General features: G+C 67.3%; 47 protein-coding genes (1 of these 47 cut by a window edge). 14 read left to right on the plus strand and 33 right to left on the minus strand.

The window, feature by feature from the left end; all coding sequences use genetic code 11:
• The 16 genes from queE to aspS all read right to left on the minus strand — a co-directional run.
• Positions 1 to 423, minus strand: partial view of a 7-carboxy-7-deazaguanine synthase QueE gene (gene queE, locus AB9O74_RS01470; protein WP_176988423.1) — the 5' portion only. The gene continues 276 nt to the left of window position 1, outside the view; only the first 423 of its 699 coding nucleotides appear in the window; it begins with the start codon at positions 421 to 423; its stop codon lies off the left edge, out of view.
• A gap of 133 nt (positions 424 to 556) precedes the next feature.
• Entirely contained in the window at positions 557 to 1,357 is an 801-nt protein-coding gene (gene ybgF, locus AB9O74_RS01475) for a tol-pal system protein YbgF (RefSeq protein WP_176988422.1), read from the minus strand.
• 3 nt (positions 1,358 to 1,360) lie between these two features.
• Positions 1,361 to 1,876 (minus strand): peptidoglycan-associated lipoprotein Pal, encoded by a 516-nt coding sequence (gene pal / locus AB9O74_RS01480; RefSeq protein ID WP_176988421.1) that lies wholly within the window; start codon positions 1,874 to 1,876, stop codon positions 1,361 to 1,363.
• Between the two features lie 64 nt (positions 1,877 to 1,940).
• Complete coding sequence (gene tolB / locus AB9O74_RS01485; protein ID WP_176988420.1) at positions 1,941 to 3,260, minus strand: Tol-Pal system beta propeller repeat protein TolB; 1,320 nt, start codon at positions 3,258 to 3,260, stop codon at positions 1,941 to 1,943.
• Positions 3,261 to 3,405: 145 nt separating this feature from the next.
• Complete coding sequence (tolA, locus tag AB9O74_RS01490) at positions 3,406 to 4,464, minus strand: cell envelope integrity protein TolA (protein ID WP_176988419.1); 1,059 nt, start codon at positions 4,462 to 4,464, stop codon at positions 3,406 to 3,408.
• Positions 4,454 to 4,882 carry a protein TolR gene (gene tolR / locus AB9O74_RS01495; RefSeq protein ID WP_121039140.1) on the minus strand — a complete coding sequence of 143 codons (429 nt, stop codon included), beginning with the start codon at positions 4,880 to 4,882 and terminating at the stop codon, positions 4,454 to 4,456. Before tolR ends, tolA begins: the two co-directional genes overlap by 11 nt.
• 23 nt (positions 4,883 to 4,905) lie before the next feature.
• On the minus strand, positions 4,906 to 5,685 hold the full coding sequence (gene tolQ / locus AB9O74_RS01500; protein ID WP_121039143.1) for a protein TolQ: 780 nt from the start codon (positions 5,683 to 5,685) through the stop codon (positions 4,906 to 4,908).
• A gap of 10 nt (positions 5,686 to 5,695) precedes the next feature.
• Complete coding sequence (ybgC, locus tag AB9O74_RS01505) at positions 5,696 to 6,139, minus strand: tol-pal system-associated acyl-CoA thioesterase (RefSeq protein WP_176988418.1); 444 nt, start codon at positions 6,137 to 6,139, stop codon at positions 5,696 to 5,698.
• A complete protein-coding gene (gene ruvB / locus AB9O74_RS01510; protein WP_121039149.1) occupies positions 6,129 to 7,169 on the minus strand; it encodes a Holliday junction branch migration DNA helicase RuvB in 1,041 nt (346 codons plus the stop codon). The genes ybgC and ruvB overlap by 11 nt, the downstream gene beginning before the upstream one ends.
• A 250-nt stretch (positions 7,170 to 7,419) precedes the next feature.
• A complete protein-coding gene (locus AB9O74_RS01515) occupies positions 7,420 to 9,270 on the minus strand; it encodes a potassium transporter Kup (protein ID WP_172407548.1) in 1,851 nt (616 codons plus the stop codon).
• 127 nt (positions 9,271 to 9,397) lie between these two features.
• Positions 9,398 to 9,988, minus strand: coding sequence for a Holliday junction branch migration protein RuvA (gene ruvA, locus AB9O74_RS01520; RefSeq protein WP_088433901.1), 591 nt, complete (start codon positions 9,986 to 9,988; stop codon positions 9,398 to 9,400).
• A gap of 10 nt (positions 9,989 to 9,998) precedes the next feature.
• Positions 9,999 to 10,520 carry a crossover junction endodeoxyribonuclease RuvC gene (ruvC, locus tag AB9O74_RS01525; RefSeq protein WP_121039160.1) on the minus strand — a complete coding sequence of 174 codons (522 nt, stop codon included), beginning with the start codon at positions 10,518 to 10,520 and terminating at the stop codon, positions 9,999 to 10,001.
• A gap of 129 nt (positions 10,521 to 10,649) precedes the next feature.
• The gene (locus AB9O74_RS01530) at positions 10,650 to 11,381 is read right to left on the minus strand and encodes a YebC/PmpR family DNA-binding transcriptional regulator (RefSeq protein WP_176988417.1); all 732 of its coding nucleotides are present in this window, start codon (positions 11,379 to 11,381) and stop codon (positions 10,650 to 10,652) included.
• 83 nt (positions 11,382 to 11,464) lie between these two features.
• On the minus strand, positions 11,465 to 12,097 hold the full coding sequence (locus tag AB9O74_RS01535; protein ID WP_369348157.1) for an esterase/lipase family protein: 633 nt from the start codon (positions 12,095 to 12,097) through the stop codon (positions 11,465 to 11,467).
• Between the two features lie 111 nt (positions 12,098 to 12,208).
• Positions 12,209 to 12,742 (minus strand): GNAT family N-acetyltransferase, encoded by a 534-nt coding sequence (locus tag AB9O74_RS01540; RefSeq protein WP_346478830.1) that lies wholly within the window; start codon positions 12,740 to 12,742, stop codon positions 12,209 to 12,211.
• Between the two features lie 172 nt (positions 12,743 to 12,914).
• Positions 12,915 to 14,672, minus strand: coding sequence for an aspartate--tRNA ligase (aspS, locus tag AB9O74_RS01545; protein ID WP_369348158.1), 1,758 nt, complete (start codon positions 14,670 to 14,672; stop codon positions 12,915 to 12,917).
• A gap of 203 nt (positions 14,673 to 14,875) precedes the next feature.
• On the opposite strand from aspS, the gene AB9O74_RS01550 reads away from it, so the two are divergent.
• Positions 14,876 to 15,832, plus strand: a complete 957-nt coding sequence (locus AB9O74_RS01550) for a DUF3011 domain-containing protein (RefSeq protein WP_369348159.1) — start codon at positions 14,876 to 14,878, stop codon at positions 15,830 to 15,832.
• Positions 15,833 to 15,921: 89 nt separating this feature from the next.
• Here AB9O74_RS01550 and AB9O74_RS01555 read toward each other — a convergent pair whose 3' ends face one another.
• Positions 15,922 to 16,557, minus strand: coding sequence for a hypothetical protein (locus AB9O74_RS01555; RefSeq protein ID WP_369348160.1), 636 nt, complete (start codon positions 16,555 to 16,557; stop codon positions 15,922 to 15,924).
• 163 nt (positions 16,558 to 16,720) lie between these two features.
• Between AB9O74_RS01555 and AB9O74_RS01560 the strand changes: the two genes are divergently transcribed.
• Both AB9O74_RS01560 and ggpS read left to right on the plus strand, forming a co-directional pair.
• A complete protein-coding gene (locus AB9O74_RS01560) occupies positions 16,721 to 17,989 on the plus strand; it encodes an MFS transporter (protein ID WP_176988411.1) in 1,269 nt (422 codons plus the stop codon).
• Between the two features lie 62 nt (positions 17,990 to 18,051).
• Entirely contained in the window at positions 18,052 to 20,298 is a 2,247-nt protein-coding gene (ggpS, locus tag AB9O74_RS01565; protein WP_176988499.1) for a glucosylglycerol-phosphate synthase, read from the plus strand.
• Between the two features lie 289 nt (positions 20,299 to 20,587).
• On the opposite strand, the gene blaL2 is transcribed toward ggpS, so the two are convergent.
• Positions 20,588 to 21,490: a L2 family extended-spectrum class A beta-lactamase gene (blaL2, locus tag AB9O74_RS01570; protein WP_369348161.1), complete on the minus strand. Its 903-nt coding sequence runs from the start codon at positions 21,488 to 21,490 to the stop codon at positions 20,588 to 20,590.
• 206 nt (positions 21,491 to 21,696) lie between these two features.
• Between blaL2 and AB9O74_RS01575 the strand changes: the two genes are divergently transcribed.
• Positions 21,697 to 22,596 (plus strand): LysR family transcriptional regulator, encoded by a 900-nt coding sequence (locus tag AB9O74_RS01575; RefSeq protein WP_369348162.1) that lies wholly within the window; start codon positions 21,697 to 21,699, stop codon positions 22,594 to 22,596.
• 39 nt (positions 22,597 to 22,635) lie between these two features.
• On the opposite strand, the gene AB9O74_RS01580 is transcribed toward AB9O74_RS01575, so the two are convergent.
• Positions 22,636 to 24,492: an ABC-F family ATP-binding cassette domain-containing protein gene (locus AB9O74_RS01580; RefSeq protein ID WP_313212518.1), complete on the minus strand. Its 1,857-nt coding sequence runs from the start codon at positions 24,490 to 24,492 to the stop codon at positions 22,636 to 22,638.
• 344 nt (positions 24,493 to 24,836) lie between these two features.
• Between AB9O74_RS01580 and AB9O74_RS01585 the strand changes: the two genes are divergently transcribed.
• The 4 genes from AB9O74_RS01585 (at position 24,837) to ybaL (ending at position 30,520) form a co-directional block, all read left to right on the plus strand.
• Positions 24,837 to 27,230: a TonB-dependent receptor plug domain-containing protein gene (locus tag AB9O74_RS01585; RefSeq protein WP_369348163.1), complete on the plus strand. Its 2,394-nt coding sequence runs from the start codon at positions 24,837 to 24,839 to the stop codon at positions 27,228 to 27,230.
• Positions 27,231 to 27,312: 82 nt separating this feature from the next.
• On the plus strand, positions 27,313 to 27,738 hold the full coding sequence (locus AB9O74_RS01590; protein WP_369348164.1) for a hypothetical protein: 426 nt from the start codon (positions 27,313 to 27,315) through the stop codon (positions 27,736 to 27,738).
• 9 nt (positions 27,739 to 27,747) lie between these two features.
• Positions 27,748 to 28,638 carry an XVIPCD domain-containing protein gene (locus AB9O74_RS01595; protein ID WP_369348165.1) on the plus strand — a complete coding sequence of 297 codons (891 nt, stop codon included), beginning with the start codon at positions 27,748 to 27,750 and terminating at the stop codon, positions 28,636 to 28,638.
• 178 nt (positions 28,639 to 28,816) lie between these two features.
• Positions 28,817 to 30,520, plus strand: a complete 1,704-nt coding sequence (ybaL, locus tag AB9O74_RS01600) for a YbaL family putative K(+) efflux transporter (RefSeq protein WP_346478839.1) — start codon at positions 28,817 to 28,819, stop codon at positions 30,518 to 30,520.
• Between the two features lie 6 nt (positions 30,521 to 30,526).
• Here the strand turns inward: ybaL and AB9O74_RS01605 are convergent, their stop codons facing one another.
• The 4 genes from AB9O74_RS01605 to AB9O74_RS01620 all read right to left on the minus strand — a co-directional run bounded on the left by AB9O74_RS01605 (position 30,527) and on the right by AB9O74_RS01620 (position 37,059).
• Positions 30,527 to 31,411, minus strand: coding sequence for a GyrI-like domain-containing protein (locus AB9O74_RS01605; RefSeq protein WP_369348166.1), 885 nt, complete (start codon positions 31,409 to 31,411; stop codon positions 30,527 to 30,529).
• A 167-nt stretch (positions 31,412 to 31,578) separates the two neighbouring features.
• Complete coding sequence (locus tag AB9O74_RS01610; RefSeq protein WP_369348167.1) at positions 31,579 to 32,880, minus strand: O-acetylhomoserine aminocarboxypropyltransferase/cysteine synthase family protein; 1,302 nt, start codon at positions 32,878 to 32,880, stop codon at positions 31,579 to 31,581.
• A 124-nt stretch (positions 32,881 to 33,004) separates the two neighbouring features.
• On the minus strand, positions 33,005 to 35,590 hold the full coding sequence (gene clpB / locus AB9O74_RS01615; RefSeq protein ID WP_369348168.1) for an ATP-dependent chaperone ClpB: 2,586 nt from the start codon (positions 35,588 to 35,590) through the stop codon (positions 33,005 to 33,007).
• Positions 35,591 to 35,742: 152 nt separating this feature from the next.
• On the minus strand, positions 35,743 to 37,059 hold the full coding sequence (locus AB9O74_RS01620; RefSeq protein ID WP_369348169.1) for a retropepsin-like aspartic protease: 1,317 nt from the start codon (positions 37,057 to 37,059) through the stop codon (positions 35,743 to 35,745).
• Between the two features lie 114 nt (positions 37,060 to 37,173).
• Between AB9O74_RS01620 and AB9O74_RS01625 the strand changes: the two genes are divergently transcribed.
• Positions 37,174 to 37,884 carry a glutathione S-transferase gene (locus AB9O74_RS01625; protein WP_369348170.1) on the plus strand — a complete coding sequence of 237 codons (711 nt, stop codon included), beginning with the start codon at positions 37,174 to 37,176 and terminating at the stop codon, positions 37,882 to 37,884.
• Positions 37,885 to 38,059: 175 nt separating this feature from the next.
• Here the strand turns inward: AB9O74_RS01625 and AB9O74_RS01630 are convergent, their stop codons facing one another.
• The 4 genes from AB9O74_RS01630 to AB9O74_RS01645 form a co-directional block, all read right to left on the minus strand.
• Complete coding sequence (locus tag AB9O74_RS01630; protein WP_176988396.1) at positions 38,060 to 39,658, minus strand: hypothetical protein; 1,599 nt, start codon at positions 39,656 to 39,658, stop codon at positions 38,060 to 38,062.
• 202 nt (positions 39,659 to 39,860) lie between these two features.
• Complete coding sequence (locus tag AB9O74_RS01635) at positions 39,861 to 41,582, minus strand: thiamine pyrophosphate-dependent enzyme (protein ID WP_346490437.1); 1,722 nt, start codon at positions 41,580 to 41,582, stop codon at positions 39,861 to 39,863.
• Positions 41,583 to 41,654: 72 nt separating this feature from the next.
• Positions 41,655 to 42,515 carry an SH3 domain-containing protein gene (locus AB9O74_RS01640; protein ID WP_369348171.1) on the minus strand — a complete coding sequence of 287 codons (861 nt, stop codon included), beginning with the start codon at positions 42,513 to 42,515 and terminating at the stop codon, positions 41,655 to 41,657.
• Positions 42,516 to 42,550: 35 nt separating this feature from the next.
• Positions 42,551 to 43,033: a DUF3574 domain-containing protein gene (locus tag AB9O74_RS01645; RefSeq protein WP_369348172.1), complete on the minus strand. Its 483-nt coding sequence runs from the start codon at positions 43,031 to 43,033 to the stop codon at positions 42,551 to 42,553.
• Positions 43,034 to 43,270: 237 nt separating this feature from the next.
• Here AB9O74_RS01645 and AB9O74_RS01650 point away from each other — a divergent pair, with 237 nt between their 5' ends.
• The 4 genes from AB9O74_RS01650 (at position 43,271) to otsA (ending at position 49,794) form a co-directional block, all read left to right on the plus strand.
• Positions 43,271 to 45,721: a TonB-dependent receptor plug domain-containing protein gene (locus tag AB9O74_RS01650; RefSeq protein ID WP_369348173.1), complete on the plus strand. Its 2,451-nt coding sequence runs from the start codon at positions 43,271 to 43,273 to the stop codon at positions 45,719 to 45,721.
• Positions 45,722 to 45,806: 85 nt separating this feature from the next.
• Positions 45,807 to 46,565, plus strand: a complete 759-nt coding sequence (otsB, locus tag AB9O74_RS01655) for a trehalose-phosphatase (protein ID WP_176988391.1) — start codon at positions 45,807 to 45,809, stop codon at positions 46,563 to 46,565.
• A gap of 86 nt (positions 46,566 to 46,651) precedes the next feature.
• The gene (locus AB9O74_RS01660) at positions 46,652 to 48,433 is read left to right on the plus strand and encodes a glycoside hydrolase family 15 protein (RefSeq protein ID WP_176988390.1); all 1,782 of its coding nucleotides are present in this window, start codon (positions 46,652 to 46,654) and stop codon (positions 48,431 to 48,433) included.
• Positions 48,430 to 49,794, plus strand: a complete 1,365-nt coding sequence (gene otsA, locus AB9O74_RS01665) for an alpha,alpha-trehalose-phosphate synthase (UDP-forming) (protein WP_369348174.1) — start codon at positions 48,430 to 48,432, stop codon at positions 49,792 to 49,794. Before AB9O74_RS01660 ends, otsA begins: the two co-directional genes overlap by 4 nt.
• Positions 49,795 to 49,875: 81 nt before the next feature.
• Here the strand turns inward: otsA and AB9O74_RS01670 are convergent, their stop codons facing one another.
• The 3 genes from AB9O74_RS01670 to rluD are packed head-to-tail and all read right to left on the minus strand — an operon-like array spanning position 49,876 to position 52,075.
• The gene (locus AB9O74_RS01670) at positions 49,876 to 50,304 is read right to left on the minus strand and encodes a thiol-disulfide oxidoreductase DCC family protein (RefSeq protein ID WP_369348245.1); all 429 of its coding nucleotides are present in this window, start codon (positions 50,302 to 50,304) and stop codon (positions 49,876 to 49,878) included.
• Positions 50,301 to 51,080: a peptidoglycan editing factor PgeF gene (gene pgeF, locus AB9O74_RS01675; protein ID WP_369348175.1), complete on the minus strand. Its 780-nt coding sequence runs from the start codon at positions 51,078 to 51,080 to the stop codon at positions 50,301 to 50,303. Before pgeF ends, AB9O74_RS01670 begins: the two co-directional genes overlap by 4 nt.
• Positions 51,080 to 52,075 (minus strand): 23S rRNA pseudouridine(1911/1915/1917) synthase RluD, encoded by a 996-nt coding sequence (rluD, locus tag AB9O74_RS01680; protein ID WP_019183947.1) that lies wholly within the window; start codon positions 52,073 to 52,075, stop codon positions 51,080 to 51,082. Before rluD ends, pgeF begins: the two co-directional genes overlap by 1 nt.
• Before the next feature lie 116 nt (positions 52,076 to 52,191).
• Between rluD and AB9O74_RS01685 the strand changes: the two genes are divergently transcribed.
• Positions 52,192 to 53,076, plus strand: a complete 885-nt coding sequence (locus tag AB9O74_RS01685; RefSeq protein ID WP_176988387.1) for an outer membrane protein assembly factor BamD — start codon at positions 52,192 to 52,194, stop codon at positions 53,074 to 53,076.
• A gap of 116 nt (positions 53,077 to 53,192) precedes the next feature.
• Here AB9O74_RS01685 and AB9O74_RS01690 read toward each other — a convergent pair whose 3' ends face one another.
• From AB9O74_RS01690 to sucC, 3 genes are all read right to left on the minus strand, one after another.
• Positions 53,193 to 54,827 (minus strand): NAD+ synthase, encoded by a 1,635-nt coding sequence (locus AB9O74_RS01690; RefSeq protein WP_369348176.1) that lies wholly within the window; start codon positions 54,825 to 54,827, stop codon positions 53,193 to 53,195.
• A gap of 248 nt (positions 54,828 to 55,075) precedes the next feature.
• Positions 55,076 to 55,951 carry a succinate--CoA ligase subunit alpha gene (gene sucD, locus AB9O74_RS01695; RefSeq protein WP_176988385.1) on the minus strand — a complete coding sequence of 292 codons (876 nt, stop codon included), beginning with the start codon at positions 55,949 to 55,951 and terminating at the stop codon, positions 55,076 to 55,078.
• Positions 55,952 to 55,972: 21 nt separating this feature from the next.
• Entirely contained in the window at positions 55,973 to 57,142 is a 1,170-nt protein-coding gene (sucC, locus tag AB9O74_RS01700) for an ADP-forming succinate--CoA ligase subunit beta (RefSeq protein WP_176988384.1), read from the minus strand.
• Between the last annotated feature and the right edge of the window lie 99 nt (positions 57,143 to 57,241).

A 57,241-nucleotide genomic window follows, 5' to 3' on the forward strand; every position in this document is an offset into this window, starting at 1 on the left:
GCCGGGGGTTTTCAGGTCGACCACCCGCGATACGCGCGGATCCACGCCGCTGACATCCAGCGCACCGGAGGTCTCCAGCGAGACGTCCAGGCCGGCGTCGCAGAGCTTCTCCAGCAGCACCAGGCAGCGTTTCTGCGCCAGCGGCTCGCCACCGGTCACGCAGACGTGGTGGACGCCCTGGGCCAGCACCTCTTCCACGATCGCGTCGATGTCCCACCAGGTGCCGCCATGGAAGGCGTAGGCGGTATCGCAATAGGTGCAGCGCAGCGGGCAGCCGGTCAGGCGCACGAACACGGTCGGCCAGCCGGCGGTATCGGCTTCGCCCTGCAGGGACAGGAAGATCTCGGTGATCTTCAGTCGCGGCAGCGGGGACTGCACGATCTCGCTGGGGAGAGCGGCGGCAGCGGACAGGGTCGTGGTCATGGCGGTGATTCTTGGGGGACGGCTTCGGAAACGACAACAGCCGGGCATGGCCCGGCACGGAGGACCGGGCAGCGCCCGGTTGGCGATCAGACATTATACCGGGCCCCGGCCGCTCCAGCGGCCCGGGGCGGGTTCAGCGGATCTGCTGACCCAGCCGGATCGACTGCAGACGGTCCTGCGCGGTGCGCGCGGCGTCGGAGCCGGGATACGTGGACACGACCTGTTCGAGGGTCGCCTGGGCCTGGTCGACCTTGCCTTCGCCATACTGCGAGAGGCCGATCTTGAGCAGGCCACCGGACGCCTTGTCATGGGTCGGGTAGCGCGAGAGGAGGTCGCGGAACTGCGCCTCAGCCTGCGGGAAATTGCGGGTGGCGTAATAGCTTTCGCCCAACCAGTACAACGCGTTGGGGGTATAGACGCCGTTGGGATACAGCTCGAGGAAGCTCATGAAGAGCTGCGCCGAGTCGTCGTACTTGCCGGCCTTGAGCGAATCGAAGGCGACATTGTAGGCCGTGCGCTCGTCGCCACTGGCAGCCAGGCTGCCGGCATCGCCGTGCACGGAGGGCGGCCGCTCGGAAGCGGCCGTTGCCGGTTTCGGGGAAGCAGCGGGTGCGGCTGCGGCCGGGGCGGCGGGAAGCACGGGGGCCCCACCTTCCAGGCGGTTCAGGCGGCTGTCCAGGTCCAGATACTGGTCCTTGCCGGTCTGCTTGAGCTGCTCGTTGTCGTGCTGCAGCTGCTCGACCTGCGACTGCAGGGCCTGCAACTGGGTACGCAGCTGATTCAGCTGATTGAGCATGTCCATGTTGGACTGGTTGTTGTTCGCCTGCTGCTCAAGCGCGCCGACGCGGTCGGCCAGACTCTGGCGCTGCGCATTGGCCGGTGCGGCAGCCACGAGGGCTGCCGCAACGATCATCGATAGAAATCGAAAGCGCATCTATTACTGAGCCGTGTACACGATCTCGACGCGACGGTTCTGCGACCAGCAGGACTCGCCCGACTCGGTGCAGACCGGACGCTCTTCACCGTAGGACACCACGGTCAGCTGCGAAGCCGAGCCACCGTTGGCCTGCAGTGCCGAGGACACGCCGTTGCCACGACGCTCGCCCAGGGCCTGGTTGTAAGCGCGCGAACCGCGCTCATCGGTGTGGCCCTGCAGGGTCATGCGCGAGGACGGACGGTCACGCAGGTACTTGGCGTGGCACGCCATGATGGCCTGGAACTCCGGCTTCACTTCTTCCTTGTCCAGGTCGAAGTACACCACGCGCTGGCGCAGGCAGGAATCGGTATCCAGATCACCCGGACCGTACAGGCCCGAGGTCGACGGGCCGGTCGGAGCGGTGGTGCTGCCGGTATCAACCGGGGCAGCCGGCACTTCCTTGACCTTCTTGGAACAACCGGCCAGGGCGGCCACGGACAACAGGGAGACAAGCAGAACGCGGGTGGTCTTGTTCATGGCGATACCTTTGAGGCTCCTAAAGCCGGATGAGGGATGAATACGGCGAAATCTTAACACTCTGTTAGCGCTTTGTACGGTATGGCGACCAAGAAGGCTCACGAACATCACCGTCAGCCAGAACCAGCCGCTGGCGCACGCGCGCATCGGCCGATACGGCGTACAACACTCCACGACCACCCTCACGGGCGGCGTACAACACCATGCTCGCGTTGGGCGCAAAGCTCGGCGATTCATCCAGCGACCCGGGCGACAGCGTGTTCCAGCGGGCCGAGCCCGTGCTGCTGTCCATCATCGCGATCTTGTAGGTGTTGCCGCTGCCCTGGGCGACCACCAGCTTCTTGCCGTCGTAGGACAGGCTCGGGGTGGCGTTGTAGTTGCCCTGGAAGGTCACGCGCGAGGCGCTGCCGCCGCTGGAGGCCACCTGGTAGATCTGCGGGCGGCCGCCACGGTCGGAGGTGAAGTAGACGCTGCTGCCGTCCGGGCTCCAGGTCGGCTCGGTATCGATGGCGAAGTGGTTGGTCAGCTGGGTCAGCTGCTTGCTGCCCAGGTCCATCACGTAGATCTCCGGGTTGCCACTGCGCGACAGCGACAGGGCCAGGCGACGGCCGTCCGGGGAGAACGACGGGGCGCTGTTGATGCCGCGGAAGCTGGTGACCAGCTCACGGGCGCCGCTGGAGATGTTCTGGATGTAGATCGCCGAGTTGCCGCGCTCGAAGCTCACGTAGGCCAGCTTGTTGCCGTCCGGGCTCCAGCTGGGCGAGAGCAGCGGCTCGGCCGAGCGCACGATGGTCTGCGGATTGAAGCCGTCCGAATCGGCCACCATCAGCGCATAGCGCATGGCATCGCCCTTGCCGCTGGCGGTGACATAGGCGATGCGGGTCCAGAAGGCGCCGCGCACCCCGGTGATCTTTTCGTAGATGGCATCGGCCATCTGGTGGGCGACATCGCGCATGGCGTTGCCACGGGCGGTCATCGCCAGGCCGAGCAGGCGCTCGCCCTTGGGCACGTCGTACAGCTCGTACTCGACGCGATAGGCGCCGGCGCCGGCGTCCATGACGCGGCCGACCACGATGTAGTTCTGCTTCAGCGCCCGCCAGGTAGCGAACTGGATCTCGCTGCCGCGGGTCGGCTTTTCGACGATCTGCGCTTCAGGCAGGTTGCGGAACTGGCCCGAACGGTCCAGATCGGCGCGCACGACCGCGGCGACATCGGTCTGGGGCGCACCTGCCGAACCCTGGTAGGGCATCGGGACGACCGTGATCGGGGTGGCGGAGGCGTTGCCGCCGATGATGTCGATATCCAGCCCCTTCTGCTGCGCCATGGCAGCAAAGGGCAACAACAGGGCCGCAACAACGGCAAACCAGCGAGGCATCTTTTTCATGGAGCGCTCAATAGGGGAGAAACCAGAACGAGGGATAACAGGACGGCGGTGAACAGTTTCGCAATCATGAACCAAGGCCGTGTGAATTCCGAGTCACCGGGCGCACAAATCTCACGAGCCGTTAACGACAGGGTCCCGCCCGGGATCAATCCTGGGCGGTGAAGGTGAAATTGATCGTGCGCGCGAACACCGACTCGAAACCGCGGTACGGCAACGGCTGGGCGTTCAGCACGGCGGCCTCGATCGAGCGGCGGCCGGCCTCGTCGAACGGGCAGTTGCCGCTGACCTTGGCCTGGATGACCTGCCCGCCGGGGATCTGGGTGATCGAGACCTGGCAGCGCTGGCCCAACGGGACCGAATCCGGACGGGTCCACTGGGCGGAGACCTTCTGCTGGATCGCGGCGGCGTACTTGGCGCTGAGGTCGTCGCTGGTGCCCCCTGCCCCGGCCGCCGGCTTGGCCGCACCGGTGGCACCGGCGGTCGAGGCCGAGGCATTGGCGGCCCGCGCGGCGGTGACCTGGCGCAGCTTCTGCTCGGCCAGCTTGGCTTCGTTCTCGGCCTGGGCCCGCTTGCGGCGGATCTCGGCCAGCTTCTTGTCGCGCTCGGCGTCGGCCTTGGCGTCGTTGGCCTTCTGTTCCTGCTCGGCCAGCTTTTTCTTTTCCGCCTCTTCCTGCTGCTTGGCCAGGCGCAGCTTCTGCTCGGCCTGTTCCTGGCGCTTGCGCTCGGTCAGGTCGATCTGTTCCTGGCGGCGCTTGGCTTCCTGCTCCTGCTTGGCCTTTTCAGCCGAGATCGCCAGCGCGTTGACCGCTTCCTGGTCGACCGTGTCGGGCTGGGCGATGCGTTCCTGCGCCTGCGACTGCTGCGGGGTGGGCGCGTCCTGCGGGCGCGGCTCGGGCAACGGCTGCGGCGGCGGCACGGTGTCTTCCGGAATCGGCTCGGGCTCGGCGACCGGCTCGGGCAGGTCCGGCAGCGATTCGGAGGCACGCAGGGCCTGGCGCGCGGCCGAGGCTTCGGACGCGGACAGCTGCAGGCTGGCTTCGATGGCCGGATCGCCGGCGGCCGCTTCGGTGGTGCGCTGCGGCGACCACAACCAGGCGGCGATGAAGATCAGTGCCAGCAGCAGATGGACGCCGAGCGCCAGCGCGATCGGCAGGCCCCACTCCTCATCCCGTGCGCGCTGCGGTGGCAGGGCTTCAGTGTGCATCGGTCGCCAGGCCCACCTTTTCCACGTTGGCGCGCTTGATCACGTCCATGGCCGCGACCACCTTTTCATAGGCCACGGCCCGGTCGGCGGCGACGATCACGCGCAGGTTCTTGTCCTGCGAAGAAAGCGCGGACAGCTGGGCCTGCAGGCGGGCCGCATCCATCGGCTCCGGGTCCTTGGCTTCGGGCAGCTTCAGGCTGAGCTGGCCATCCAGGCGGACGGACACGACGACGGGATCCTGCTTGCTCTCCAGCGCCTTGGCCTGGGAGGTCGGCAGATCCACTTCAAAGCTCAGCGTGAGCAGCGGCGCGGTCACCATGAAGATGATGAGCAGCACCAGCATGACGTCGATATACGGCACGACGTTGATTTCGGATTTGAGCTTTCGGCGCTTGCGGCGGCCAATGGCTGCGGTCATGGCAGGACTCCTGTGCTGGGCGCTTACTCGTCGCCCGCGGTCTGGCGCTGCAGGATCGAGCTGAACTCTTCTGCGAAGGTTTCAAAGCGCACCGACATGCGCTCCACGCGGGTGGTGAAGCGGTTGTAGGCCCACACGGCCGGGATCGCCACGAACAGGCCGATCGCGGTGGCGAACAGGGCTTCGGAGATGCCCGGGGCAACCGAGGCGATGCCGGCCTGCTCACCGCTGTTGATCATGTCGTGCATGGTCACCATGATGCCGAACACGGTACCGACCAGGCCCACGTACGGGGCGGTCGAGCCGATGTTGGCCAGCAGCTCCAGGCTGCGCTCCATCTGGTCCACTTCACGCGTATAGGTGGTGCGCATGGCGCGCTGGGCGCCTTCGAGCTGGGCCCGGCCGTCCAGGCGACGCTTGTCGCGCAGGCGGGTGAACTCGCGGAAACCGGCTTCGAAGATCGCTTCCAGGCCGCCGACCTTGCGGTTGCGGTCGGTCGCCGAGCTGTACAGCTTGCCCAGGTCCGCGCCGGACCAGAAGCGGCTTTCGAACTCGTCGGCCTCACGGTTGGCGGCGTTGAACACGCGCGCCTTGCGGAAGATGATCACCCAGCTGATGAACGAGCCGGCCAACAGCAGCAGCACGATGATCTTCACCGGGATGCTGGCCTTGATCATCAGGTCCAGGTAATTGATGCCACCGCCATGCGCGGCTTGGGCGACAGTCTGTGCCGCGGCGCTGGTGACTTCCTGCGGCAGCGCTTCGGTCACCGTGGCCTGCAGGGCCAGGAGCATTGCGATCATCCGTTGTTCCTCAGTGTGCGGATTCTGGAAATTCGAGGTGTTTCAGCGCAGCATGCAGTGCATCGTCCATGCCACGCGGTTTGAAGGTGGTTGCATCGAGCGCGGCGATCTTCACCTGCGCGGTCAGCAATGTCTGGTCGCCCCGGCACACGGCCTGGGCGAACACCATGCTGGCGCGCTTGCACTGCACCAGCGTGGCGGTGACATCCAGCGCGTCATCCAGGCGCGCCGGCTTGAGGAAATCCATGGTCATGCTGCGCACCGCGAACACCAGGCCGTGGTCGCAGCGCATGCGCTCCTGACCATACCCCAGTGCACGCATCCATTCCGTGCGCGCCCGTTCCATGAAGGCCACGTAGCGGGCGTGGTACACGACCCCGCCAGCGTCGGTATCTTCCCAGTAAATGCGTGTCGGCCAACTGAATCGCGGCTCAACCCGGGGATCAACCGACATCCGGGACCTCCGCGAACAGGTCGGCCGGCGGGTTTTTCGGCTTCAGGCCCATGTGCCGGTAGGCCTTGTGCGTGCACATGCGGCCCCGCGCGGTCCGGATCAGGAAACCCTGCTGGATCAGGTACGGCTCGACCACGTCTTCCAGCGTGCCGCGTTCTTCGGACAGGGCGGCGGCCAGCGATTCGATGCCGACCGGGCCACCGTCGAAGTAATCGACCATGGTCCGCAGCAGGCGCCGATCCAGCTCGTCGAAGCCTTCCGGGTCCACCTTGAGCATCTGCATCGCGGCCTGGGCGACATCCTGGTCGATATGCCCGGCGGCTTTGACCTGGGCGAAGTCGCGCACGCGGCGCAGCAGCCGGTTGGCGATACGCGGGGTGCCGCGCGAGCGCCGCGCGATCTCGGCCGCGCCTTCGGCGGTGCAGTCGATGTTGAGGATGCTGGCCGAGCGCCGGACGATCTTCGTCAGCTCTTCGGGCGTATAGAACTCCAGCCGGTGCACGATCCCGAAGCGGTCGCGCAGCGGCGCGGTCAGCAGGCCTGCACGGGTGGTCGCGCCGATCAGGGTGAACGGCGGCAGATCGATCTTGATCGAGCGGGCCGCGGGGCCCTCGCCGATCATGATGTCGATCTGGAAATCTTCCATCGCCGGGTACAGCACTTCTTCCACGACCGGCGAGAGGCGGTGGATCTCATCGATGAACAGCACGTCGTGCGGCTGCAGATTGGTCAGCAGCGCGGCCAGGTCACCGGCTTTTTCGATCACCGGGCCGGAGGTGACGCGCAGCGCGACCCCCAGCTCGTTGGCGATCACATGGCTCAGGGTGGTCTTGCCCAGGCCCGGCGGCCCGAAGATCAGCACGTGATCGAGCGCGTCGCCACGGGCCTTGGTCGCCTCGATGTAGATCGACAGCTGCTCGCGCACCGGCGCCTGGCCCAGGTAATCGGCCATGCGCTTGGGGCGGATGCTGGCGTCGGTGCCCTCGTCTTCGCGGGTGGCACCGGCGGCAATGATGCGGTCGTCGGTCATTCGGCAATTATGCGGCAAAAGCAGCGCGATCCGCGTCCGGTAGTGCCGGCCGCTGGCCGGCTCCGCGCGATGCAGATGCCATGAGGAGCCGGCCAGCGGCAGGCACTACCGGGATCGCATCGGAGGAAGAGCCCCCTTGTTGTTCAGGGGGGCGCGCCGAAGGCGCGGGGATAAGGGGGAATGCCGCCGGGGCCTCACGGTTTGCATCGCAACCCGTGGGGTAGCGGCCGACCGTTGGTCGGCCGTCCGGTCAGATCTCCACCTGCGCCCCGAGCTCGACCAGCCGGTTACCCGGAATCCGGAAGAACCCGGTCGCCGGGGCCGCGTTCCGGTGCATCAGCGCGAACAGCTTGTCGCGCCAGATCGGCATGCCGCGGTTGGCGGTGGCCACGATGGTCTCGCGGCTGGCGAAGAAGGTGGTGTCCATCGGGTCGAAGTAGATCCCGCCGTGGTCGCACGAGCGCATCAGCGCCAGCGGCACGTCCGGGGTCTCCATGAAGCCGAAGCGCACGTAGATCCGGTAGAACTCATCGCCCACCGATTCGATCTTCAGGCGCTGGCCCGAGGGCGCGTACGGCACCGGCAGCGTCACCACGTGCAGGAACACGTTGCGCTCGTGCAGCACCTTGTTGTGCTTGAGGTTGTGCATCAGCGCATGCGGCGCCACCGAGGGGTCGGCGGTCAGGAACACGGCGGTGCCCGGCACCCGCACCGGCGGGGCCAGCATCAGGCCCGGCAGGAAGGTGTCGATGCGGATGCCGTCCTTGCGGATCTCATCGCGCAGCAGCTCGCGCCCACGCCGCCAGGTGCGCATCATGGTGAACAGCACGATGCCCAGCACCACCGGGAACCACGCGCCCTGCAGCAGCTTGGCGCCGTTGGCGATCACGAAGCCCAGGTCGATGACGAAGAACACCACGCACAGCGGGATGATCCAGTTGCGGGCCTTGGGCCACAGCGCGCGGGCGACCAGCGCCAGCAGCAGGGTATCGATCAGCATGGTCGCCGAGACCGAGATGCCGTAGGCCACCGCCAGGTTGGAGGAGCTGCGGAAGGCCAGCACCAGCCCGATCACCATCACCGCGATGCCCCAGTTGATGCCCGGGATGTAGATCTGCCCGATGGTGTCGTGCGAGGTATGGGTGATGCGCATGCGCGGGATGTAACCCAGCTGCATGGCCTGGCGCGAGACCGAGAACGCACCGGTGATGACCGACTGCGAGGCGATCACCGCGGCCATCGTGGCAAGGATGATCATCGGGTACAGCGCCCAGTCCGGCACCGCTTCGAAGAACGGGTTCTTGACCGCCTCGGGGTTGTTGAGCACCAGCGCGCCCTGCCCCAGGTAGTTCAACACCAGGCACGGCAGCACGAAGAAGTACCAGGCATGGCGGATCGGCTTGGCGCCGAAATGGCCCATGTCCGCATACAGCGCCTCGCCACCGGTAACGGCCAGCACCACCGCGCCGAGGATGAAGATGCCGTGCCAGCCGTGCTCCATGAAGAAGCGCAGTGCCCACATCGGGTTGAAGGCCTTGAGCACTTCCGGGGCGTCGACAATGTTCCAGATGCCGATCGCGGCCAGCGAAATGAACCAGATCGAGGTGATCGGCCCGAACAGCTTGCCGATCTTGGCCGTGCCGAAGCGCTGCACGGCAAACACCGCCAGCAGCACTACCACGGTGATCGGCACGATGAACGCATGCAGCCCGGGGGCCGCGACCTCCAGGCCTTCGACCGCGCCCAGCACGGAGATCGCCGGGGTGATCACGCCGTCGCCGAAGAACAGCGAGGCGCCGAAAATGCCGAGGATGCCGACCACATAGGCCGAGCGCGACCCGTTGCGCAGGGTGCGCTGGGTCAGCGCCATCAGCGCCATGATGCCGCCCTCGCCGTCGTTGTCGGCGCGCATGATGATGGTGACGTACTTGAGCGTCACCACGATGTTCAGCGCCCAGAACGCCAGCGACAGCACGCCCAGCACGGTGTCATGGTCGCTGTTGAGGCCGTAATGCGGAGAAAAGGCTTCTTTCAGCGTGTACAGCGGGCTGGTGCCGATATCGCCGAACACCACGCCGATGGCGCCGATCATCAGCGCCATGCCGCCGGCCGCCGGCGCGTGGCCGTGCGGGGCCTGGCCGTCGCTGTGCTGGGGGGAAGTGGTGGACATGGGGCTCCGGGCGGACGCGGTCGTTGGTGTCGTTAGCTAGGGAAGGCAGGCGCGCGGCTCAGCGCAGCGCGGCCTGCAGGGCCTTGCGGATGACCGTGGCGACGTCGTCACCCTCGGCATTGGCATCACGCGCCATGCGTGCGGCTTCGGTCGGCTTGTAGCCCAGCTGCTGCAGGGCTACGGTCGCCTCGGAGACCGGATCGGTCGCCGGTGCGGCGCCGGCGATCGGCGCGCCGCCCCCGCCGAAGTTGGCTGCGCGGTCACGCAGCTCCAGCACCATGCGCTCAGCGGTCTTCTTGCCGATGCCCGGGATGCGGGTCAGCGCGGTGATGTCACCGGCCTGCAGCATGCGGGCGAATTCGTCCACGCTCACGCCGGACAGCACCGCCAGCGCGATCTTGGCGCCGATCCCGCTGACCTTCTGCACATCGCGGAACAGGCGGCGCTCGCCCTCGCGCAGGAAGCCGTACAGCGAAACGCTGTCTTCCTTCTGCGCGTAATGGGTGAACAAGGTGACCTCGCGGCCCAGTTCGGGCAGGTCGTAGAAGGTGCTCATCGGCGCCTCCAGTTCGTAACCGACGCCATTGACGTCGACCATGAGCCACGGCGGCGCCTTGTAGGCCACGATCCCGCGCAGACGACCAATCATGCAGTGTTCCTCATTTCCGGCTCCAGGCCTGGCGCGCATTGACGCCCAGGCGCAGCGCCGTGGCCCGGACATGGGCGTGGGTGATCGCCACGGCCAACGCATCGGCGGCGTCGGCCTGCAGCTTGGTTTTCAGGTTGAGCATGAGCCCGACCATGTGTTGGACCTGTTGTTTTTCCGCGCCACCGCGGCCGACCACGGCCAGCTTGATCTCGGTGGCGGCGTACTCGCTGACCGGCAGGTCGCGCATCACCACGGCCGAGATCGCCGCGCCGCGCGCCTGGCCCAGTTTCAGGGCCGAATCCGGATTGCGCGCCATGAACACCTTTTCGATGGCCACTTCGTCGGGGCGGTATTCCTCGACCAGGGCGGTCAGGCCGACCACCAGCAGCTTCATCCGCTGCGGGAAGTCGTCGGCGCCCAGCAGGACCAGCGGCAGGTGATGGACATGCACCACCTTGCCGGCGGCGTCCACATCAATGATGCCCACCCCGGTGCGCTGCGAACCGGGGTCGATGCCAAGAATGCGCGTCATGCGGCACGCACACGGCCGCCCGCGGCCCGGGAGGGACACATGCGGCGGGGATAACGGGGAACGGCTGGGGTCATCATGGTCCGCATTGTCCGCTCACCGGTCGCGCAAAGCGACCGGTGAAGCGCCCGCTCAGGCGTAGGCGTCCGCGCCGAGGTCGGCGTTGGAGAACACGTCCTGCACGTCGTCCAGGTCTTCAAGCATGTCCAGCAGCTTCTTGACCTGCAGGGCGGTGTCGCCCTCGACCTTGATGTCGTTGTCGGCACGGTAGGTGATTTCGGCGTGGTCGGGCGTGAACCCGGCGGCTGCCATCGCATCCTTGACCGCGTGGTAGCTGTCGGCCGCGGTGACCACGTCGATCGCCCCGTCTTCCGGGTAGACCACGATGTCGTCCGCGCCGGCGTCGATCGCCGCTTCGGTGACGGCTTCTTCGTCCGCACCGGCGGCGAAGTGCAGCACGCCCAGGCGCTTGAACATGAACGATACCGAGCCTTCTGTGCCCATGTTGCCGCCGCACTTGCTGAACGCATGGCGGACATCGGCCACGGTGCGCACGCGGTTGTCGGTCAGGCAGTCCACGATCACGGCCACGCCACCGGGGGCATAGCCCTCGTAGCGGATCTCTTCGTATTCGACGCCTTCCAGCTCACCGGTCGCCTTCTTGATGGCGCGCTCGATCACATCCTTGGACATGTTCGAGGACAGGCCCTTGTCCATGGCCACGCGCAGGCGCGGGTTGTTGTTGGGGTCGCCTCCACCGCCGCGCGCGGCAACGCCGATCTCGCGGATGATCTTGGTGAAAATCTTGCCGCGCTTCGCGTCAGACGCGTTTTTGCGGTTCTCGATGGAGGGGCCTCTACCCATGGGGTGACTCTCGTGCTTCTGTCAGGAACAGGGCGCGAATTCTACCTGATCCGCCGGCCGGCCCGTGTCAGTGCCCAGCCCGCTCAGGCGGCGTGGGCCGCATCATCACGCCGGAACCGGCCATCGCGCAGGAACGCGGCGGTCTGGCGCGCGGCATCCGGCGAGAACACCAGCCCGCTGTGGCTGGCCGGGATCACGCAGTGGTCGGCCAGGCCCGGCAACTGCGTCTCATCCAGCGCCACGGTGCCATCGGAGGCATCGCCACAGGCGCCGAGCAGGCTGCCCAGCCCGTGCGGGACCGAACCGGCGATCAGCCCGACCTGCGCCCTGCCCTCCCACGCCGGCAGGCCATCCAGCAGCAGTTCCGAGCTGCGGCCGAGCGCCAGCGACCAGCCGTGATCGCTCAAGGAGCGCGCGGTCACGCTGCCGCGCAGCGGCGAACCCAGGCAGACCACCCGCGACACCGGCAGTTCGGGCGCCCGCCGCAGGGCCTCCAGCGCGACCAGCCCGCCCAGGCTGTGGCCGACCAGGGAAATCCGGCCACTGCCCTGGAGCCGCTCCAGCAGCTGGGGCACGGCCACGTCCGGGCCACCGAACACGCTCGAATAGCCGAAGGTGTCCACGGCGAAGCCACGGGCGCGCAGGCGCCAGGCCAGGGGGCCGACCCAGGCGCGTGCGTTCCAGATGCCGTGCAGCAATAAAACAGGGGGATTCATGGTGTCAGCCTAGCCCGATGGGCGGGGCGCCTGCAGAAGGAAACAGCGTCATTAGACGAATGGACCGGACAACGGCAGGTGAAGCCGCTGCAGGCCGTGAAAGTGTCGCGCTCAGGCCGCCGTGGGCGGGCGGCGCAGGATGAACTCCAGGTCGAGCACCTTGCCAACCGGGAACTCATAGGTACCGACCTTGCTGAAGCCGTAGCGGGCGTAGAAACGCTGCGCGCCGAAGTTCTCCGACCACACGCCCAGCCACAGCGTGCGCGGTCCCTCGCGTTCCAGCCAGGCCAGCGCGGTTTCGAACAGGCGGCTGCCCCAGCCACAGCTCTGCTGGTCCTTGATCAGGTACAGGCGCTTGAGCTCGCCATCGCCGGGCTGCACCTCGGCATGCGGCAGGCCACAGGGACCGGCGGCGGCATGACCCACGGCAACACCGTCCAGCTCCAGCAGCCAGACCGCGTAGTCGGGGTGTTCAAGAATGATGCGCTGGCGCTGCGCCGGGTAAGCCTCATCGAGGAAGGCCTGCAGGTCCTCCGCCGGGTACAGATGGCCGAAGGTTTCCACGAACGTGCGCGTGGCCAGCACCGACAGGGTCTGGGCGTCGTCCGGGGTGGCGCGGCGGATGGTGTAGCGGCCTGGGGTCACGGCGGGAGCATCGGCATCGGCGAGAACCGCCAATTTACCTGAACGTGGCGGCGATGGCGCCCCACGACCCGCGAACCTGTCGATCATGGCGGGCCAGGATCCGCAGCAGGCACCGACCACCGGTCGGTACCTGCCACGTGTCGACGCCGACCGGGGGCCGGCGCGTCCCGGCTTATTCCTTGACGGCGCGCGGGCGGACCTGCACGTGCACTTCGGCCAGCTGCTCGTCCGGGATCGGCGACGGCGCGCCGGTCATCAGGCACTGCGCGCCGGTGGTCTTCGGGAACGGGATGACGTCGCGGATCGATTCGGTACCGGCCATCAGCGCGGCGATACGGTCGATGCCGAACGCGATGCCGCCGTGCGGCGGCGCGCCGAAACGCAGCGCATCGAGCAGGAAGCCGAACTTGCCCTCGGCCTCTTCGGCGCCGATGCCCAGCAGCTCGAACACCGCGCTCTGCATGTCCGAACGGTGGATACGGATCGAGCCACCGCCGATCTCGTTGCCGTTGAGCACCATGTCATAGCCGCGCGACACGGCGGTCTTCGCGTTGGCGCGCAGGTCGGCGATGTCGTCCACCGCCGGTGCGGTGAAGGGGTGATGCAGGGCGACGTAGCGCTGGGCTTCGTCGTCGTATTCGAACATCGGGAAGTCGGTGACCCACAGCGGTGCCCAGCCGGCGGTGACCAGGTTGAAGTCCTTGCCGGCCTTGAGGCGCAGGGCGCCCATGAAGTCGGAGACCTTGTTGTAGCCACCTGCGCCGAAGAACACGATGTCGCCGTTGCCGGCACCGACGTGGGCGACCAGCGCGGCGAAGGCCTCTTCGCTGAAGAACTTGGCGATCGGCGAGCTGACTTCACCGCTCTCGTTGATCTTGATGTAGGCCAGACCCTTGGCGCCGTACTTGGCGGCATGCGCGGCGTATTCGTCGATCTGCTTGCGCGACAGGCTGGCACCGCCCGGAACGCGCAGCGCGGCCACGCGGCCATCGGCATCGTTGGCGGCGGCGGTGAACACCGGGAACTCGCTGGTCTTGACCAGCTCGGCCACGTCCACCAGCTCCAGCGCGATGCGCAGGTCCGGCTTGTCCGAGCCATAGCGACGCATCGCCTCGGCCCAGGTCATGCGCGGGAAGCTGGCGGCCAGCTCCACGTCCACCACTTCCTTGAAGATGGCGCGGATCATGTTCTCGACGAAGTCCTGCACATCCTGCTCGCGCACGAAGGCGAACTCCATGTCCAGCTGGGTGAATTCCAGCTGGCGGTCGGCGCGCAGGGCCTCGTCGCGGAAGCAGCGCGCGATCTGGTAGTAACGGTCGAAGCCGGCCACCATCAGGATCTGCTTGAACAGCTGCGGGCTCTGCGGCAGGGCGTAGAACTCGCCCGGGTGCATGCGCGCCGGCACCAGGAAGTCGCGGGCGCCTTCCGGGGTGGCCTTGGTCAGGATCGGGGTTTCGATGTCCTGGAAGCCGGTGGCGTCCAGGTGGCGGCGCAGGGCCTGCACCAGCTTGATGCGGGTGCGCTGCATGCGCTGCATTTCCGGGCGGCGCAGGTCCAGGTAACGGTACTTCAGGCGGGTTTCCTCGCCCGGGTTCTCGTGCGCGTGGAACGGCAGCGGCTCGGCCTTGTTGAGGATGGTGATGGCCGTGGCGATCACTTCCACCTTGCCGGTGCGGAGCTTGTCGTTGGCCGCATGGCGCGCGCGCACCACGCCTTCCACCTGCAGCACGTCCTCGTAGCCCAGGCTGGCGGCCACGGCGAACACGGCCGCGTTGTCGACTTCCACCGTCACCTGCACGATGCCTTCATGATCGCGCAGATCGATGAAGCACACGCCGCCCTGGTTGCGGGCAACGTCGGTCCAGCCGGCGAGGGTAACGGTTTGGCCAATCAGGGTCTCGTCGACCAGGCCACAGAAGTGGGTACGCATGGGGGTAAAGCTCCGCAGGAGAATGCCGGCACCAGGTTGCGCCGGACAGCCCTTTATTCTGCGGCGTCGGCCCGGCCGGGGCAAATCCCCTGCGCCATGTCCCGGCCCGGCGGCGCCTGGACAGCCCAGCCGGGCGGCATCACGCCTTTTGAACCCTGACTCTTCCTATAGTCCGCGCACCAACGACCGCAAGGGATGCCGCCATGAACAGACGTCTGACCGTTGCCTGCCTGGCCGCCGCACTGGCCTGTACCGCCCCGGCCGCCCAGGCCCAGATGAGCACCCGCGCCTACGCCCCGGAAAACCTGTTGCAACTGTCCAGCAGCGACCGCAGCCGGGTCATCACCCAGGAATACGCCGACCAGTCCAATGGCCGCCGGATTCCGGACGACCAGCTGCGCTTCTACCTGGCCCAGGTCAATTCGGGCTGGAACTTCTCGCGGATCAAGCAGGACATCGCCACGTCCCTGCGCGGCAATGGCGGCGGGGGCGGCTGGAATGGCGGCGGCAACGGACCGGGCAACAGCGGTACGGTCCGCTGCGAAAGCCAGGACAACCGCGAGCGGGTCTGCAACACCGGCTGGCGCAGCGCCCGGCTGTCGCGCCAGATCTCCGGGACCACCTGTACCGAGGGCCGCAACTGGGGCTCGCGCAACGGAACGGTCTGGGTCAGCGGCGGCTGTCGCGCCGAGTTCGTCGAGGGCCGCGGCAACGGCGGCAACTGGGGCGGCGGCGGCGGTGGTACCGGCGCGACGATCCGCTGCGAGAGCCAGGACAACCGCGAACGGAGCTGCAACACCGGCTGGCGCAATGCGACCCTGGTCCGCCAGATCTCCGGTACGGCCTGTGTCGAGGGTCAGACCTGGGGCGTGCGCAATGGCGCGGTCTGGGTCAACCGCGGCTGCCGCGGCGAGTTCGCCGAAGCGCGTGGCAACAGCGGCGGCAACTGGGGCGGTGGCGGCGGCAACAGCAATTACAGCGTGACCTGCAGCAGCAACGACAAGCGCCAGCAGACCTGTGCCTGGGACGACCGCCAGGGACGTCCGGCACTGGTCCAGCAACTGTCGGGCACGGCGTGCGTGGAAGGCCGCAGCTGGGGCTACAGCAACGGCAGCCTGTGGGTCAGCGGCGGCTGCCGCGCCCGCTTCGGCGCGCGCTGAGCGCTGCCACATCGCGGCAGGTGCCGACCGTTGGTCGGCACCCTCCCCTCACGGCGCCGGAGAACAGGCTCCGGTGCTACCGGACGGAATTACGGCGCAGGGGTCTCGCCGCCCCACGGCGCCGGCGGCAAAGCCACCGGCTTGCTCAGATCGAACACCACCTGGAAGTGGCGCCCGCCGGGACGGGTCAATTCGTAGACGAAGCGCTGGTCCGGCTCGACCTCCATCGCCCACGTGTTCTGCACCGAGGCGAGCATGTCGGCCTTGCGGAACATCGCCACCGAGTCCGAATCCACCGGGAATGACTGACGTTGTGCGGTACCTGGCGGCTTGCTGTCGCCACCGTACAGCGTGACCGCATCCGGACTGCCGTCTTCGTGGCGGTGATCGTGCTTGAGCCGCAGCCCATTTTCGGTGCGACTCAGCACCCAGGTGCGCGAGTGGTCGTCGCCGACATGGAAGGGAATCCGCAGCTCATGTGCCGGATCCTCACAGCCACGCACATGCATGACCAGCCGTTTGCCCTCGAAGGGATCGGGTGCATCGGTGCGCGGCTCGTTGACCGCGATGCGGCCTTCGAACGCCTTGCCACAATGCGCAGCGACGGCAGACATGAAGGCATCGGACGGCGCCATCGAGACTTCATGGCCGACGGTATCGTTGGAGCCGCTGCAGGCGGTGATCGCCAGTGCAGCCGCCAAGGGAAGAAGTTTGACTACATTCATGGCCCCACCCTAACGGGCGCGAACGACCAGCGCAAACCAGGCGTCCTGCCCCCGCCGTGACACGCGCGCGCGCGCGCGCAGCGCTGCAACCGGGGCTTCATGCCCCCTGTGTTATGGTCGGTCACGTGACTCGTTCGCCTTCTTCCCCACGAAGGACGCACGCATGTTGCGGTTGACCGCCCTGCTCGCCGGCGTGGCGCTGCTGCTGACCGGCAGCGGCCTGCTCGGCACTCTGCTGGCGGTGCGCGGCGGTGAAGCCGGCTTCGGTGCCGGTACGTTGGGGTTGGTGATGTCCGGCTATTTCGCCGGTTTTTTCATCGGCACCTTCTTCGCCCCCTCGCTGATCGGCCGCATCGGCCATATCCGTGCGTTTGCCTTCTTTGCCGCCCTCGCCGCCATCGCGGTGCTGCTGCACCCTCTGTGGATCAATCCCGTGGGTTGGGGCGTGCTGCGCATCCTCACCGGCATCGCGCTGGTGGGCCTTTACACGGTGATCGAGAGCTGGCTCAACGCCGAGCCCGACCCGCGCCTGCGCAGCCGCGCTTTCTCGCTTTACATGGTGGTCAACCTCTCGGCACTGGCGCTCGGCCAGGTGCTGCTGATGCTGGGCGACGCCGGCGCGACCTCGATGTTCATGCTCACCGCGATCCTGGTCTGCGCGGCGGTATTGCCGGTCACCGCTACGCGCCTGCGCCCGCCGGAAATCCCCTCGGTGCCGCGCCTGAAACTGGCGCGGCTGTATGCGATGGCGCCGGTGGCGACGGTTGCCGCCGGCCTTTCCGGCCTGGCGATGGGTGCGTTCTGGGGCCTCCTACCGGTCTACGCCGGCGAGGTCGGCCTGGATGGCAACGGCGTCGCTCTGTTCATGCTGACCGCCATCGCCGGGGGTGCCTTGCTGCAATGGCCCTTGGGCCACATCAGCGATGGACATGACCGCCGCACCGGACTGGTCGCACTGAGCCTGGCCGCAGCCGGCATCGCCGTGGTGGCCTCCTTGCCGATGATCCAGCTGCAGACCCATCTGCTGTTCGGGCTGTTCTTCTTCTACGGCGGACTGGCCTTCGCGCTCTATCCCTTCGCGGTCGCGCACATGCTGGATTACCTGCCGCGCGAGGACCTGCTGTCCGGCTGCTCCAGCCTGCTGCTGGTGCATGGTGTCGGCGCGGCGCTCGGCCCCGCGCTGGCGGGTGCCGCCATGCAGCGTTTCGGTGCGCCGGCACTTCCGCTGTACTTCGCGGTGGTGCTGATGCTGCTTGCGCTGTTCACCACCGCGCGCCTGCTCAGCTTCCAGCGCCTGCGCACGCATCCGGTCGGGTTCCGGCTGATGCTGCGCACCACGCCGTCGGCACTGGAGCTGATGCCCGAGACCGACACCGCGCCGCCGGATTCCGATTCCCCCCTCCCCTCTGACTCCGATAAGGAAGTGCATTGACTGTTTCGACACCGACCTCCCTCACTCCAACCCGTACACCGCCGGCCCCGCCGGCACCGCAACTGATCCTCGCCACCGATCTGGATGGCACCTTCCTCGCCGGCGATCCCGCCGCGCGCCATCGGCTCTACCGGCTGGTCGACCAGCACCCCGGCATCCGCTTGATCTTCATCACCGGCCGCGGCCTGGAAGCGGTGATGCCCCTGCTCTCCGATCCGGCCATCCCGCGCCCGGATTACGTGGTCTGCGATGTCGGCGCCACCGTCGTCGACGGCCACACCCTGCAGCCGCTGCAGCCCCTGCAATCGATGATCGATGCGCACTGGCCGGGCGAGCAGGTGGTCGCCGCGGCGATGCGCCCGTTCACCGCGCTGCAGCGCCAGGACGTTCCCCAGGAACGCCGCTGCTCGTACTTCTGCGATCCCGACACGCTGGCGCCGCTGCGCGCGCAGATCCAGGCTGCCGCACAGGCGCTGGGCTGCGATGTGCTGTACTCGGCCGACCGCTATCTCGACATCCTGCCGCCCGATACCGACAAGGGCCGCACCCTGGCCGCGCTTGCGCGCCTGCTGGAACTCCCGCGCGACCGCATCCTGGTGGCCGGTGACACCCTCAATGACCTGTCGATGTACACCTCCGGTTTCCGCGGGGTGTGCGTCGGCGATTCCGAGCCGGCACTGACCGCCGCCACCGCCGACCTGAAGCACACCTACCACGCGCAGGCGCCCGGCTGCGGCGGAATCCTCGAGGCGATCGAACAGTTCGGCCTGCTCGCCGATGACGATCCTTTCCTGCGTCCGCCGGCACAGGCGCGCGCCGACGGTGCGGACCTGGTGATGGTCTACCACCGCCTGCCCTTCGATGAAGTGATGGAAGACGGCGTGCTGGTGCAGCGCCCACCGCGCTCGCCGAACGGCATCATTCCCTCGCTGCTGAGTTTCTTCGAAGGCGGCCAGAAAGGGTCGTGGGTGGCCTGGGGCATCGACGAGCCCAAGCGCGGCCCGTTCCAGACCCATCTGGCGGTGGATGCCGAGCGCTACCCCACCCTGACCGCCGCGCGGGTGCCGCTGAGCAAGCAGGAGGTGGACATCTTCTACAAGCGCTTCTCCAAGGAAGCGTTCTGGCCGATGCTGCATGTGTTCTGGGAGCGCGCGAAGTTCCGCGAAGAAGACTGGCAGGTGTTCCTGAAGGTCAACCGCAAGTTCGCCGAGGCCACCGCCGCCGAAGCCGCGCATGGCGCGACCGTGTGGATCCACGACTACAACCTGTGGATGGTGCCGGCCACGCTGCGCGAGCTGCGCCCGGACCTGAAGATCGCGTTCTTCCACCACACCTATTTCCCCTCGGCCGATGTGTTCAACGTGGTGCCGTGGCGCCGCGAGATCATCGGCAGCCTGCTCAGCTGCGACTACATCGGCTTCCACATTCCACGCCAGGTGGAGAACTTCGTCGACGTGGTCCGCGGTGCGATGCCGGCCGAGCGGCTGGCCTGGGAAAGCTGCGCACCGCGCTTCCTGACCTACGGGTGTGCGGTCGGCCTGGACACGATGACCACGCGCCTGCGCGTGGGCGATCGCGAAGTCGCGCTCGGTGCGCATCCGGTCGGCACCGATCTGCGCCGCATCCACAACGTGCTCGCGCGCAGCGACGTGCGCAACGACATCTTCAAGCTGCGCCGCGAGATCGGCGCGCGCAAGCTGGTGCTGTCGGTGGAGCGGCTGGACTACACCAAGGGCACGCTGGCCAAGCTGGAAGCCTTCGAGCGGCTGCTGGAACAGCATCCGGATCGCCAGGGCAAGGTCACCCTGCTGATGATCTGCGTCCCCGCCGCGCGCGAGATGACCATCTACCGCACGCTGCAGAACCAGATCGAACAGGCGGTCGGGCGGATCAACGGGCGCTTCTCGCGGCTGGACTGGACCCCGGTGCGCTTCTTCGCGCAGGCGTTGCCGTTCGAGGAAGTGGTGGCGCATTACGCGGCCGCGCAGGTGATGTGGATCACCCCGCTGCGCGATGGCTTGAACCTGGTGTCCAAGGAGTTCGTGGCCACGCAGGGCATCGAGGGCAGCAACGGTGTGCTGGTGCTCAGTGAGTTCGCCGGTGCGGCCGCGGAGCTGAAGGGCGCGGTGCTGACCAACCCGCACGATCCGGCCGATCTGACGGCAGGGCTGCTGCAGGCGTTGTCGATGCCCGACGACGAAGCGACCGGGCGCATGCGGCAGTTGTTCGGCAGCGTGGAGTACTACGACGTGGACCGCTGGGGCCGGGATTTCCTGGAGGCGGTACGCAACAGCCACCCCGAAGGCTGACGCCGGAACGGTGGTGCCGGCCGTTGGCCGGCTCTGCTGCAGGCGGTGCGGGCTGCGGGCGATGCGGGTTTCGTGGGTAGTGCCGGCCGCTGGCCGGCTCCACGCGGTCCTGGCGGCGGGCGATCACGGCCGTGGACGGTGACGGCTTCATGGGGAGCCGGCCAGCGGCCGGCACTACCCTCAGTGCGCACCGACCAACGGTCGGTGCCTACCGGGTCTGCATTGCCGAACGGTCGATGCCTACCTTGTGTGCACCGACCAACGGTCGGTGCCTACCGCGCGGCGTGGCCTACCCGGCCTGCTGCATGATGCCTTCGGCGATCACCGCTACTTGGCGCAGCACGTCGTTGCGGCCGGCATCATCGACCGTCGCGCCCTGCAGGTAGCTGGTCAGCACCCACGGAGCGCCGCCTGCGAGCGGCCACAGGATCGCGATGTCGTTGGTGGTGTCCTCGCCATTGCTGCCGGTCTTGTCGCCCACCCGCCATGCCTTGGACAGCCCGGCGCGCAGACGCGCATCGCCGGTTTCGTTGTCGATCAGCCAATCGGCCAGCTGCTGTTTCGAGGCGGGCTTGAGGACGTCACCGAGTACGAAGCGCTGCAGGCTGGCGGCCATCGCGGCCGGGCTGGTGGTGTCGCGCGGATCGTCCGGGGCGAACCGGTTCATCTCCGGCTCGAGTCGATCATTGCGCGTTACCGCATCGCCATTCGCGCGCAGGAACGCGGTCACGCCGGCCGGCCCACCGACCATGCCCAGCAGCAGGTTCGCCGCCGGATTGTCGCTGGTGATCATGGTTGCCCGGCACAGGTCACGCACCGTCACGTCCTTGCCGATATGCCGCGTGGTCACCGGGGCATGCGAGAGCATGTCCTGCTGGCGCACGGCCACGCGCCGGTCCAGCGAGAGCCTGCCCTGGTCGGCCAGATGCAGGACAGCCGCGGACAAAACGAACTTGAACGTGCTGCACATCGGGAAGCGTTCGTCCTGCCGATTGCCGGTGCGCCAGCCGGTGCCGGTGTTGAGCAGGGTCACGCCGAGGCGCCCGCCGCTCGCTGCCTCCAACGCCGCGAAGTCCTTCGCCGCGGCGGCGGATTTCGGCGAGGGCAGCGGGGTCTTGGCAAAGGCGGTGGCGGCCAGTGCCGAGGCGGCGGCCGCGCCGGTCCATTGCAGGAACTGTCGTCGAGCGATCATGCGGTTCTCCGTGGCGAAGGCCTGAGTATTGGCAGGTTGCGGCGCCGCCACCAGCGAGGATTTTCAGCGGGAGCCATTACCTGCCCTCATGCCTGCCGGGACCAACCTCTGGGAATGAACGCAGGAATTGCCCTCATCTCTGCCAGCTGCTCCCGCAGCAGCCCCCTCAGTGCGAAGATGCATCACTCCTGCTCACGGCTCGACCCATGCTCCGCCCCCAGCTGCCGCTCAATGCCCTGCGCGCCTTCGAGGCCGCTGCACGGCACCAGAATTTCACCCGCGCCGCGTTGGAGCTATGCGTCAGCCAGGCCGCGCTGAGCCATCAGATCCGGGCGCTGGAGGACCGGCTGGGTGTGTCGCTATTCACCCGGTTGCCGCGCGGGGTCGCCCTGACCGATGAAGGAGCCCGCCTGTATCCGGTGCTCAATGAGGCCTTCGACCGCATCGCGGTGAGCCTGGACCGCTTTGTCGGCGGGCACTTCCGCGAGGTATTGAGCGTGGGCGTGGTCGGCACCTTCGCCACTGGCTGGCTGCTGCCACGCCTGGGCGATTTCAACGCGCGGCATCCGGATATCGAGCTGCGCCTGCAGACCCACAACAACCGCATCGATCTGGCCGGTGAAGGGCTGGACCTGGCGATCCGGTTCGGCGACGGCGATTGGCAGGGGCAGATCAGCGATGCGGTGCTGGATGCACCGTTCGCGCCCCTGTGCGCACCCGCGCTGGCACGTACGCTGCGGCAGCCGCGCGATCTGGCCAATGTGGCGTTGCTGCGCTCCTACCGAAGCGACGAGTGGCCACGCTGGCTGCAGGCGGCCGGGGCACCGGAGCTGGAAGCCCGCGGGCCGGTGTTCGATTCGTCCCTGACGCTGGCCAGTGCCGCCGCGGCCGGCGCCGGCGTGGCGCTGTTGCCGTTGAAGATGTTCGAGCAGGATCTGGCCCAGGGGCGCCTGATCCGGCCGTTTGCACAGACGCTGGACCTGGGGCGGTACTGGCTGACGCGGCTGCGCTCGCGCGCCGAAAGCGATGCGGCGCGACGGTTCCGGGAATGGCTGGAGGCGCAGGACGATGTGCCGACCAACGGTCGGCACCTGCCGGTTGCCTGAGGGTGCCAGGTAGATGCCGACCGTTGGTCGGCATGCCGTTTACGCGTCCAGCAATTCCATCCACGTCTGCTCGGCCTTGCTGAGCAGGGTCGCGGTGGCTTCACGATCGCGGCCGAGGACGGCCATGCGGGTCGCATCGGCGTAGTTGGCCGGGTTGGCCAGCTCGCGGTCCAGGTCGGCCAGCAGCGCCTCCAGTTCGCCCACCTTGGCTTCGGCAGCAGCCAGCTTGTGGGGATTGACCGGCTTCTTCGGCGGCAGCGGCGGGGTCGGGGGCACCGGCTCCGGGGCGGCCGCGGCCATCTTCTGCTTGGTGCCCTGCGCGGCGGGACGCGAACGCAGCCAGGCGGCGTAGGCATCCAGATCGCCGTCGAACGGCTCGACCACGCCATCGGCGACGCGCCAGAAGGTATCGCAGACCAGGCCGATCAGATGGCGGTCATGCGAGACCATCACGATCGCGCCCTCGAAGTCGGCCAGTGCTTCGGCCAGCGCTTCGCGCATTTCCAGGTCCAAGTGGTTGGTCGGTTCGTCGAGCAGCAGCACGTTCGGCTGCTGGTAGGCGATCAGCGCCAGCGCCAGGCGCGCGCGTTCGCCACCGGAGAAGCCGTCCACCGGTTCGAAGGCACGGTCGCCGGCGAAGTTCCACTTGCCGAGGAAATCGCGGAAGGACTGGTTCGGTGCATCCGGCGCCAGGTCGCGGAAGTGCTCCATCGGCGACTGCCCTTCATGCAGCGACTCCACCGTGTGCTGGGCGAAGTAACCGATGCGCAGGTCCGGATGCGCGGCGCGCTCGCCGCTGATCGGGTCCAGTTCGCCCACCAGGGTCTTCACCAGGGTGGTCTTACCGGCGCCGTTCGGACCAAGCAGGCCGATGCGCTGGCCGGCTTCCAGGCCGAAGCCCACGTTGTGCAGGATCACCGAATCGGCGCCGTACCCGGCCTCGACATGGTTCAGGCGGATCAGCGAGAACGGCAGTTTGGCCGGCGGGGCGAATTCGATGCGGAACTCGCGCTCGGCACGCACCGCTTCGGTACCGGCCAGCTTGGCCAGGCGCTTCATGCGGCTCTGTGCCTGCGCGGCCTTGCTGGCCTGCGCCTTGAAGCGATCGATGAAGCTCTGCAGATGCGCGCGCTCGGCCTGTTCCTTGTCGTGGGCGAGCTGCTGTTGGCGCAACTGTTCGGCGCGCTGGCGCTCGAAATCGGTATAGCCGCCGACGTACAGCTTGGCGCCGCCACCGTGCAGATGCAGGGTGTGGGTGGCCACGTTGTCCAGGAACTCGCGGTCATGCGAGATCAGCAGCAGGGTGCCCGGGTACTTGAGCAGCCACTGTTCCAGCCAGAACACGGCGTCCAGATCCAAGTGGTTGGTCGGTTCATCGAGCAGCAGCAGGTCGCTGGGCATCATCAGCGCGCGCGCCAGGTTCAGGCGCACGCGCCAGCCGCCGGAGAACGAGGAGACCGCGCGCGAGTGGGTTTCGGCCGGGAAGCCCAGGCCGTGCAGCAGCTTGCCGGCGCGCGCCTCGGCGTCATAGGCACCGATCTCGGCCATGCGCTGGTGGGCGGTGGCCACCGCTTCCCAGTCTTCACGCGCCGCGGCTTCCGCCTCTTCACGCATGACGGCGGCCACCTCGGTGTCGCCCTCCAGCACGAACTGCAGCGCCGGATCCGGCAGCGACGGGGTTTCCTGGGCCACGCTGGCGATGCGGATCTTGCCGGGCAGATCGACGTCGCCCTTGTCCGCCTCCAGCTCGCCCTTCACGGCGGCGAACAGGCTGGACTTGCCGGCGCCATTGCGGCCGACCACGCCGACGCGGTACCCCGCATGCAGGGTCAGGTCGACGTTGGACAACAGCAGCCGCTCGCCACGGCGCAAGGCGAAGTTACGAAGGGAAATCATCTTGGGGGTCCATATAACGGAATGGAATGTGCTCGTGAGCACCTTTCCTGCGACGTAATTCTAGCGTTAACGAATACTTGACGGGCCCCGGGATGCGCGGCAGGCCTCGTTTCTCTCTCCGACGACCCTGCCTGCGCTCCCCCGGGACCCTCCTGTCAGATCCTCGACCGCACGTAAATGGTTGCTGCTGCAACGTTTTTTACGAACATGGCAAATATTTGACAAGCGATGAATATCCCGTTAATCCGTCTCTTGCGCACCGCAACAACCGCCTTCGCAGACCCGATCCTCGATGTCGTGATGTCGCTTTGGTGCAGCACCGCCCCTACCGGAGCCACATCCTGATGAACCGCAAGACCAGTACGCTCTCCGCCGCCGTAGCTGTCGCGCTCGGTATGTCCAGCTTCGCCGCCACCGCCCAGGAGGCGCCCGCCCGCACGGCGGCCAACACCCTGGACACCATCATCGTCACCGGTACCCGCGTAGCCGACCGTACCGTGGCCGAGTCGCAGTCGCCGATCGACATCATCACCCCCGAGGCATTGCAGTCCACCGGCACCACCGAGCTGGCCACCGCGCTGGCCCGCGCCCTGCCCTCGCTGAACTTCCCGCGCCCGGCGTTGACCGATGGCACCAGCGGCATCCGCCCGGCGCAGCTGCGCGGCCTGTCCCCGGACCAGGTGCTGGTGCTGGTCAATGGCAAGCGCCGCCACACCTCGGCGCAGATCAACGTCAACGGCAGCATTGGCCGTGGCTCCTCGGCGGTGGACATCAACGCGATCCCGATCGCCTCGATCGAGCGCGTGGAAGTGCTGCGCGACGGCGCCTCGGCGCAGTACGGTTCGGACGCCATCGCCGGTGTGATCAACATCGTGCTCAAGGGTTCGTCCTCCGGCGGCAGCCTGGCGCTGGACGCCGGCCAGTACTCGGCCGGTGACGGCAACAAGTACCAGCTCTCCGGCGATACCGGCATCGGCTTCGCCGACGGTCGCGGCAGCGTCCACGTGGCCGGCCAGATCGTCCAGCAGGACGAGAGCAACCGGGCCGGCCCGTACCAGGGCACCGCGCCGAACACCGGCAACTTCCCCAACATCGGCCAGACCACCTTCGTGGTCGGCGACCCGCAGGTGGATGCGACCGCTGCCTCGGCGAACGCCAGCTTCCAGTTCAGCGACCACGTCTCGGCCTACGCCACCGCGATGGCCAGCAACCGCGACATCACCTCGTTCGCGTTCTACCGCTCGCGCAACAACAGCAACCAAGGCCCGCTGCTGGCGCAGACCTACCCGGACGGCTTCGTGCCGGAGATCAACCAGTACTCCAAGGACCGCTCGCTGGTCGCCGGGGTCAAGGGCGGCTCCGACAACGGCTGGAACTGGGATGTCAGCTACAACTATGGCGCCAACAAGATCGACTTCCACACCCGCAACAGCATCAACTACGCGCTCGGTGTGAACAGCCCGCGCTCGTTCTACGACGGCGCGCTGGAGTACACCCAGAACATCGTCAATGCCGACGTGACCAAGACCCTGGACTGGGGCCTGGCCTACCCGGTCACGCTGTCCTTCGGCGGTGAGTACCGCAAGGAGAAGTGGGAGCAGTCGGCCGGTGAACTGAACTCCTACACCGGCAGCGGTGCGCAGGGCTTCGGCGGCTTCACCCCGCTCAACGCCGTCGACGCCGACCGCGACAACTACGCCGTCTATGCCGGGCTGGAAGCCGACCTCACCGACAAGTTCTCCGCCGGCGTGACCGGCCGCTACGAGGACTACTCGGACTTCGGCGACAAGTTCTCCGGCAAGCTCTCCGCACGCTACGCCTTCACCGACAAGGTCGCCCTGCGCGCCACTGCCTCCAGCGGTTTCCGCGCTCCGTCGCTGGCCCAGCAGAGCTACCAGGCGGTGACCAGCACGATCGTCAACGGCGTGTTCGTCGAACGCGGCACCTTCCCGACCACCAGCCCTGCCGCGCAGGCGCTGGGTGCCAGCCCGCTGAAGGCCGAAAGCTCGACCTCCTACAGCCTGGGCCTGGTGCTGCAGCCGGTGGATCGGCTGTACCTGACCGTGGATGCGTACCAGATCGACATCGACGACCGCATCGTCTTGTCGACCAACATCACCACCAATGACGCCGCCAACGCACTGCTGTCCGGGCTGGGGCTGCCGGGCGTCACTGCGTTCTCCTACTTCACCAACGGCGTGGACACCCGCACCCGCGGCGTGGATGCGGTCTCCAGCTATACGATTCCCTTCACCGCCAGCTCGCTGGAGCTGACCGCTGCCTACAGCTACAACGAAACCGAGGTGAAGAAGTTCATCGGCTCGCCGCCGGTGTTCGGCACGCTGGGCATCACCCAGTCGCTGATCGGCCGCGATGAGATCGGCCGCATCGAGGACAGCTACCCGCGCGACAAGACCATCCTCAGCGGTACCTGGCGTTCGGACCGCTGGGACCTGAACCTGGCGGCCACCCGCTATGGCTCATTCACCGTGCGCAATTCGGCGACCGCCCTGCGTGACCAGACCTACGACGCCTCGTGGGTGCTGGATGCCTCGGCCAGCTACAAGCCGAGCGAGAACTGGACCCTCACCTTGGGCGCGGACAACATCCTGGACGAATACCCGGACCGCACCGTGGACCTGCAGAACTCCACCTGGGGCATGCTGCCGTACAGCAACTACTCGCCGTACGGGTTCAATGGTGCGTACGTATACGGGCGCGTGACCTACAAGTGGTAACAGGGGTAGTGCCGGCCGCTGGCCGGCACTACTGTGCGCCCCGACACGCATTTCACACGCGGCGCCATGCCAGAATCCAGGCATGAATCGCCCAGACCTCCCACTGAACCTGTCCAGCAGCGCACGCCGCGTGGTGCGCTGCGCCGTCGCATGGGCGGCGCTGGCGGCGGTCCCGCTTTCCGGATGTGCAGGAGATCACGTGAAACCGAGCTATTCCAAGTCAAGCGTCGAGCCGGTCGTCGTGACCAAGGTGTCCAACTCCACCCTCCAGGTGCAGTTCGAGGAACCTGCCGAAAGCATGTACTACGCAGCGGGAATCAGCTACGTCGTCGAGGCGGACACCATGAAGATCGTCATCGACCGGTGTCCGATATCCGGCAACTGCGCAACCATGCTGCGCCGTCACATCGTGCCTGGCCCACCCAAACCTGCCGTGCAGGATATTCCCCTGCTGGCGCCTCGCGTTGTAATGCTCTTCGCCGACGGCGAAGAGCAAGTCTTTCCTTAAGGGGGCGCTATGGCTGACAAGGTAGTCCTGGGTATCCATAGCGACGTAGACCCCAACACGCAAGGCTCACTCAATCAGTTTGTGGATGGTCATGCCTGGATCACGGTCACCCGCAATGGCGACACGCAGTACTACGGCCTGTGGCCAGACGGGCACCCACGCGCAGGCGATAATGGACCCGAAACGGACATCAGGGTCGGCTTGGAAACAAGGTTCAGGTCGTCGGCCTCCCGCTACTACGAGCTGACACCCCAGCAGGAAAAACAGCTCGATCAGGCCCTGAACGAGAATGTCACATGGGCCTACACCAACACCTGCGCGTCATGGGCGACGGCCACGGTCTCCAAGGTGACCGGGCAAACGCTGGATGCCGGCGAGCTGATGCTCACCGATACGCCCCGGGAACTGATCGAATCCATCCGCAAGGCAGAACGCCTTCAGCCCACTACCCCGGCGAACCCGCAGCCTCCGCCGGAACCCAGGCAGCAGGGATCCAGTGCAGGATCGCTGAGCGACACGTCCCTGTCGCTGCACCAACAAGCCATCGAGGGCGTCCACAAGCTGGACGCAGCCCTGGCCAGGCAGCCTGACCAGTCCAGCGAGCGCATGGCCGCCAGCCTGGCGAACCTGGCCCGGGCCCAAGGTCTAGAGCGGATTGACCACGTTGTCCTGGGAAAACCTACTGGCCCCTCTTCCGACTCACAGAACGTATTCGTGATCCAGGGCGCGCTGGACGACCCTGCCCACCGGCGGGCCCATATGGGGATCGACGCCGCAGTGCATACCTCGGTCGACGATTCGATCCGGCAACTGCAGCAGATCGACCGCCAGCAGGCTGCAGCTACGGTCGCCGAACCTGCCCCGGTACTTGAAGAGGTCCAGCATCGGCGGCTGGTTTGATCCAGTCCCGTTGAGACAGCCACTGACTGGCGCCACGACGAACGACCCGAAGAGGGTGCACCTGGAACCGGCGGCGTAGGGCAGGAGTGAGCGTGCCTGCCCAGGCAAACCACGCTACGGTTTGCCGTATCCAGCCGCATCGGTGAAAATCGGGGCATTCCCCACATTGCGAGCCCCGATGCACCATGACACCGACCTGATCAACATCGTGGCCGTTGGCCTTGGGCTCGCCTTCATCCTTGGCGCGCTGGCCAACAAACTGCGTTTGTCCCCGCTGGTCGGTTACCTGGTTGCTGGCATCTGCGTAGGCCCGTTCACCCCCGGCTTCGTCGCCGACCAGGCGCTGGCCAACCAGTTGGCCGAGATCGGCGTGATGCTGCTGATGTTCGGGGTCGGCCTGCATTTCTCGCTGAAAGACCTGATGGAGGTCAAAGCGATCGCCATCCCGGGTGCGATCGGCCAGATCCTGGTCGCCACCCTGCTCGGCTGGGGCTTGGCGGCCCTGATGGGCTGGCCGGTGATCTACGGCGTGGTGTTCGGCTTCTCGCTGGCCACGGCCAGTACCGTGGTGCTGCTGCGCGCGATGGAAGAACGGCGCCTGCTGGAGACCACGCGCGGCAAGATCGCCATCGGCTGGCTGATCGTGGAAGACCTGGCCTGCGTTCTGGCCCTGGTGATGATGCCGGTTCTGGCCGGCGTGTTCGGCCCGGACGCGGCCAATGAGACCCATACCGTCGGCAGCGTGCTGGCCAGCATCGGCTGGACCTTCGTGCAGCTGGGCCTGTTCGTGGCGGTGATGCTGGTGGTCGGGCGCCGCGTGATCCCGTGGATCCTGGAGCGCATCGCCGGTACCGGTTCGCGCGAGCTGTTCACCCTGGCCGTGCTGGCGATCGCGCTGGGCGTGGCGTTCGGCTCGGCGATGCTGTTCGGCGTGTCGTTCGCGCTGGGCGCGTTCTTCGCCGGCATGCTGCTCAACGAATCCGAACTCAGCCACAAGGCCGCCAACGATTCGCTGCCGCTGCGCGATGCGTTCGCGGTGCTGTTCTTCGTCTCGGTCGGCATGCTGTTCAACCCGGCCATCCTGATCGAGCACCCGTGGCAGGTCCTGGCCACCGCGGCGATCATCATGTTCGGCAAGTCCGCCGCTGCGTTCGTGATCGTGCGTGCCTTCGGCCACCCGACCGGCACCGCGCTGACCATTTCGGCCAGCCTGGCGCAGATCGGCGAATTCGCCTTCATCATCGCCGGCCTCGGCGTGACCCTGAAAATTCTGCCGCCGACCGGGCAGGCGCTGGTGCTGGCCGGTGCGTTGATCTCGATCATGCTCAACCCGCTGGTGTTCGGCCTGCTCGACCGCTGGCTGCTCAAGCACCAGGAAACCGCCCCGACCACGGTGGAGACCGAGCTGCCACCCGGCCCCTCGCTGGACCTGCACGACCATGCCATCGTGATCGGCTACGGCCGCGTCGGCAGCGCGCTGGCACAGGTGCTGCGCGACCGTGGCGTGCCGGTGATGATCATCGACGACAACAAGGAACACGTCGCCGAGGCGCATGCGGCCGGCCTGCCCGGCATCCGTGGCAGCGCCGCCTCCGACCGCGTGCTGGCCGAAGCGCATCCCGAGCGCGCCAAGATCGCCGTGCTGGCGATCCCGCAGCCGCTGGAAGCCGGTGAGACGCTGGCCAAGCTGCGCGCGCTCAATCCCGGCCTGACCCTGCTGGCACGTGCGCACAGCGATGCCGAGGTGAAGCACCTGCTCGCCCATGGCGCCGATGGCACGGTGATGGCCGAGCGCGAGCTGGCCTATTCGCTGGCCGAGATGGTGATGTCCACCCCGCCGTACCGCACGATGAGGCAGCAGCACAGCATTCCGGTGGTGTGAGGGACGCTACGCGACCGGCACGCATATATCCGCACGCAGGATGGGCTCGGGTACCTCTTCCGGATCGTCGAGGTAGTGGTAATACAGCTCGGCGTCGCGCAGCGTGTGGCCGCACTCGGGCAGCCAGTCCCGCAGCAGCACATCGGTGGCGGCCTCCAGCCCTGCATAGCTGCCCACATGGCGCAGCACCGCATACGCGCCGCCGCCCAGCGTCAGCGCACGCAGCGGCGCCGGCAGCGCGTGCGGCGGGCGACCGAACCCCATGCCGCAGTCGAACACGCACTCGTGCGCCGGTACATCGCGGTGATCGGTGCGTGCGATGCCGACCAGCTGCTGCAACTGCTCGGCCCAGCCCTGCTCGGCCGCCCAGGTGAAGATCTCGCCGAAGGCCTGGTCGAGATCATCGAAGGCGCCTTCCCTGCGTAGCGCCACCACATCGAAAGGCTCCAGCATGGTCACGGTCACTTGTAGGGGGACCGCGTTGCCGTCGGCCTGATCACCGGCCGGCAGCGACAGCAGCTGCTGCCAGTGGCTGCGCAGCCCGGCATCCTCGCGCAGGGTACTCGGCGTGGCATCCAGCGCCTGGCGGCAGGCACGGGCCAGCGCCTGCGGACTCTCATAACCGACATGCAAGGCGACCTCGGTGACCCGGCTGTCGGCCTGGCCCAGCAGCGTCAGCGCCTGCAGCAGGCGCAGGCGGGCCACGGTACGCCCGGGGGTTTCGCCGGTCAGCGCGCGGTACAGGCGATGGAAGTGGAACGGGGACTGGTGCGCGATCGCGGCCAGTGCCTCCAGATCGGGCAAGGGATCGCCAGCGCGCAGGCACGCCTGCAGATGGGCGATGACGCGGTCGATACCGTGGCGCTGGCGTACCTGGGCAATGCGGCTCATGGCGGGCTCCATCTCGGGGTGACGCTCAGCGTGCGTCGTGCCCCACCCCGGCGCGTGGCCGATCTTGCGCAGTTGGGGGATCGTCAGCCGATCCTAACCCTGTCGGTAGAGCCACGCCAAAAACCCCCACGGCGGCCGGCCCGCACCGGCCGCCGTGGGTCCTGCCTCTACGCTTTGGCCAACGCCTGCTCCAGGTCCGCCAGCAGGTCATCGATGTGTTCGATGCCCACCGACAGCCGCACCGTGTCTTCGCTGACGCCCGCCTTTTCCAGCTCGGCCGCATCCAGCTGCCGGTGGGTGGTCGAGGCCGGATGCGTGGCCAGGGATTTGGCATCGCCCAGGTTCACCAGCCGGGTGAACAGCTGCAGCGCATCCAGGAAGCGCGCGCCAGCCGCGCGGCCACCGGGCAGGCCGAAGGTCAGCACGCCGGAGCCGTGGCCGCGCAGGTACTTCTGCACCAGCGCATGTTCGGGGTGGTCGGGCAATGCGGCGTAGTTCACCCAGGCGACCTTGGGATGTCCCTGCAGGTGCTTGGCCACGGCCAGGGTATTCGCGTTGATCCGGTCCAGCCGCAGCGCCAGCGTCTCGATGCCCTGCAGGATCAGGAAGGAATTGAACGGCGAGATCGCCGCGCCGGTATTGCGCAGCGGCACCACCCGCGCGCGACCGATGTAGGCAGCCGGCCCAAGGGCTTCGGTGTAGACCACGCCGTGGTAGCTCACGTCCGGTTCGTTCAAGCGACGGAAGCGCTGCTTGTGCTCGGCCCATGGGAAGCGCCCGGAGTCCACGATGGCGCCACCCAGGCTGGTGCCATGACCGCCGAGGTACTTGGTCAGCGAATGCACCACGATGTCCGCGCCGAAGTCGAACGAGCGCTGCAGGTACGGCGTCGCCACGGTGTTGTCGACGATCAGCGGCACGCCATGCGCATGCGCGATCTTCGCCACCGCCTCGATGTCGGTGATGTTGCCGCGGGGGTTGCCGATCGACTCGACGAACACCGCCTTGGTGCGGTCATCGATCAACGCGCCGAACGCCTGCGGATCGCGATAGTCGGCAAAGCGCGTCTCAATGCCGAACTGCGGCAGCGTATGCGCGAACAAATTGTAGGTGCCGCCATACAGCGCACTGGCCGAGACGATGTTGTCGCCCGCTTCGGCGATGGTCTGGATCGCATAGGTGATCGCCGCCTGGCCCGAGGCCAGCGCGAGCGCGCCGATCCCACCTTCCAGCGCGGCGATGCGCTGCTCCAGCACGTCGGTGGTGGGATTCATGATGCGGGTGTAGATGTTGCCCGGCACCTTCAGGTCGAACAGGTCCGCGCCGTGCTGGGTGTCATCGAAGGCGTAGGCCACGGTCTGGTAGATCGGCACCGCCACCGCGCGCGTGGTCGGGTCGGGCCGGTAGCCGCCATGCACGGCGATGGTCTCCGCGCGCCACTGTGATTCGGGACTGCCGTGTTCGGACATATCGCATCGTCTCCAGGTGAATGCCGACGATACCGAACAAAAAACCCCCGCCGAGGCGGGGGTTCATGCCAAACCAGCATGGTCTGAGGCGCAACGGTTATCAGGCCGCCGGCGCGTGCGGGGCTCAGCCCTTCACGAACACCAGCTTGCCCTCGGCCGCATCGACCCGGATCACATCGCCGTTGAGGAACTCGCCGGACAGGATCTTCTGCGCCAGCGGATTCTCCAGCTGCGACTGGATCGCACGCTTGAGCGGGCGGGCGCCGTACACCGGATCGAAGCCGACGTTGCCCAGCAGCTCGAAGGCGGCGTCGCTGACCTCGATGCGCAGGCCACGCTCGGCCAGACGCTTTTCCAGGCCCTGCATCTGGATGCGGGCGATCTGCTTGATCTGCACCTTGTCCAGCGGATGGAACACGACGATGTCGTCCAGGCGGTTGATGAATTCCGGGCGGAAGTGCGCCTGCACCACGCCCATCACCGCCGCCTTCATCTGCGTATAGGCCTCCGGACTGTCATCGCTGCTCATGTCCTGGATCTGGTGCGAGCCCAGGTTGGAGGTCATCACGATGACGGTATTGCGGAAGTCCACCGTGCGGCCCTGGCCATCGGTCAGGCGACCGTCGTCGAGCACCTGCAGCAGGATGTTGAACACATCCGGATGCGCCTTCTCCACTTCATCCAGCAGGATCAGCGAATACGGGCGACGACGCACCGCCTCGGTCAGGTAGCCACCTTCCTCGTAGCCCACATACCCCGGGGGCGCACCGATCAGGCGCGCGACGCTGTGCTTCTCCATGAACTCGCTCATGTCGATGCGGATCATCGCGTCGCTACTGTCGAACAGGAACTCGGCCAGCGATTTGCACAGCTCGGTCTTGCCCACGCCGGTCGGGCCCAGGAACAGGAACGAGCCGCTCGGGCGATCCGGATCGGACAGGCCCGCACGCGAGCGCCGCACCGCATCGGAGACCACCTTGGTCGCCTCTTCCTGGCCGACCACGCGGTTGTGCAGCACCTCTTCCATGCGCAGCAGCTTGTCGCGCTCGCCTTCCAGCATGCGGTTGACCGGGATGCCGGTCCACCGCGACACCACCTCGGCGATTTCCTCGGCGGTGACCCGGTCCTGGACCAGCTTGAACTCGCTGGTTTCCACTTCCTGCGCGGCAGCCAGCTGCTTTTCCAGCTGCGGCAACTGCCCGTACTGGATTTCGCTCATGCGACCGAAGTCCTGGCGGCGCTGCGCCGACTCCAGCTCCAGCTTGGCCTGCTCGATCTGCTCCTTGATCCGGGTCGCACCCTGCAGCGTGGCCTTCTCCGACTTCCAGATCTCGTTGAGATCGGAGAACTCACGCTCCAGCGCATCGATGTCGGTTTCCAGATCGGCCAGGCGCTGGCGCGATGCGTCATCCTTTTCCTTCTTGAGCATTTCGCGCTGGATCTTGAGCTGGATCACGCGCCGCTCCAGGCGGTCCAGTTCTTCCGGCTTGGAGTCGATCTCCATGCGGATGCGCGAGGCGGCTTCGTCCATCAGGTCGATGGCCTTGTCCGGCAGCTGGCGATCGGCGATATAGCGGTGCGACAGCGTGGCCGCCGCGACGATCGCCGGGTCGGTGATTTCCACGCCATGGTGCACGGCGTACTTTTCCTTCAGCCCGCGCAGGATCGCGATGGTGTCTTCCACGCTCGGCTCGCCCACCAGCACCTTCTGGAAGCGGCGCTCGAGCGCGGCGTCCTTCTCGATGTACTTGCGGTACTCGTCCAGCGTGGTCGCGCCGACGCAGTGCAGCTCACCGCGCGCGAGGGCCGGCTTGAGCATGTTGCCCGCGTCCATCGCGCCATCGGCCTTGCCTGCGCCGACCATGGTGTGCAGCTCGTCGATGAACAGGATCACCTGCCCCTCGCTCTTGGCCAGGTCGTTGAGCACGCCCTTCAGGCGTTCCTCGAACTCACCGCGGAACTTGGCGCCGGCGATCAGCGCGCCCATGTCCAGCGAGAGCACGCGCTTGCCGCGCAGGCCTTCGGGCACTTCGTCGTTGATGATGCGCTGGGCCAGGCCTTCCACGATCGCGGTCTTGCCCACGCCGGGTTCGCCGATGAGCACCGGGTTGTTCTTGGTGCGGCGCTGCAGGACCTGGATGGTGCGACGGATTTCCTCGTCGCGGCCGATCACCGGATCCAGCTTGCCGCTCTCGGCGCGCGCGGTCAGGTCGATGGTGTATTTCTCCAGCGCCTGGCGCTGGTCTTCCGCATTTTCCGACTGCACGGTCTCGCCACCGCGCACCTTCTCGATGGCGGTTTCGATCTTCTTCTTGTCGGCACCGGCAGCGCGCAGCGCCATGCCCAGGGTGCCGCCATCGTCGACCGCGGCCAGCACGAACCACTCGCTGGCGATGAAAGCATCGCCGTGCTGCTGGGCCAGCTTGTCGGTGTTGTTGAGCAGCCGGTTCAGATCGTTGCCGATCGACAGGTTGCCTTCCTGCCCGGAGACCTTGGGCAGGGCCTCCATGGTTTCGTTCAAACGTTCGCGCAGCACCGGTACGTTGACACCGGCCTGGGCCAGCAGCGGGCGCGTGCTGCCGCCCTGCTGATCCAGCAGCGCGCTGAACACATGGACCGGTTCGATGATGTTGTGGTCGCGGCCCACGGCCAGCGACTGCGCGTCGGCCAGCGCCTGCTGGAAACGCGAGGTGAGCTTGTCCATCCGCATGATTCTTGTCCTCGATGTAAACGGGAGCTGGCCGTGCCAGCACTCTCAGTCAGATGCGGTTACGTGGGCGTGTTTCAAGGGTGGATGAGATGCCGATTCAGCCAACGTCGGCCTTCCCGCAGCCCTTTCCGCCCCCCCGGCCGGGCAGGCCTTCACGCGCTGGGCGGCCGCCCCAGCACCGGCGGTGCGGCCGGGCGCGGTACCAGGCAGCCGAGGCCGGCGGGCAGGTCCAGCGCCACGTCATAGCCCCCGGTGACGCCGTAGCCGATCCGCCACGACGACGAGAACAGGTCCGGCGGCTGGAAGGCGATATCCACCGGAATCGCGACCGGCGTGTCGGTGATCTGCAGCGGTGTGCTGGCCGGGGCGTACTCGATGTCCTCCGCGCCGCGCGTGGTGATCACGTTCCGGCGCTGGATCGCCGCGGCCGGTACCGACGAGCGCGGCGCGCCGCGCATCTGGAAGGCTCCGTGGAAGCCGCTATCGACCAGCATCAGGTGGGCCTCGCGGCCCCGGATCGGATAGCGGACCTGCTGGAACGGCCCCCACAGCGACGAGGTGAACACCATCCGGCGCGTGCAGGCAGCCGGCGTGTGCGACCCCAGCAGCGTCAACGTTTCGCGGGACAGGCGGACCGGCCCCAGCGCGCGCAGCACGTCCAAGCCGATCAGGTTGAGCTCACGCGCGGCTTCGCTGTTGAACGACACATCGCGCACGCGCTGGCCACCGAGTTCGATATCGATCGGCGCGGCCAGCCCCGCCTGCTGGATCTCGTCCCCGACGATGCGCGACACCACGAAGTTGCCGGTGACCGCCAGTCCCAGCGATTCGGCCAGGGCGCGGCTGATATGCGAACGCGGCGCACCGGTGTCGATGACGAAAGAGGCTTCGTGGGCGACCACAGCGCCATCGCGGCTGCCATGCAGCGTCACCGTGACCGAGGGCAGTTCATTGCTGAACTGGATCGGCACGTCCACGTCCTGCCCGCGCTCGGCCGCCGGCAGCGCGCTGCGCGGCCAGGTCGTGAACGCCGCGAACGCGGGCCGGGTGACATCGGGCACTTCATCACCGGGCGTGAGCATCGGCACGATGGTGCGCTGGTAGTCCTCGCGCACGCGCAGCATCAGCCTCGCCCACTGCGCGATATCGCCCTCGATCAGCGCATTGCCGGCCAGGGTGGATTCGCACAGGAAGGCCAGGCCCTGCAGCGCCGGCGGTGCATCGGCGGTTTCGGCCAGGCACTGGCGTGCGGCACGGTTGGAGGCGTCCAACTCTCCACGGACGCGGTGGTAGCCCGCCGCGCCGAGATGGCGGCGCGGGCCGGACGCGCCGCTCATGTCGCGCAGCGTCGTCAGCTCCGCACGCAGCACCGCATCGCTGTAGCCGAACCCATCGTGGAGCGCCACCGGATCGGCCGCCACGGTGGCCGGCAGCATCGCCACGCACGCGCCCAGTACCCACATCCGCATCCCGTACTCCCGTCGACGTCCCCGCTCGACCCTAGCACGGGAACCACGCTGCGCTCACGCCTGCTTTCGTCCGCGCGCGCGATGCTGGGGGCCGGTTCCGCACGGAGTGACTGCATGCATTACGAACTGTATTACTGGACCGGCATCCAGGGCCGCGGCGAGTTCGTGCGGCTGGCGCTGGAAGACGCCGGCGCGGGCTACACGGACATGGCGCGCGTCCATGGCGACGCGGTGATGCAGCCGTACCTGGATGGCAAGGTCGAAGGACTGCAGTCGTTTGCCCCGCCGTTTCTGCGCACCGGGCGGCAGGTGATCGCCCAGGTCGGTGCGATCCTGGACCATCTGGGACCGGAACTGGGCCTGGTTCCCGATGCCAGCTCGCGGCGACAGCAGGCGCTGCAGTTGCAGCTGACCATCGCCGACCTGGTCGCCGAGGTGCACGACACCCATCACCCGATCGCCGCCTCGAAGTACTACGACGACCAGAAGCGCGAAGCCAAGGCGCGCGCCGAATCGATGCGGAGCGAACGCATGCCGAAGTTCCTGGGGTACTTCGAGAACGTGCTCAAGCACAACGGCGGGAGGCATCCGCTGCGGGAGCATTCCTACGTCGATCTGTCGCTGTTCCAGCTGCTGAGCGGGCTGGAGTACATGTTCCCGCGCCGCATGCAGGCGCTGTGGCCGACGCTGCCGCAGCTGCGCGCGCTGAAGGACCGCGTGGAAACCCGGCCCAACATCGCCGCCTACCTCGCCTCGGAACGGCGCCTGGCCTTCAACACCAACGGCATCTTCCGGCACTACCCGGAGCTGGACGGCGAAGCCTGATCCCCGGGCGGCCCGCCTCCACCCGGTAGCTCACGACCGTTGGTCGTGAGCGCAGGTTGGGTCGTGAGCGCAGGTTTGGTCGCGAGCCGGTAGTGCCGGCCGCTGGCCGGCTCCGCAGTAGAGCAGCCGGCCAGCGGCCGGCTCTACACCCGTTCGACGTGCCGCCGCGGGAGCGTCAGGTCCGCTCAGCAGGCTGCTTCTGCAGCGACAACAGCGCCAGCAACCCCGCCAGCGCCACATACGCGCCTGCAAACTGCCAGCTGATGATCTTCGGCAGGCCTTCCAGCTGCCACGGCAGGTAAATTCCACCGCGCGGGTCCACCGAGTGGATCAGGCCGAACAGCGTCAGCGCGGCGGCCACCAGCAGGAACCCGGACGCGCGCAGCAGCTTCCCGTCGATCATCGCCACCACCGCCGCGATCCACAGCATCGAGGTGATGATGAAGCCATTGCCCAGGGTGAAGATCACCGCCAGCTCGGGCAGGCCGTGCCCATCCAGCGTGGTGGTCAAGGCCACCAGTTGCTCCGGCGCGATCCAGCCCGGCGCCTTGATCGCCAGCAGGTAGGCGACCGAGGGCAGGAAGCCCAGCACCATCGCCCCGGCATGCTCGCGCGGCGTGGCCTGGAAAGCCTGGGTGGTGATGTCGATCGCTACGTACACGATGATCGGCGCCAGTACCGCCAGCGGCAGCCACTGCACCAGGCCGGAGATCACCCCCAACATGCCGCCGATGCCGACGAACAGGCCGGTCAGCAGCGTGTAGCCGCTGCGCGCGCCCATGTGTTTGTAGGCCGGCTGGCCGATGTACGGCGTGGTCTGCGCAACACCGCCGCAGAAGCCGGCCACCAGCGTGGCGATCGCTTCCACCAGCAGGATGTCGCGGGTGCGGTAGTCGTCACCGGCAGCGCGTGCACTCTCGGAGACGTTGATGCCACCCACCACCATCAGCAGGCCGAACGGCAGCAGCAGCGGCAGGTAGGTGATCGCGGTCGGCAGGCCGTCGATGAAGCCCAGCGTCGGCCACGGCAGCACCACCTGCGGCGGCACCCACTCGGGCACCTTGAAGCCCGGGGCGCCCAGCCCGGCAAGCCCGAGGCCGTAGTACAGAATCGTGCCGAACACGAACGCGACCAGCACGCCGGGCGCGCGGATCGGCAGCTTCCGCTTGGCGATCAGCACGTACAGCAGCAGGCCCAGCGTGACGAAGCCGACGATGGGCGAGCGCAGCGTTTCCAGCAGCGGCAGGAACCCCATCAGCACGATCGCGATGCCGGCGATGGAACCGAGCAGCGAGGCACGCGGCAGTGCGCGGGTGACTGCTTCGCCGAAGAACGAGAGGATCACCTTGAGCACGCCCATGATCACCAGCGAGGCCATGCCCAGCTGCCAGGTCGCGATGGCCGCATCGTGCGGGGCCAGCCCCTGCCCCTTGAAGGCGAGGAAGGCCGGGCCGAGCACCAGCAGCGCCATGCCGATGCTGGTCGGGGCATCCAGGCCCAGCGGCATCGCGGTGACATCGTCGCGGCCGGTGCGGGCGGCCAGGCGTCGTGCCATCCAGGTGTAGAGCACGTTGCCGACCAGCACGCCGAAGGCGGTACCCGGGAACATGCGGCCGAACACCACATCCGCAGGGAACTGGAAAATGCCGACCAGGGCCATCGCGATGAAGCCGAGGATCGACAGGTTGTCGACCACCAGGCCGAAGAAGCCGTTGAGATCGCCGGCAACGAACCAGCGGGGGCGTCCGGAGGGGACGGGGGCAGTGGCGGACATGCGGGGGACGGCCGTGGGGAGGGGGTAGCCGATGGTAGGGCCTCACCGCCGCCAGTAACAGGCGCATGGATGGAACGCCGGGAAACGTCCGCGGTAGGGACGCGTCACCGCGCGGTAGTGCCGGCCGCTGGCCGGCACCTTCAGAATGCTTCAGGCAATGGCGGGAGCCGGCCAGCAGCCGGCACTACCGAACGCGTGCGGATCAGGGCTTGTTGAGGAAGTTGTTGGCCAGCAGGTCCCGCACATCCCCGACCCGCCCGCTGAGCAGCGCCTTGGCCGCATACAGCGCGGTGCCGGCCACCTGCTTGGCTTCCACCTGCGGCGGCATCACCAGCTCGGTCGGGCTGGTGTGCACGTCCAGCAGCGCCGGGCCGGGATGGGCCAGGATGTCCTGCACGGCCTGCTCCAGGTCCTCCGAGCGGGTCACGGTGCGCCCGTAGAAACCGATCACTTCGGCCAGGCGGCCGAAATCGGGGTTCTGCAGGTCGGTGTAATTGTCCAGCAGGCCTTCGACCTTCTGCTCCAGCTCGACGAAGTTCAGCGAGCTGTTGTTGTAGACCACCACCTTGATCGGCAGGTTCTCCTGCACCGCGGTGAGCAGATCGCCGAGCAGCATCGCCAGGCCACCATCGCCGGAGAGCGAAATCACCTGGCGGCCCGGGTAGGCCTTCTGCAGGCCCAGCGCCTGCGGCATCGCATTGGCCATCGTGCCGTGCAGCAGGCTGGTCAGCGTGCGGCGGCGCCCATTGACGCGGATATGGCGCAGGATCCACACCATCGGCGAGCCGCCGTCGGCGGTGAACAGCGCATCGTCGGCAGCGTGGCGGTCGATCAGCGCGGTCAGATGCTGGGGGTGGATCAGCTCGCCCTCGCCGGGCTGTTCTTCCTTGGCCCGTGTGGCCAGCGCTTTTTCGCGATGCTCCATGCACTCGTCCAGGAAGCTGCGGTCCTCGCGCTCCGGCAGCAACGGCAGCAGCGCCTCCAAGGTCGGGCCGATGTCGCCCACCACGCCCAGGTTCACCGGATGGCGGCGGCCAAGATGGCTGCCATCGCGATCCACCTGGATCAGCGTGGCCTTGTCCGGGTAGTACTGGCCCCAGGCGAAGTCCGCACCGAGCAGCAGCAGCGTGTCGCAGGCCATCAGGGTGTGATACCCGGACTCGATGCCGAAGATGCCGGTCATGCCCATGTTGTACGGGTTGTCGTACTCGACGAAATCCTTCGCGCGCGAGGTATGCGCGATCGGCGCCTTGAGCTTGGCACCCAGCGCGACCAGCGCGTCATGCGCATGCTCGCAGCCCGCGCCGGCGTAGATGCCGATGCGCTTTCCCTCACCGATCAGCGCGGCGATGCGCTGGAGTTCATCGTCCGAAGGACGCAGCACCGGCTGGGTGTAGTGCACCGAGAACGGCGGATCGTGCTTGACCTCGGCTTCGCTGATGTCGGCCGGCAGAATCACGACGGCCACACCACGACGGCTGATCGCCGCCTGGCACGCCAGGGTCACCACGCGGCGCGCCTGCTCCGGGCTGTGGACCTGCTCGCAGAACACGCTGCAGCTGCCGTACACCGCTTTGAAATCGACCTCCTGCGGGAACTCCATCCCGAGCTCGGCGGTGACCACCTGGCTGGCGATCAATACCATCGGCGCGCGGTTGCGATTCGTTTCGAAGACACCGTTGATGAAGTGCAGGCCACCCGGACCGCACGAGCCGGCGCAGGCCGTGAGCCGCCCGCTGATCAGCGACTCGGCACCGGCGGCAAACGCGGCCACTTCCTCATGCCGCATGTGCACCCATTCGATATCGCTGCGATGGAGGGCATCGGTGACATGGTTGAGGGTGTCACCGACGATGCCGTAACAGTGACGGACACCGGCGGCCTGCAGGGTTTCAACCACGATCTCGGCAACGCGCTTGCTCATGACATGCTTCCACGACGAGGGGGAAGCGTCAGCGTAGTACCGGGCAAGTGACACTCATGTGGGTTTGCGCGTTCACGGCTGCGTGTTCACCCATCCCCGCACTGCACCGCGCGTGGGATTCTCATAGCGCACCTGCACCCAGCCGTCGCGCTCATCCAGCAGCTCCACACGGTCGTCCCGGACCAGATAGCGCTTGGTAGCGGCATCGCCCGGCTGGCTGTACAAGGGCAGCCTCGCCGCCATCACACGGCCGGAAACAGGGACCAGCGGCGCGCCGGCGGGCGGCGTCTCCAGGCCATCGCCGATGGCGGTCTCCAGCACTTTGCCGGCAGGATCGAAGGTGCTCCAGACCGCCAGCGGACCGCTGTTGGCGGTCTGCGTGACGAGCACGTACGGCTCGAGGAGTTCGTCGAGCATCAGCAGGCGTTCGGCGCGGTACAGATACAGGCGCGTGCCGTCGTAACGGTACTGGTCCACGTACCACATCGGGCCACCGCGGCAGCTGCTGCCCAGGGTGCGGGTCGCTGCATCCACGGTCAGGCCCATCAGGCCACCGCACTGCGCACCGTCGGTCGAGGCCGGTTCGAGTGCGACCAGCTGCTGCTGCGCCGGGTCGTAGCGATAGACCGCCACCGCCTCGTTGACCATGCCCACCGAGGCACGCGCGACCAGCTCCGGGCGGCCGTCGAAGTCGACATCCTCGGCCGACAGGCGCGCAGTGCCGTCCGCATCGGCCGCACCCGGCAGCACCTGGCGCGTGCCGGAAGGCGTGAGCAGCACGGCGATGCTGCCGCCCTCCTGCACCTCGGCCTGCGCCTGCACGCCCGGTGCGACCTCCCATCGCAGCGGGGCCGGGTCGGCGTCCTGCGCGTGCGCGCACGTCACCGCCAGGCCCATCACCACCGCGGCCAGCATCGCATCCCTGTGTTTCATCATCGCTCCGTGAGGCGCCACCGTGGCGCCCGGGATCAGAACGATACTTCAACCGCCTGCTGCGCCCACAGCACCGACTGGTGCCCGGTCGCCTGCTTCCACGCCAGCCGGATCGCTTCGATGTCGGCGCGGCGCTGTGGGGTGTTCTCGTGCAGGACCACCAGCACCTTGGTGCGCAGGCGGTTCGGTTCCGGCGCACCGCGGAACAGCCACTGGCCGTACGCGTCGAACACGGTCAGGCCATCCGGGAAGCGCGGCGTGACCTCCTTGTCGAGGAAGGCGCGCCACTGCGCGTCGCTGATGCCTTCGGTCTGCGGGCGGTCGGCCACGCCGGTTTCCTCGCCCACGCCGAAGTACAGCTCGCTGCGGACCCAGCCGGCGGCCGCGTCCGGGCGCGCCGCATCGCCCTGCAGGGTGGCCGTGGCGGTGGTGGGCGGGGTCGGCTTGGCGGTCGGGGCGGCGGTGGCACAGCCGCTGGTGGCCAGGACCAGGGCAAACAGAATGGCGCGGAACGACATGGACAACTCTCCGGAAACACAGGGACAGGCGGGGGAAGGAGCGTGCCGGATATCCGGGTCCGGTGCAGATCGCCAACGGCTATCTGCTGATAACCACCCCGATGGGACTTGCGTCACACAGGGACATCACGCGAAGATAATATATCGCTTCATCCGGATGGATTGGTAGTGCCAGCCATGGGTCGGCAACTCTCCCTCCCCCTCCCTCCCCTCCCTCGTCGTCCTGCTGGAGTCCGCATGTCCCGTCCGTCCGCGTCGCGCCTTGGCCTTGCCATCGCGCTCGTCCTCTCCTCCCCCCTGCTGGCCCAGGACGTACTTGCGCAGGACGCGCCGAACACCGCCAAAACGCTGGACACCGTGATCGTCACCGGCACCCGCGCCGTGGACCGGACCGTGCTGGAATCCACCTCACCGGTGGACGTGCTCACCGCGGAGGACATCCGCAAGGCCGGTGTGGTCAATGGTGAACTGGGCAGCGCGCTGCAGGCGCTGCTGCCCTCGTTCAACTTCCCGCGCCAGTCCAACTCCGGTGGCGCCGACCATATCCGTGCCGCCCAGCTGCGCGGGCTCTCGCCCGATCAGGTCCTGGTGCTGGTCAACGGCAAGCGCCGCCACAGCAGCGCGCTGGTGAACACCGACAGCAAGATCGGCAAGGGCACCACCCCGGTCGACTTCAACGCGATCCCGGTCAGCGCGATCAAGCGCATCGAGGTGTTGCGCGACGGCGCCGGCGCGCTGTACGGCTCCGATGCGGTCGCCGGCGTGATCAACGTGATCCTCGATGACGCCCCGGAAGGCGGCGCGTTCGAAGCCAGCTTCGGTGCCAACCACACCGACCTCAAGCCGATCGACCGCACGATCACCGATGGCCAGACCAGCTATGCCAGTGCCAAGGTCGGCACCGCGCTGGGCGACGAAGGCGGCTTCCTGCGCGTCGGCCTGGAGCTGAAGAACCACGAGGGCACCAACCGCGCCGGCTTCGACCAGATTCCGCCGTGGGACCAGAGCGAGACCAACCTGGCCCTGCAGGGCAAACGCAACTACGTGCTCGGCGACGGCAAGACCAGGGATCTCAACGCCTGGTACAACGCGCAGCTGCCGTTCGGCGAGACCTCCACGTTCTACAGCTTCGCCACCTTCAACCAGCGTGACAGCGAAGGCGCGAACTACTTCCGCTACCCGGACAGCGACGCCAACTGGGCCCAGGTCTACCCCAACGGCTACCGCCCGATCTCCGAAGGCGAGAACCGCGACGTGCAGGCCGTGGCCGGCGCGAAGGGCCAGTGGGGCGAGTGGAACTACGACGCCAGCCTGGATTACGGCGTCAACACGTTCACCTACCGCCTGCGCAACTCGATCAACGCCTCGCTGGGCCCGACCAGCCCGACCCGCTTCAAGACCGGTGATTACCGCAATGAGCTGACGGTCGCCAATGTCGATCTGGGCCGCGTGTTCGCGCAGGGCGACAGCATCACCCACAGCCTGGGCCTGGGCCTGGAAGCGCGCCGCGACCATTACCAAACTCGCCCGGGGGACCCGAGCAGCTATGCCGCCGGCCCGTTCACGGACCGCCCGACCGGCTCGCAGGCCGGTGGCGGCCTGACCCCGCAGGATGCGACCTCGCTGTCGCGGGATGTCGCCAGCGCCTACGCCAGCCTCTCCAGCCAGTTCGGCGAGCATTTCTCCAGCGATCTGGCCGCGCGCTACGAGCACAGCGACGACTTCGGTGGCGAGCTGACCGGCAAGCTGGGCCTGCGCTATGAGTTCACCCCGGCGTTCGCGCTGCGTGGCGCGATCTCCAACAACTTCCGCGCGCCGTCGCTGGCGCAGATCGGCTACGAGTCCACGTCCACCGGTTACAACGCCGCCGGCCAGCTGGTCCAGGGCCGGGTGCTGTCGGTCAACAATCCGATCGCCCGCGGCCTCGGCGCCACCGACCTGAAGCCGGAGAAGTCGCTCAACACCAGCCTGGGCTTCACCAGCCGCATCGGCGACCACTTCGACGTCTCGCTGGACTTCTTCCAGATCGACATCGACGACCGCATCGCACTGTCGGAGAGCATCACCGGCGATGCGCTGACCGATTACGTGCAGCAGCAGTTCGGCGTGGCCGGCCTGCAGAGCGCCAGCTTCTTCGTCAACGCCGCCGATACCCGCACCCGGGGCGCCGAGCTGGTGAGCAACTGGCGGCAGTCGCTGGGCAATGGCGAGGTGGTGCTGACCGGCACCTACGCCTACACCAAGACCACCCTGAAGAACGTGCTCGCCACGCCGCCGGGTCTGCTGGCGCTGGATCCGGACTACGTACTGTTCGGCGTGGAAGAGACCAATACGCTGACCGACGCGACCCCGCGCACCCGCGCTGCGCTGGCCGCCAGCTGGGCCAATGACCGCTGGTCGCTGAGCAGCCGTCTCAGTCGCTATGGCAGCGTGACCCGTGTGTTCAACTTCGGTGATGGCTACATCCCACGCCAGACCTACGGCGCGGAATGGCAGTTGGATGCCGAGGTCGAATACAAGATCACGCCGCAGTGGAGCGTGGCACTGGGCGGACAGAACCTGACCGACAACTACTCGGATCTGTCCAACGATGACATCTACTACTTCGGCAACCTGCCGTACGACGTGCTGTCACCGATAGGCAGCAATGGTGCGTACTACTACGGCCGCGTCCGCTACACCTTCTGACCGGTAATGCCGGCCGGTGGCCGGCACTACGTGGATGTGGTTGCCATGACCTGGCAATCACATCCACGCTGGCATCTTGGTCACCATGGCCAACGACTTCCCCCAACGTCCGCCGCCGCCGCTGCTGGACGATGCCTGTGCGCTGTTCCTGGATGTGGATGGCACCCTTATCGAATTCGCGGACGACCCCGAGTCGGTCGCGCTGCTGCCCGATGTGCGTGAAGCGATCGGGCGCATCAGCGACCGCCTGGATGGCGCGGTCGCGCTGATCAGCGGGCGACCGCTCGCCCAGCTCGACACACTCTTCGCGCCCCTGAGCCTGCCCGCTGCCGGCCTGCATGGCCACGAGCTGCGCAACCATGAGCAGCGCGCGCAGACCAGTGATCCCTCCGCCGATACCAGCGAGTGGCTGCATGCCCTGCACCAGCAGGCGATGCGCTTCGCGCATGGCTATCCCGGCGTGCTCGTGGAAGACAAGGGCCGCAGCCTGGCCCTGCACTGGCGCGGTGCACCGCACGCCGCCAACGATGTGCGCGCGTTCGCCGAACGGCATATCCGCGGGCATGGCGGCTACCGTTTGCAGCCTGGCGACCATGTCATCGAATTCCTGCCCGAAGGCAGCGACAAGGGCCGCGCGATGCGGCAGCTGATGCTGCAGCCGCCGTTCCGTGATCGCATGCCGGTCTTCGTCGGCGATGACCTGACCGATGAATTCGGCTTTGGAGCGGCCAACGACCTCCACGGCTGGAGCGTGCTGGTCGGTGCGCGCGAGCCCAGCGATGCGGTGTTCGCGCTGCCGACGATACGCAGCGTGCACGCCTGGCTTCGCGAGAATGCCTACTGATGCCTTGATCCCAAGGCCCCCTGACGCCGCGCGCAGGTCTCCCCCACCGGTGTGCCGCCGCGGCATGACACGAGACTTCCTGCATCATGAGCGAACCCGATCTGAATCTGGGCGTGGTCGGCAATGGCAGCTTCGGCGCGCTGATCGACAAACACGCGCGCGTCGTCTGGAGCTGCCTGCCGACCTTCGATGGCGATCCGACCTTCTGCGCCCTGCTCGGCCCCAACCAACAGGAAGGCGGTGACTTCGGCATCGAGCTGGAGGACATGGTCGACAGCGAACAGAGCTACCTGACCAACACCGCCATCCTTCGCACCGTGCTGCGCGACAAGCATGGCGGCGCCCTGGAAATCATCGATTTCGCGCCGCGCTGGCGCCAGAACGACCGCTTCTACCGGCCGGTCAGCCTGATCCGCCAGGTGCGTCCGTTGTCCGGCAACCCACGCATCATCGTGCGTGCGCGCCCGCTGGCCGACTGGGGTGCCCGCGTGCCCGAGGCCACCTGGGGCAGCAACCACATCCGCTGGGTACTGCCCGACCACGTGCTGCGCCTGACCACCGATGTGCCGCTGCGCTTCGTGCGCGACGGCCTGCCGTTCGTGCTCAACCATCCCGTGCATCTGGTGCTCGGCGTGGATGAATCGCTCAACCGCTCGCTCAGCGGTTACGTACAGGAATCCTTCCAGCGCACGCGCGACTACTGGCGCGAATGGGTGCGCTATCTGTCGATCCCGCTGGAATGGCAGGACGCGGTGATCCGCAGCGCGATCACGCTGAAGCTGTGCCAGTACGAGGACAGCGGCGCGATCATCGCCGCGATGACCACCTCGATCCCGGAAGCGCCCGGCAGCATCCGCAACTGGGATTACCGCTACTGCTGGCTGCGCGACGCCGCCTTCGTGGTGCGCACGCTCAACCGCCTCGGCGCGACCCGCACGATGGAGCAGTTCCTGGGCTACATCTTCAACCTGGCCACCGCCGATGGCAGCCTGCAACCGCTGTACGGCATCAGCTTCGAAGCGAAGCTTGAAGAGAGCGAAGTACCGTCACTCTCCGGCTACCGCGGCATGGGCCCCGTTCGCCGCGGCAACCTGGCCTGGGTGCAGCGCCAGCACGATGTCTATGGCAGCGTGGTGCTTGCCTCCACCCAGCTGTTCTTCGACCGCCGCCTGCAGGACCCGGGCGATGCACACACTTTCGCGCGGCTGGAACCGCTTGGCGAGCAGGCGTTCACCCTGCACGACGTGCCGGATGCCGGGCTGTGGGAATTCCGTGGCCGCACTGAAGTCCACACCTACACCAGCGCGATGTGCTGGGCCGCCTGCGACCGCCTGTGCAAGATCGCCGTGCGGCTGAAGCTGGACGACCGCGCCACTTACTGGCGCGAGCGCGCCGACATCATCCATGCGCGCATCATGCGCGAGTCGTGGAGCGAAGACCTCGGCCACTTCACCGACACCTTCGGCGGCCATCGCCTGGATGCGTCGTTGCTGCTGCTGGCCGATATCGGCTTCATCGAGGCCACCGACGCACGTTTCGTGGCCACGGTCGAAGCGATCGGCCGCGATCTCAAACATGGCAACGCGCTGTACCGCTACGTGGCGCCGGATGACTTCGGCGAGCCCGAAACCAGCTTCACCATCTGTACCTTCTGGTACATCGATGCACTCGCCGCGATCGGCCGCCTGGACGAAGCGCGCGAGATGTTCGAGACGCTGCTGGAGCGCCGCAACCATCTGGGCCTGCTCTCCGAGGATCTCGCGTTCGACAATGGCGAGGCCTGGGGCAACTTCCCGCAGACCTATTCGCACGTGGGCCTGATCACCGCCGCCATGCGCCTGTCGCGCAGCTGGCAGGAGGCGTCATGAGCCGCTTGGTCGTCGTCTCCAACCGGGTCGCCGTTCCCGGTGAATCCCGCGCCGGCGGCCTCGCGGTCGGGCTCCTGGCCGCGCTCAAGGAGCGCGGTGGCCTGTGGTTCGGCTGGAGCGGCAAGTCGGTGCGCGACAACAGTGGCGCCCTGCACGAGCAGGTCGACGGGGACATCCGCTACGTCACCATGGACCTCAACAAGCGCGACGTCGATGGCTACTACAACGGCTTCGCCAACCGCACGCTGTGGCCGCTGCTGCACTTCCGGCTGGACCTGGTCGACTACGACCGCGCCACCCGCGAGACCTATCGCCGGGTCAACGCGCTGTTCGCCGAGAAGCTCGCGCCGCTGCTGCGCGAGGACGACATCGTCTGGATCCATGATTACCACCTGATCCCGCTGGCCTCGCTGCTGCGCGAGCGTGGCATCGGCTGCCGGATCGGCTTCTTCCTGCACGTGCCGATGCCCTCGGCCGATCTGCTGCAGGCGATGCCGGACCATCTGCGGCTGTTCTCCAGCCTCTACGCCTACGATCTGGTCGGCTTCCAGACCCAGCGAGATGCGGACCGCTTCCAGTCCTATGTGCGCCTGTTCGGTGGCGGCCGTGTGCTGCCCGACGGCGAACTGGAAGCGCCCGGCGGCCGGCGTTTCCGCGCCGCCGCCTTCCCGATCGGCATCGATACCGAGTTCATCGCGCGCCAGGCCAAGGCCGGCGCGAACAAACCCGCGGTCAAGGACCTGCGCGGCAGCCTGCGCAATCGCCAGCTGGCGATCGGCGTGGACCGGCTCGACTATTCCAAGGGACTGCCCGAACGCTTCCAGGGATTCGAGCGCTATCTGGAACGCCACCCGGATCAGCACGGCTCACTGACCTACCTGCAGATCGCACCGGTCTCGCGCGGCGATGTCACCGAATACCGGCAACTGCGCGGCCAGCTGGAGCAGATCGCCGGGCACATCAACGGCGGACATGCCGCGCCGGACTGGACCCCGCTGCGCTACGTCAACCAGAACTTCACCCATGCCACCCTGACCGGCTTCTACCGGGCGGCCGCGGTCGGCCTGGTGACGCCGCTGCGCGATGGCATGAACCTCGTCGCCAAGGAGTACGTGGCCTCGCAGGACCCGGAGAACCCCGGCGTGCTGGTGCTGTCCCTGCTGGCCGGTGCCGCCGATGAACTGAAGCAGGCGCTGCTGGTCAATCCGCATGACCTGGATGGTGTCGCGGATGCGATCGCCACTGCGGCGACGATGCCGTTGAAGAAGCGCGTGGAGCGCTGGCAGGCGATGATGGACCACCTGCGCACGTACGACATCAATCATTGGCGGCAGACGTATCTGCAGGCGCTGGAAAGGTGATGCCGGCCAGCGGCCGGCACTACGGGTGATGGCGCGGACGTCTAGGTAGTGCCGGCCGCTGGCCGGCAACCCGTCCACCCGTCAGTCCAGGAACCGCACCGCCTGCTCTGGTGTCGGCAGGAAACACGTGTCATGCCGGCCGAACCACCGATACCGGTTGCGCGCCAGCGCCCTATACGCGTGGTCTCGCAAACCGCGGGGCACCCAGCGCAGCACACCCAGCAGACGCCATGCGCCACCCAGCCCCGTCAGCACGCGGATGATCGCATCGGTGTCCGTCCACGCACGGCCTGCGTCGAGCAGCAGGAACGAGGTCGGGTCCTCCGGATCCAGCCCGTGTGCCTGCAGCAGAGCCCGTCCCTGCGCCCCCTGCATCGCTGCGAAGCGGTAGCGGCCCCGCGTGTCGAAGCGCAGCAGGAACCTCACCCAGCGGCTGCACAGGGCGCACACGCCGTCGAAGACGATGACCGCTTCAGCTGCCGATCGACCTACCGTCTGTCCCGCAGTCAGGGCGCGATCCACGCCAGGGTCGCCATGCGCCCGGTGCGGCGGTCGCGCCGATGCGAATAGAACCGCTGCGGATCGGCCAGGGTGCAGTACTGCCCGCCGCTGATGCAGGCCGGGTCCAGCCCGGCCGACTGCAGCCGCCGACGTGCCAACGCATACAGATCGACCTTCCAGTGCCCCGGCCGGGTCGCCACGAAGGCCGTCGCAGCCCCCTCGTCGCGCTCGACGAAGGCCTCGAACACGTCCTCGCCGATCTCATACAGGGCCGGACCGGCCGCAGGCCCCAGCCAGGCCTGCAGCTGCGCAGCCGGGGTCTGCATGGCGGCCACGGTGGCCTCCAGCATGCCGTCGGCCAGCCCACGCCACCCGGCATGGGCGGCGCCGATCTCACCGCCATCGCGCGCGGCGAAGACCACCGGCAGACAGTCGGCGGTGAGGATTGCCAGCACCACGCCCGGGACCGAGGTCACGGCGGCATCGGCGGTCGGTTCCGCCTCCCCGCCGACGGCCGTCGGCGGGGCGGTGAAGCGACGCACACCGGTGCCATGCACCTGGCGCAGCCAGTGCGGCGCCGAGGGCAGGCCCAGCCCGGGCACGAGCAGGTCGCGGTTGCGCTGCACCTGTGCCGGGTCGTCGCCGTCGGCGGCGTACCGGTTGCCCATGTTGAACTGGTCGAACGGCGCCACCGAACCGCCTGCGCCGAAGCGCAGGGTGGTCAGCGCATGGACCCCGATCGGGGCCTGCCAGTCGGCTGGCAACCCGGGCACGGGGGCGTCCATCAGCGGCGGTTGCGTTCCTGCTCGGCGAAGCGCTTGCTGTCTTCGCGCAGGGCGTGCAGCAGGGCCTGCATGTCGGCCGGCGGCGGCGCGCTGTTGGTGATCTTTTCCCCGGTGATCGGGTGCACGAACTCCAGCGTTTCAGCGTGCAGCGCCTGGCGCTTGAAGCCGCGCAGTTCGGCCACCAGCTCGTCGCTGGCACCCTTCGGCAGCTTCAGCGCGCCGCCATACAGCTGATCGCCGATGATCGGGTGGCGCAGGTGCGCCATGTGCACGCGGATCTGGTGGGTACGGCCGGTTTCCAGGCGGCACTCCAGCGCCGTGTGCGCACGGAAGCGTTCGCGCAGGCGGTAATGGGTGATCGCTTCCTTGCCGTCTTCGCGCACGGCCATGCGGATGCGATCGCGCGGGTGACGATCGATGCCGGCGGTGGCGGTGCCGCCGGAGACCAGCGCGCCGACCACCACGGCCAGGTACTGGCGATGCACTTCACGCGCGGAGAGCTGCTCGACCAGCGCGGTCTGCGCCTGGATGGTGCGGGCGATGACCATCACGCCGCTGGTGTCCTTGTCCAGGCGGTGCACGATGCCTGCGCGCGGCAGCACCGACAGCGAAGGGTCGCGGAACAGCAGCGCATTGACCAGCGTGCCGGTCGGGTTGCCCGCGCCGGGGTGGACCACCAGGCCGACCGGCTTGTTGATCACGAACACATGCTCGTCCTCGTACAGGACCTCCAGCGGGATGTCCTCCGGCTCGGCATGGGTCTGGGTGTCGAGCACGACATGCAGGCTGGCCACCTCGCCACCGCGCACCGGGTCGCGGCCGCGCACGGTGTCGCCGTCCAGGAGGACGTCCCCGGACTTGATCCACTCGGTCAGCTTGGACCGGGAAAACTCGGGGAACAGCTCGGCCAGGACGGCGTCGAAGCGCCGGCCTGCGGCGGTATCGGGCACGATGGCCTGGCGGGGGGAATCGGAATCAGCAGGGGTATCGGACATGGGGGCACACCGCAATAGGGACAATTTTGGGGTCCGGGCGACCAGTTTCAGTCGCGGGACAGGCCACTAGGCTATCATCGACCCTTCGTATTCCAGCCGCGTCCCGCCCTGACCCCATGATCCGACGCTCCGTTATGCTGTCCGCGCCCGTCCGCCTCGCCGCCCTGATGCTGGTGCTGCTCTTCGTCGCCACCGGCTGCCACCGCGGTACCAAGGGCAAGAATCCGGATGAAGGCCTGCCGGTTGAGCAGCTCTATGAAAAGAGCCACAAGCTCATGGAAGGGGGGAACTGGAGCGGTGCCGAAGCCAGCTTCCGCCGCCTGGTAGCCCAATACCCGTATGGCCCGTATACCGAACAGGCCATGATCGAAAGCGCCTACGCGCAGTACAAGGCCGGCAAGCACGATGACGCGGTGTCCAGCGTGGACCGCTTCATCCGTACCTACCCGACCCACCGCAACATCGCCTACATGTACTACCTGCGTGGCCTGGCCAATGGCAACCGCGACACGGTCTTCCTGCGCCGCGTCTGGTCGCTGGACCCGAGCCGCCGCGACCTGTCCAGCCCGCGCCAGGCCTATGCCGATTTCACCATCGTCACCGAGCGCTACCCGAACAGCCGCTACGCCGCCGACGCGCGCCAGCGGATGATCGCCCTGCGCGACGTGTTCGCCCAGTACGAGCTGGACAACGCCCTGTACTACCTGCGCCGCGAGGCCTACGTCTCGGCCGCCGGCCGCGCCAACTTCCTGCTGGAAAACTACCCGCAGAGCGCGTTCCAGTACGACGCCGTGGCCGCCCTGGGCGAGGCCTACACCCACCTGGGCAACAAGACCCTGGCCGACGATGCCCGCCGCGTGCTCGAGCTGAACCAGCCCGACCACCCGTGGCTGCAGGGCAAGTGGCCGAAGTACCCGTGGATGGTCCGCAAGCTGAACCCGTTTGCCGGCGAGAAGTCCGCCAGTACCGGTGAACGCAACGCCACGATGAACCGCAAATAATGAAAAAGGCCCCGAAAGGGGCCTTTTTTATTACGGTAGCGCCCGACCGTTGGTCGGGCGAATGTCTTGGCGGAGGCACCGCGCCGACCAACGGTCGGCGCCTACCGGGTGGCTTCTCAGCCTTTGTACCCATTGCTGATCGGGTACCGGCGCTCACGCCCGAACGCCCGGCGCGACACCTTCGGCCCCGGGGCGGCCTGGTGGCGCTTCCACTCGCTGGTGCGCACCAGGCGCAGCACACGGTCCACCACCTCGGCGGCATACCCGGCGGCCACGATCTCCTCGCGCGACTGCTCCTGGTCCACGTAGCGGTACAGGATGCCGTCCAGCACGTCGTAGGCCGGCAGCGAGTCCTGGTCGGTCTGGTTGGCGCGCAGCTCGGCAGAGGGCGGGCGGGAAATCACCGCCGGCGGGATCACCGGGGCGCCGCCCACGGTATTGCGCCACTTGGAGAGCCCGAACACCTCCGTCTTGTACAGGTCCTTGAGCGGGGCATAGCCGCCGCACATGTCGCCGTAGATGGTCGCGTAACCCACCGCGTACTCGCTTTTATTGCCCGTGGTCAGCAGCAGCCCGCCGAACTTGTTGGACAGCGCCATCAGGATCACGCCGCGGCTGCGCGACTGCAGGTTCTCCTCGGTCACATCGGCTGCCTGCCCCTCGAACATGGGGCCGAGCGCGGCCATCAGGCCTTCGAACACCGGCTCGATCGAGACCGCTTCCAGTTTCACCCCCAGCGCGCGGCACTGCTCGGCGGCCAGGTCGTTGGACATGTCCGCCGTGTAGCGCGACGGCAGCCGCACCGCGGTGACGTTGGGCGCGCCCAGCGCATCCACCGCCATCGCCAGCACCAGGGCCGAATCGATGCCGCCGGACAGCCCCAGCCAGACCTTCTTGAAGCCGTTCTTGCGGCAGTAGTCCTGGATCCCGCGGGTCACCGCCCGCCAGGCCAGCGCGTCCATGCTCTCGTCGCCGTCGTCCATCCACTCCCGCGGCAGGAAGCGGCGGGCATCGGCGTCGTAATCCACCACCAGCCACTGGTCGGTGAAGGCCGCGGCCGCCGGATGCACCGTGCCATCGCCATCGGCCACGACCGAGGCGCCATCGAACACCAGCGCGTCCTGGCCGCCCACCACGTTCAGATAGGCAATCGCCGCACCGCTCTCGCGGGTACGCTCGGCCAGCAGCGCATCGCGCTGGGCGTGCTTGCCACGCTCGTACGGGGAGGCATTGGGCACCACCACCAACTGCGCGCCGGCACGGACGGTATCGGCCAGCGGTTCGGCGAACCAGAGGTCCTCGCAGACCAGCACGCCCACCGGCACGCCCTTCAGCTCGAACACGCAGCTGCCGCCGTCCGGATCGACATCGAAGTAACGGCGCTCATCGAACACCGCGTAATTGGGCAGCTCGCGCTTGCGGTAGGTGTGTTCGACCTTGCCATCGCGCAGCACGCTGGCCGCGTTGTAGACCACCGCACCGGCCGCCTGTGGCCAGCCGACCACGGCCGCGATGCCGGTGGTGGCCGCCGCGATGCGCTCCAGCGCCTGCTGGCAGTCGTACAGGAAGCCCGGGCGCAGCAGCAGATCCTCCGGCGGGTAGCCGCTGATCGCCAGCTCCGGGAAGACCACCAGCTCGGCACCGTACTCGTCGCGCGCCTCGGCGATCATCGCGATGATGGTGTCGGTGTTCTGCGCCACTGCGCCAACCGGAAAATCGAACTGCGCCAGGGCAATGCGGAGCGACGTCATGGGGGTCCAACCTGTGGTTGCAATACGCTCATTGTAGTGCCGGCCGCTGGCCGGCAACCACGCATTCGGCGGCAGCACGATGAGGCGCCGGCCAGCGGCCGGCACTACGTGGCGCGTACCGACCAACGATCGGTACCTACCGGCCCGGGTAGTGCCTGAAACGCAGAAAGGCCGCCCGGAGGCGGCCTTTCCAAGCCGACCAACGGTCGGCTTCTACAGACACGTCAGCCGCTGCGCGGCTGGCGGTCTTATTTCACCAGCTTGGCGATGGCAGCGCCCAGGTCGCCCGGCGAGCGGACGGTGACGACACCGGCAGCTTCCATGGCGGCGAACTTGCCTTCCGCGGTGCCCTTGCCGCCCGATGCGATCGCACCGGCGTGGCCCATGCGCTTGCCGGCCGGAGCCGAGGCGCCCGCGATGAAGCCGACGACCGGCTTCTTCACGTGGTTCTTGATGTACTCGGCACCGGCTTCTTCAGCGTCGCCACCGATTTCGCCGACCATGATGATGCCTTCGGTCTGCGGATCTTCGTTGAACAGCTTCAGGCAGTCGACGAAGTTCAGGCCGTTGATCGGGTCACCACCGATGCCGATGCAGGTGGACTGGCCCAGGCCGACTTCGGTGGTCTGCTTGACCGCTTCATAGGTCAGGGTGCCCGAACGCGACACGATGCCGATCTTGCCCGGCTTGTGGATGTGGCCCGGCATGATGCCGATCTTGCACTCACCCGGGGTGATGACGCCCGGGCAGTTCGGCCCGATCAGCACGGTGTCCGGATGCGAGCGGGTCAGCACGTTCTTGACGCGCAGCATGTCCAGCACCGGAATGCCTTCGGTGATGCACACGATGACCTGGATGCCGGCAGCGGCCGCTTCCAGGATCGCATCAGCCGCGTACGGCGGCGGCACGTAGATGACCGAAGCGTTGGCGCCGGTGCTCTGCACGGCGTCGGCAACAGTGTTGAAGACCGGCAGGTCGATGTGGGTGGTGCCGCCCTTGCCGGGGGTCACGCCGCCAACAACCTGGGTGCCGTACTCGATCATCTGAGTAGCGTGGAAGGTGCCCTGCTGGCCGGTGAAGCCCTGCACGATCACCTTGGTGTTCTTGTTAATAAGTACAGACATTGGATTTCCTTCGGTGTCGGATCAGGCAGCGTTCTTGACAGCTTCGACGACCTTCTTGGCACCGTCGTTGATGTTGTCGGCCGGGATGATGGCCATGCCGCTGTCACGCAGCAGCTGCTTGCCTTCTTCCACGTTGGTGCCTTCCAGGCGCACCACGACCGGAACCTTGACGCCCACTTCCTTGACCGCGGCGATGATGCCTTCGGCAATCATGTCGCAGCGGACGATGCCGCCGAAGATGTTGACGAAGATGCCTTCGACCTTGTCCGAGGACAGGATCAGCTTGAACGCTTCGATGACGCGCTGCTTGTTCGCACCGCCGCCCACGTCCAGGAAGTTCGCCGGCTCGCCGCCGTTGAGCTTGATGACGTCCATGGTGGCCATGGCCAGGCCTGCGCCGTTGACCATGCAGCCGATGTTGCCGTCCATGGTGACGTAGTTGATGTCCAGCTCCGAAGCGGTCACTTCGGTTTCGTCTTCCTGGGTCTTGTCGCGCATGGCGACCAGAGCCTTCTGACGGAACGCGGCGTTGTCGTCGCTGTCGAACTTGCCGTCCAGCGCGTACAGGTTGCCGTCGTCCAGGATGGCCAGCGGGTTGATTTCAACCAGGGCCAGGTCCTTTTCGTTGAACAGGCGGTACAGGTTCACCATGATGTTGGCGAACTGGCCGGCCTGCTTGGCGGTCAGGCCCAGCTTGAAGCCGAAATCACGGCCGTGGTAACCCTGCACGCCTTCAACGAAATCAACGTTGAGCGAGTGGATCAGCTCGGGGGTTTCCGCGGCGACCTGCTCGATCTCCACGCCGCCTTCCGAAGAGGCGATGTAGGTGATGGTCTTGGTGCCACGGTCGACCAGCACCGACAGGTACAGTTCCTTGACGATCTCGCCGGCGGTGGTCACCAGCACCAGGTTGACCGGGAGTTCGACGCCGGCGGTCTGGTAGGTGGCCATCTTGGTGCCGAGCATCTTGGCCGCAGCGGCCTTCACGTCGTCGGTGGTCTTGCAGAACTTGACGCCGCCAGCCTTGCCGCGGCCGCCAGCGTGGATCTGCGCCTTGACCATCCAGGGGCCCTGGCCCAGGGCGTTGGCAGCTTCAACCGCTTCGTCCGGGGTAGCCGCGACCTTGCCGGCCGGAACGGGAATGCCGTACTCGGCAAGCAGCTGTTTTGACTGGTATTCGTGGAAATTCATGCGTCACCGTGGGAATAGGAACGACCGCACGCATCTCCAAGGCTCCCTCACGGGGGCGCCGGTAAGGACCGCGGCGGGCCCACTATTGTGGACGACCCG

The sequence above is a fragment of the Stenotrophomonas sp. JAG2 genome, from assembly GCF_041080745.1.
GTDB lineage: Bacteria > Pseudomonadota > Gammaproteobacteria > Xanthomonadales > Xanthomonadaceae > Stenotrophomonas > Stenotrophomonas maltophilia_AA.

What these genes read in the sequence shown, in the direction of transcription:
- aspS (WP_369348158.1), bottom strand. Translation starts at nt 14,672, where the DNA reads ATGCGTACCCACTTCTGTGGCCTGGTCGACGAGACCCTGATTGGCCAA.
- otsB (WP_176988391.1), top strand. Translation starts at nt 45,807, where the DNA reads ATGGCCAACGACTTCCCCCAACGTCCGCCGCCGCCGCTGCTGGACGAT.
- AB9O74_RS01555 (WP_369348160.1), bottom strand. Translation starts at nt 16,557, where the DNA reads ATGAATGTAGTCAAACTTCTTCCCTTGGCGGCTGCACTGGCGATCACC.
- AB9O74_RS01610 (WP_369348167.1), bottom strand. Translation starts at nt 32,880, where the DNA reads ATGTCCGAACACGGCAGTCCCGAATCACAGTGGCGCGCGGAGACCATC.
- otsA (WP_369348174.1), top strand. Translation starts at nt 48,430, where the DNA reads ATGAGCCGCTTGGTCGTCGTCTCCAACCGGGTCGCCGTTCCCGGTGAA.
- AB9O74_RS01585 (WP_369348163.1), top strand. Translation starts at nt 24,837, where the DNA reads ATGAACCGCAAGACCAGTACGCTCTCCGCCGCCGTAGCTGTCGCGCTC.
- AB9O74_RS01590 (WP_369348164.1), top strand. Translation starts at nt 27,313, where the DNA reads ATGAATCGCCCAGACCTCCCACTGAACCTGTCCAGCAGCGCACGCCGC.
- AB9O74_RS01515 (WP_172407548.1), bottom strand. Translation starts at nt 9,270, where the DNA reads ATGGCGCTGATGATCGGCGCCATCGGCGTGGTGTTCGGCGATATCGGC.
- pgeF (WP_369348175.1), bottom strand. Translation starts at nt 51,080, where the DNA reads ATGGACGCCCCCGTGCCCGGGTTGCCAGCCGACTGGCAGGCCCCGATC.
- AB9O74_RS01635 (WP_346490437.1), bottom strand. Translation starts at nt 41,582, where the DNA reads ATGAGCAAGCGCGTTGCCGAGATCGTGGTTGAAACCCTGCAGGCCGCC.
- AB9O74_RS01630 (WP_176988396.1), bottom strand. Translation starts at nt 39,658, where the DNA reads ATGTCCGCCACTGCCCCCGTCCCCTCCGGACGCCCCCGCTGGTTCGTT.
- AB9O74_RS01580 (WP_313212518.1), bottom strand. Translation starts at nt 24,492, where the DNA reads ATGATTTCCCTTCGTAACTTCGCCTTGCGCCGTGGCGAGCGGCTGCTG.
- ruvB (WP_121039149.1), bottom strand. Translation starts at nt 7,169, where the DNA reads ATGACCGACGACCGCATCATTGCCGCCGGTGCCACCCGCGAAGACGAG.
- AB9O74_RS01575 (WP_369348162.1), top strand. Translation starts at nt 21,697, where the DNA reads ATGCTCCGCCCCCAGCTGCCGCTCAATGCCCTGCGCGCCTTCGAGGCC.
- tolB (WP_176988420.1), bottom strand. Translation starts at nt 3,260, where the DNA reads ATGAAAAAGATGCCTCGCTGGTTTGCCGTTGTTGCGGCCCTGTTGTTG.
- ruvA (WP_088433901.1), bottom strand. Translation starts at nt 9,988, where the DNA reads ATGATTGGTCGTCTGCGCGGGATCGTGGCCTACAAGGCGCCGCCGTGG.
- AB9O74_RS01535 (WP_369348157.1), bottom strand. Translation starts at nt 12,097, where the DNA reads ATGAATCCCCCTGTTTTATTGCTGCACGGCATCTGGAACGCACGCGCC.
- ybgC (WP_176988418.1), bottom strand. Translation starts at nt 6,139, where the DNA reads ATGTCGGTTGATCCCCGGGTTGAGCCGCGATTCAGTTGGCCGACACGC.
- sucD (WP_176988385.1), bottom strand. Translation starts at nt 55,951, where the DNA reads ATGTCTGTACTTATTAACAAGAACACCAAGGTGATCGTGCAGGGCTTC.
- AB9O74_RS01560 (WP_176988411.1), top strand. Translation starts at nt 16,721, where the DNA reads ATGTTGCGGTTGACCGCCCTGCTCGCCGGCGTGGCGCTGCTGCTGACC.
- ybgF (WP_176988422.1), bottom strand. Translation starts at nt 1,357, where the DNA reads ATGCGCTTTCGATTTCTATCGATGATCGTTGCGGCAGCCCTCGTGGCT.
- AB9O74_RS01660 (WP_176988390.1), top strand. Translation starts at nt 46,652, where the DNA reads ATGAGCGAACCCGATCTGAATCTGGGCGTGGTCGGCAATGGCAGCTTC.
- AB9O74_RS01650 (WP_369348173.1), top strand. Translation starts at nt 43,271, where the DNA reads ATGTCCCGTCCGTCCGCGTCGCGCCTTGGCCTTGCCATCGCGCTCGTC.
- AB9O74_RS01595 (WP_369348165.1), top strand. Translation starts at nt 27,748, where the DNA reads ATGGCTGACAAGGTAGTCCTGGGTATCCATAGCGACGTAGACCCCAAC.
- AB9O74_RS01690 (WP_369348176.1), bottom strand. Translation starts at nt 54,827, where the DNA reads ATGACGTCGCTCCGCATTGCCCTGGCGCAGTTCGATTTTCCGGTTGGC.
- AB9O74_RS01625 (WP_369348170.1), top strand. Translation starts at nt 37,174, where the DNA reads ATGCATTACGAACTGTATTACTGGACCGGCATCCAGGGCCGCGGCGAG.
- tolQ (WP_121039143.1), bottom strand. Translation starts at nt 5,685, where the DNA reads ATGATCGCAATGCTCCTGGCCCTGCAGGCCACGGTGACCGAAGCGCTG.
- AB9O74_RS01685 (WP_176988387.1), top strand. Translation starts at nt 52,192, where the DNA reads ATGATCCGACGCTCCGTTATGCTGTCCGCGCCCGTCCGCCTCGCCGCC.
- rluD (WP_019183947.1), bottom strand. Translation starts at nt 52,075, where the DNA reads ATGTCCGATACCCCTGCTGATTCCGATTCCCCCCGCCAGGCCATCGTG.
- pal (WP_176988421.1), bottom strand. Translation starts at nt 1,876, where the DNA reads ATGAACAAGACCACCCGCGTTCTGCTTGTCTCCCTGTTGTCCGTGGCC.
- blaL2 (WP_369348161.1), bottom strand. Translation starts at nt 21,490, where the DNA reads ATGATCGCTCGACGACAGTTCCTGCAATGGACCGGCGCGGCCGCCGCC.
- AB9O74_RS01645 (WP_369348172.1), bottom strand. Translation starts at nt 43,033, where the DNA reads ATGTCGTTCCGCGCCATTCTGTTTGCCCTGGTCCTGGCCACCAGCGGC.
- ybaL (WP_346478839.1), top strand. Translation starts at nt 28,817, where the DNA reads ATGCACCATGACACCGACCTGATCAACATCGTGGCCGTTGGCCTTGGG.
- AB9O74_RS01605 (WP_369348166.1), bottom strand. Translation starts at nt 31,411, where the DNA reads ATGAGCCGCATTGCCCAGGTACGCCAGCGCCACGGTATCGACCGCGTC.
- AB9O74_RS01550 (WP_369348159.1), top strand. Translation starts at nt 14,876, where the DNA reads ATGAACAGACGTCTGACCGTTGCCTGCCTGGCCGCCGCACTGGCCTGT.
- ruvC (WP_121039160.1), bottom strand. Translation starts at nt 10,520, where the DNA reads ATGACGCGCATTCTTGGCATCGACCCCGGTTCGCAGCGCACCGGGGTG.
- tolA (WP_176988419.1), bottom strand. Translation starts at nt 4,464, where the DNA reads ATGCACACTGAAGCCCTGCCACCGCAGCGCGCACGGGATGAGGAGTGG.
- AB9O74_RS01620 (WP_369348169.1), bottom strand. Translation starts at nt 37,059, where the DNA reads ATGCGGATGTGGGTACTGGGCGCGTGCGTGGCGATGCTGCCGGCCACC.
- AB9O74_RS01640 (WP_369348171.1), bottom strand. Translation starts at nt 42,515, where the DNA reads ATGAAACACAGGGATGCGATGCTGGCCGCGGTGGTGATGGGCCTGGCG.
- tolR (WP_121039140.1), bottom strand. Translation starts at nt 4,882, where the DNA reads ATGACCGCAGCCATTGGCCGCCGCAAGCGCCGAAAGCTCAAATCCGAA.
- clpB (WP_369348168.1), bottom strand. Translation starts at nt 35,590, where the DNA reads ATGCGGATGGACAAGCTCACCTCGCGTTTCCAGCAGGCGCTGGCCGAC.
- AB9O74_RS01530 (WP_176988417.1), bottom strand. Translation starts at nt 11,381, where the DNA reads ATGGGTAGAGGCCCCTCCATCGAGAACCGCAAAAACGCGTCTGACGCG.
- sucC (WP_176988384.1), bottom strand. Translation starts at nt 57,142, where the DNA reads ATGAATTTCCACGAATACCAGTCAAAACAGCTGCTTGCCGAGTACGGC.